The sequence below is a fragment of the Tenacibaculum adriaticum genome (assembly GCF_008124875.1).
Classification (GTDB): domain Bacteria; phylum Bacteroidota; class Bacteroidia; order Flavobacteriales; family Flavobacteriaceae; genus Polaribacter; species Polaribacter adriaticus.
Genome location: NZ_VNIA01000001.1, coordinates 242943 through 300613 on the forward strand (window position 1 = coordinate 242943; position 57671 = coordinate 300613).

Sequence of the window (57671 nt, forward strand, 5' to 3'; positions counted from 1 at the left end):
TGCAAACGACAATTCGGGTTCTATTCGTTACTTAAGAATTGAGTATACTGGTGCTACTTTTAACAGTTCTAAAGAATTTAACGGGCTATCTTTATTCGGAGTTGGTGCTGGAACGACTGTAGAATATGTTCAATCTTTTGAAGGTGGTGATGATGGTATCGAGTTCTTCGGTGGTACTGTAAATGGTAAATATTTAGTTTCTACTAACTCTGGTGATGATTCAATTGACTTCGCTGATGGTTGGGCTGGAACAGGTGAAAACTGGTATATCTCTGGTGGAGCTAAAGCTGGTATTGAAGGCTCAAATAATGGTGATAATGGAAACGCAACTCCTGTTACTAACGCTACTTTAAAAAATATTACTGTAGTTGGCCCTGTAACTGAAGGTGCTCTTTACTTTAAAGAAGGTGGGGGTAACTTTAATATTGACAATTTATATATAGCTGATGTTGATTTAGGCGTTAAAGTTAAGGACACAGATTCTGAAGCAGCGGCTAGAATTGAAAATGGTGATTTAGTAATGACTAATGTTCAATTTGCAAACAATGTAGCTGGTTTTTCATTAACAGACTATACAGGAACAAATCAATCATTTATCGTACAAGGTGTAGCAACTGGTGCAGGTAATGGTGCTGCCGCTCCTGACTGGACTGCTGGTTGGACTACAGGTTTAAGTAACAGTGGTGTTACTACAGAAAACTTAGCTGGTGAGGTTACTGGAAATATTACTTTAAATGCTGATGTTGAATATTTATTAACTAGCTCTTTTGTTGTTAAAGAAGGCGGAAAATTAACTATTCCTGCTGGTACAACTATTAAAGCTACTGGAGGTACAGCTTCTTATATTGCTGTTGCTCAAGGAGGACAAATTTTTGTAAATGGAGAATCTGACAACCCTGTTGTAATGACATCTGGAGCTGATACTCCAGCTGCTGCAGATTGGGGTGGCTTAGTTGTATGTGGTAAAGCTCCAACTAACGTTGGTACTGTTGCAACTTCTGAAGTTGCTGATTTAACCTACGGTGGTACAAATGTAAACGACAATTCGGGTTCTATTCGTTACTTAAGAATTGAGTATACTGGTGCTACTTTTAACAGTTCTAAAGAATTTAACGGGCTATCTTTATTCGGAGTTGGTGCTGGAACGACTGTAGAATATGTTCAATCTTTTGAAGGTGGTGATGATGGTATCGAGTTCTTCGGTGGTACTGTAAATGGTAAATATTTAGTTTCTACTAACTCTGGTGATGATTCAATTGACTTCGCTGATGGTTGGGCTGGAACAGGTGAAAACTGGTATATCTCTGGTGGAGCTAAAGCTGGTATTGAAGGCTCAAATAATGGTGATAATGGAAACGCAACTCCTGTTACTAACGCTACTTTAAAAAATATTACTATAGTTGGCCCTGTAACTGAAGGTGCTCTTTACTTTAAAGAAGGTGGGGGTAACTTTAATATTGACAATTTATATATAGCTAATGTTGATTTAGGTGTTAAAGTTAAGGACACAGATTCTGAAGCAGCGGCTAGAATTGAAAATGGTGATTTAGTAATGACTAATGTTCAATTTGCAAACAATGTAGCTGGTTTTTCATTAACAGACTATACAGGAACAAATCAATCATTTATCGTACAAGGTGTAGCAACTGGTGCAGGTAATGGTGCTTCCGCTCCTGACTGGACTGCTGGTTGGACTACAGGTTTATAATTACTAGAAATAAGCTTTGAAAGAAACTAAAAAAATCCCAAGCAAATTGCTTGGGATTTTTTTATAAATAACCTTTAAATAAATTACTTCACAGCAATTTTAGTGTCTTCTTTCCAACTTTGAACGCTAGCAATTACATTATCTTCATAGTTAATTTCTTGTAATCCATCTTTATTCCAAACAAACCATTTGCCAACTTTCTTTCCGTTTTCATACTGAGCCATAACTGTCTTATTTCCTTTTTTATCAAAAGTAACCCAAGTACCTGCTAACATTTTATTTTTATAAAAACCTTGTTCTTTCACAGTTCCATCTTCATAAAAATTAGTTACCTTAACCATATCTCCAGCCTTTTCATATAAAGGTTTCACTTCCTGCGCTTGCACTAAGCCTATCGCTAAAAAACAAGCAAAAACTAATAATTTTCTCATATTCTACTATTTAATAATTAACACTAACATTACAAATATAGGTATTTTTTTACAATAAAAATACTTTTTAGTAACATTAAATTAACATTAGGATGAATAAACCTTTGACAACCCATAATTTAAATTTATTAATTATAGTTAAAATCATTATATTTACGATGTATTATTAACATTTAAAAAAAATTATTATGGCAGTTATGAAAGTTATTGAAGTATTGGCGAATTCTGAAACAAGCTGGGAAGATGCTACTAAGAAAGCAGTAAAACAAGCTTCAAAATCTGTAAAAAACATTAAATCAGTATTTGTACAATCTCAGAGTGCAGTTGTAAATGATGATAATGTAACCGAATTTAGAGTAAACTTAAAACTTACTTTCGAAGTAAAGTAAATTTATTATAAACTACTACTTAAACTGCTGTTTTGATGTTATTAAAACAGCAGTTTTATTTTTTATTATATTTTTGACTGATGAATACTTTACAACTTATACTTATAGGGCTAGTAGCCTTAATTCATATTTACATCGTCTTTCTAGAAATGGTTTTATGGACAAAACCTAAGGGAATGAAAATCTTTGGCCTAAAAAATAAAGAGTTTGCAGAGGAAACGAAAGTATTAGCAGCTAATCAAGGTTTATATAATGGTTTTTTAGCCGCCGGACTTATTTGGTCGATGGTTTCGGGTAAAACTGATGTTGCAATTTTCTTTGCTACATGTGTTTTTATTGCAGGTATCTATGGTGCATACTCTACTAAAAAAAACACTATTCTTTTTGTACAATCTATCCCTGCATTAATGGTTTTAGCAACCTTACTTTTTTAAATTAATTTCTTCTTTTCTGTTGTAGCCATAAAGTCTTTCAAATAAAAGGGTTCGAAATAAGCAACGTCTTCAAAATTGTTTTGCTGGAACTTTTCATAACTTAATGAAGCCATTTCTTTTGCTGATGGAAATTTATCATCTATAAAGACTGCATTATCACTTTTTATAATTTCTTTACATTTTTCTGCTCCGTCTCCAAGAAAATAAACTGTATTATCTAAAAGATATTCAGAAAATGAACCCTCATCAATAATTTCTGCTTTTATTTCTCTTATTTGGAGATGATCTGAATTATAAACAGCGGCATACACTTCCATTCTACGTGCATCTAGCATTGATATAATAAACCCATTTTTAATGGATATAGCATGCGCTAACGAACCTAAAGTTTCAATAGAAATTAAAGGTTTATTGGTTGCGAAACATAACCCTTTAGCTGCAGAAACTCCAATGCGCAAACCCGTATAAGACCCTGGTCCTTTACTTACTGCAACAGCATCAATTTTATTTATGTTAATTTTTTCTTCTTCTAAAATATCTTGAATGAAAAGATGTAATTTTTCTGCATGAGAATAATTACCCTCATTCAATTCTTTTAGTACTAAAACTTTTCCGTTTTCAGCTAAACTAACCGAACAGTTTTTAGTAGCTGTTTCAATATTTAAAATGAGTGCCATTTTGTAAATTTTGAGCAAAGATAATTATCCCGTAAAGAAAAACCTCATAGAAAACTATGAGGCTTAAAATATCTTGTTAAATAAGTGTTTAATCAACAATACTTTCTCCAAAGTAAAACTTCAACACTTTAGTTTTGAAAACATAGTCGTATTTAGCACGAATTATAGCTCCTTCTGCATTAACTAATCTTGTACGTACTTGATCAAAATCAAACTGTGTCATAGAACCATAATCATAACTTACTTGCGCATTTTTAAACGCTTCATTTTGAGCTTCTAATGAAGTTTGAGCTGCTTCATAAGTTTTTGCAGCTGCTTTAGCATCTAAAAAAGCTTGTTCAATAGTTTGTTGCAATTGTAATTTCTCGCTCTCTAATGCAAATTCAGATTGTTCTCTATTAATCATAGATTTAGCAACCCTATTTTTTGTTTGAAAACGATTGAATAAAGGAACGTTTAAAGAAAAACCAAGGTTATACCCCATATTGTCTTTAATTTGCTTTAAAAATCGATCGTTACTAAATTGTTCATTAAAAAAGTTTTGAAAAGAACTTCCAGCTCCTGCAGAAAAACTTAATGATGGTAAATATGCCCCTTTTGCCAAATCAATATTTAAATCTGCATTATCAATATTTAATTTTGCTTTTTCAATTTCTGGCCTGTTAGTTAACGCTTTTGTATATACTTCATCAGAATTTTGGTACAACAATGCCGCTGATGGTGAGCCAACATCTATTTTAGCTACATCAAAGTCTGTTGATGAAACCTGTAACAACTGAGCTAAACGTAACAATGCTATATTTAAACTATTTTCTTGTGTAACAACATTTTGAATATCATTTGCTGCAGTTGATTGTACATTTAACAAATCACCCTTCGGAATTGCTCCTGCATCAAACTGCGCTTGTGCTCTTTCAATTTGTTTTTTACTTATTTCTGCCTGTACTTCAGCTACTGATAAGTTTTCTTTAGCAAATAGAACGTTTAAATAAGTATTAACAACGTTTAAAGAAATATCATCTTCTATTTTTGCTAAATCTAATTTTGAACTCTCTACTCCTAATTGAGCTTGTTTATATGAGTTTAAATTTCTAAACCCATTAAAAAGGGTTGTACTAGAATTTAAATTAAATCCTGAACGAAAATTATCAGCAGAAATTCTAGATCCACTTTGTCCAATTGAAGAACCAAAATTAAAACCAGGACTTGCAGAACCATTTAAATCTGGCAAAAAATTACCCTTGGCTATTTCAACATCCTTTTGAGCTAATTGTACATTTAGCTTGTTTTGTTTTATGGTGATATTATTTTTTAATGCGTAATCAACACATTCTTTTAACGTCCATTTTTTTTGTGAAAAAGCAGTGAATGAAGTAATAACTGCAACAAATAATACTATTCTAGTTTTCAACGCGTATAAGTTTTATGATTCTTGTAATTATTTCAATTGATATACCAAAAGACAAAATAAAAATAAAAAACTGTTTTCCAGTCAATTACATGAAACAAAAATCATAGCAACTGTTTGAAAACGAACACTTTTTATTCAATATTGAACAATTTTATCTTTTGTTCGTTCTATAAGACGACTAAAATTAAAATATGTTACAAGAAAATTCTCTTATTGAACTGTTAATTTTTCACCTTTTTACGATGACGGTATAAAAAGTAGAACAACACTCCAACTAAAATATACGGAAACACCATTAAATAGGTAATTCCATTATTCACCCCTTCTGCCATGTTTTGATTCCCTCCTTCAACTACAGCTTTACACATGGCACATTGTGCCGGTGCCATTTTAATTGAAAAAACCATCAATAAAACTAATACGAAGCCTTTTTTATTAAACATAATAAGGTGCTATCATCAAATATACAACAACTCCTGTTACTGCAACATACAACCATAAAGGAAATGTTATTTTAGCAATTTTTTTATGCTGAGGAAAATTTCCTAAACGGGCTCTCATAAATGTAATTAAAACAAAAGGTATAATCACAATTGATAATAAAATGTGAGTGATTAAGATAAAATAATACACATATTTTATCATTCCTTCTCCACCAAATGCAGTTGAGTTAGACGTCATATGATATGCCACATACATTACCAAAAACAATGCTGAACAAATAATTGCAGCAGTATTTAATTGCTCATGTAATTTTCTATTTCCTTTTTTTATAGCCATTACAGCTGCAATTAATAATATCGCAGTTATTGCATTAATACTTGCATAAATGGGTGGTAAAAAAGATAATGGCGCTACATTAGGAATTTTTATTCCAAATAATGCTGCTACAGCAATAGGAATCACAATCGAAACAATTGTTATAAATCTTTTATACTTCTTTTCTTCAGAAGAAATTACTTCATTACTCATTTAATAATAATTTAATATCTTGTTTTATTTCTTGAATTTGATCAGGAAAACCTTGTTCTTCTAAGGCTCTATAATACATAATTGGATTACCATGTTCATCGTATCTCGATCGTATAAATCCATCTTTATCAACCAAAGCAAATAAGCCCGAATGTTCAAAACCCGAATGATCTTCATCTCCTTTTCCTGCATAAAGTTTGAACCCGTCATTTGATAAATCATATACATATTTTTCTGACTTACCTGTTAACAAATGCCAGTTTTTATGTGTTATCCTGTATCTACTTGCATACTCATTTAAAGCTTCTGGAGTATCAATTTCTGGAGTAATTGAAAATGATGCAATACCAAAATTTGGGTTGCCCATAAATTTATCTTGTATCGTAACCATTTTCTTATTCATTATTGGGCAAATAGTTGGACATGTTGAAAAGAAAAATTCAACCACATACACTTTGCCTTCATAATCTTTATTACTGATTTTTTTTCCATTCTGATCGATAAACTCAAAATCAGGAACTTTGGTAAACTTGTGTAAATCTGCTTTTTTAAAATGTTTTACAATCTTTGGAATTGAATAAATTCCGAAGAGCAAAATAATAAAGGATATTCCTATATATGAATAATTCTGTTTTTTCATTTTAAATTATTAAATCTGTCTATCTGCATTATTCTTCTTCAAAGCAAGTCTGTATTCGGCTAATACAACTTTAACGTCGTCTTTCATCTTATCGTTTAATTCTCCTACAGATTGCATATTATAACCATACAATTTTCCATCAACAGCGTCTTTATCTTTTTTTCTTCCTCTTAGCTGAACGTCTTTATCTATGATAAAAGCTCTTGAGCTATGTAAGTTTGCATCTAAAGCTTGATTGGTTTTAAAACTATCATACAGCACTTCAATCTCTACTTTTTCAACAAAAATAAAATTCCATTTTTCCATAGTCGTAAAAGCTCCTATTTCATTTTTTAGTTTTTCAATTTCAGCTTCTGTTCCTTTAGGCACAACAACGATCATTTGAAAATCTTTAAATCCATAAAAAGGTTTATAGATTTTCTGATTTAAATTAAACAACTCGCCTTTTACACCTTCAACATCATTCCCTAGAAAAGTAACAATTGATATTCTATTATTAAACTCTTTTGTTTTGTCTATTGTAGATATATCAATTACATTTTTTGTCAATACAGGTAATTTTGCAAAATTGTTTATTCCCATAGACAGGAAAATGTAGAATAATAAAGGAACTATAAACAGTGCAAAAAGTACTACATATTTTTGAATTTTACTCATTTTTAAAAAGTTGTATGCAAAAAAAAGGTGGTTTTTACACCACCTGATTTTTATTTAATTACCATTTAACTAATGGCGCTAATGTATTGTTTAAATAATCTCCTTCAAATAGTATAATAAATAATAAGTAGGAAATTAGAAATACTGCTGTCCAAACTATAGCACGTCTAAACCATGTTTTTTCTCCTTCTAAGTGCATAAATGCCCAAGCAATGTAATATGCCTTCACTAGTGTTAATATAATGAAGATCCAGTTTAACCAGCTTGTTCCTACACCATGTAAATGAAGTGCTGCTGGTTTTACTATACCTAAAGCTACCTCTACCGTTGTAATTATCGTTAAGATTGCTAAAACAACATAAATTCTTTTTGTATTTGATTCGTGTGCGTGACTCATTTTTAATACTATTTTTTGATTAAACTAAGTAGAAGAAAGTAAATACAAATACCCAAACTAAATCTACAAAGTGCCAATATAACCCTACCTTTTCTACCATTTCATAATGCCCTCTTTTTTCATAAGTTCCAAGAACAACATTAAAGAAAATGATAATATTAATTATAATTCCTGAGAATACGTGGAAACCGTGGAAACCTGTAATAAAAAAGAAGAAATCTGCAAAAATTGGATTTCCATATTCATTTACATGAAGATTAGCTCCCTCTACTACCTGTTTTGCCGTTAATAGCTTTACTAAACTTTCTTCTCTAGATAAAACAACTTTTTGTTTTGTCTCAGGATTCAATTTTTGAATTCTAATTTGTAAACTTGGGTCTTGTTTGAAAGCTTCTTGAACTTGAGCAACTGAATAATTAGCTACTGTTGGCTCATCTTCAAACCATAATCCATTTTGGCGAACGTGTTGCACTCTTTCATCTTGTCTTTCTGTATGCACGAAATCTGCTAACGCGATTTGATGACCGTCTTTAACGAATTGTAGTATTTGATTATCTGTAGTTTTTACTGCTCCATAAGAACCTCCGATAAAATTTTTCCATTCCCAAGCTTGAGAACCTACGAAGATTATCCCGAAGATAATAGTTGCAAACATGTACCATGCTACTTTTTTTTGTTGCATTTTATGACCTGCATCTACTGCTAACACCATCGTTACTGATGATACAATTAAAATAAATGTCATTAATGCTACATAATACATTGGTGCGTGTACACCGTGTAACCCTGGAAAGTGAGTAAATACTTCATCGGCTATTGGCCAAGAATCTATAAACTTAAAACGTGTTAACCCGTAAGCCGCTAAAAATCCAGAGAACGTTAATGCATCTGACACGATGAAAAACCACATCATCATTTTACCATAACTTGCGCCAAATGGTTTTGCAGTACCTCCGCTCCAAGTTTCTTTATTGTCAGAATTTACAGCAATATTTGCTTCCATAAATATCTATTAGTTAATTTTTGTTAAATAGTCCGCCAAAATTAAGCATTTTTCATCATCTAATAAAATAGAAAAAGAAAAATAGGTAAATCCATAAAACATCTACAAAGTGCCAAAAGATTGCACCAAGTTCAAACCCAAGCATATCGGCAGATGAATACTTCTTTTTATAATGATTATAAATAACAACTAACAAGACGATTACCCCTGCTAAAAGGTGTAAAACGTGCATAAAAGTGATTCCTATTATAAACGAGGTCGACACTGTACTTTCTGGACCTGTAAAATACAATCCTGATGCTTTTAATTCATTAAATCCTGTATATTGAAACCATACAAAACCTAATCCTAAGATAAAAGTCGCTATTAAAAGTACAAATGAAACAGTTAAATTGTCTTTTTTCAAAAATCTTTGCGAGAAAAATAATGTAATACTACTCAATACAATTAATATAGTACTTATGTAAAATGCTTGAGGTAAATCAAACGAAACCCAATCTTCTCTATTCATACTTACAACGTAAGCACTTGTTAATCCCGCAAAAAACATAACCATACTAATCATGGCAACCCATAACATAGGTTTAGCTGATTTACGTTTGGCTGTCCTTAATTCTTTATCAACTGTTGTTCTATTCATTTTTAGTGTAAAAATTTATCTATTACATATATAATTGGCACTACTGTAATATAAAATACGCTTGCCAACATTAATTTACGTGCATCAGTATTTTGATGCGATTTATAGAGTTGAATTGCATAATATAACATTAACCCACCTAAAACCGCAACGACAGCTGCAGTTACAGGAAAAATGTACAACTTACTCGAAACTTTTAAAACAGGTGCTACAGATACTAAAATCATTACACAGGTATAAAAGATCATTTGCACAATGGCTCCATTGTCTTTTTTATCCATCGGAAGCATATGTAAACCAGCTTTGTTGTACTCTTCAAATTGTAACCAACCAATCGCCCAAAAATGTGGGAATTGCCAAAAGAATTGAATCATAAACAAAAACCCAGCTTCGATACCAAACTGACCAGTTGCCGCAACCCATCCTAACATAAAAGGTATTGCTCCAGGAATGGCGCCGACAAAAACTGCTAATGGAGTAACCGCTTTTAACGGTGTGTATACGCTTGTATATAAAAAAATTGAAATAGCGCCAAACAAAGCACACTTCGGGTTGATTGCATATAAAATCACAATACCTGCAATCGTAAAAATGGTTGCAATTGTTAAAGCCACTAAAGGTTTCATTCTTCCTGATGGTAACGGACGATTTTTAGTTCGTTGCATCACAGCATCAATATCTTTTTCGATAACTTGATTAAATGCATTTGAAGCTCCTACCATTAAATAACCACCAACAGCTAATAAAATAATAGTGGTATAATTAATTATATCTGCACCTAATAAATATCCCGTAATAGAAGTAAACACCACACTTATAGATAATCCAACTTTGGTAAGTTGCTTAAAATCAAAAAAAATGCTTTTTAACACTGCTTTATTTTCTATGGCTGAAACTGAGTTCACGTTGGTTTTTACAAAATTTGTGCAAAGATATTCTATAATATTTTAACCACCATGTTTTTTGAGGTTTATTGGATTTTTTATCTGAAATTAAAAAAAATTAAAAAAAAGTTTCTCCAATCAAAAATAGTTTATATATTTGCACCCGCATTCACAAATGCACAACACGTTCTTAAACAAAGACTACGCGAAAGTAGCTCAGGGGTAGAGCATCACCTTGCCAAGGTGAGGGTCGCGGGTTCAAATCCCGTCTTTCGCTCTGAACCATATAAAAAATGCCAATGCTGAAGTGGTGGAATTGGTAGACACGTTGGACTTAAAATCCAATGAGCCGTAATGCTCGTGCGGGTTCAAGTCCCGCCTTCAGTACTAAAACCGAAACAAAATTGTTTCGGTTTTTTTGTTTTATATACTTTTCTAATTATTATTTGACTTATAGTTTTTTTAAATAAAAAAAACCCACTCAGAAAACTAAGTGGGAAAAATTGCTATGAAAAAGAAAAAGAAAGTGGTTTTTAAACCACTAATCAAATATAAAATATATTTTTTCTTTATTCTCTAAAAATTATTAAACTTTTGTTAAATTTTTATTTTTTTTAACAAATCATTATCTAATTTATATTTTTCATTACTCTCATCACAAACTGCAAAACCGTCCTCATCAAAATTCAATCGACAACCATATTCACTAACCCAACCTATTTGTTTTGCAGGGTTTCCAACTACCAATGCATATGGTAAAATTTCTTTAGTAACTACAGTTCCCGCTCCAATAAAAGCATACTGTCCAATATTATTTCCACAAACTATAGTCGCGTTCGCGCCTATGCTAGCTCCTTTTCTTACAATTGTTTGTTTAAATTCATTTTTTCTATTGATTGCACTTCTTGGGTTTATAACATTAGTAAACACCATAGACGGTCCTAAAAACACATCATCTTCACAGATTACACCTGTGTAAATAGAAACATTATTCTGTACTTTAACATTATTTCCTAAAACAACCTCAGGTGATACAACTACATTTTGACCAAGATTACAATGGTCTCCAATAATACAATTAGGCATAATGTGACTAAAATGCCATATTTTAGTACCTGCCCCAATCTTACAGCCTACATCTATAACTGCAGTTTCATGGGCAAAAAAAGTTTTTTTATTACTCATGTTAACAAAAATAAAAAAACTCAATCGATAAGATTGAGTTTTTAAAGTTTATTCTACTTGAAAAGTAATAGGTAGTGTGTATCTTACTTTTACAGGCTTACCATTATGTTTCCCTGGTGTAAATTTTGGAATCTTATTTACCACTCGTTCTGTTTCTTTTTTTAATCGAACATGTGGTGCTCTAATTTTCACATCAGATACTTTTCCTGTTTTGTCGATAACAAACTGAGTGATAATTTTGTGCTTGCCATGATGCAATTCTAATTCATTTCCTAAATCTGCATTAAAATTTCGCTGAATAAGTCTTTGTATTTTTCTTTCGAAACATTTTTTATTTTCTTCTTCTGATAAACCTTCACAACCTGCAAAAACAGGAATATTTTGAACACTAACAAAAGGAATTTCTTCTATAATGGTTTCCTCAATTTTAACTTCTTTGATATCATCTGGGTTAAGAACTTTTACATCATTAACATCTTCTTTTGGTAAATTAATAATAGATTGCTCTAGTTTTTCTTTTACTATATCAATATCTGATAAATTATTTACCACTCTTTTTTGTGTTTGTTCAATAACTTTTGACTTAGGAATATCCTTTTCAAAAATTATCGGTCTAACATCAATAATATAACGTAAAGTTGAATCATAATCCTTTTCTCTTATTATCATTGCTTTTTGCTCTGTTTCATATTCCAATGAAATAAAAACGATAAAGAGAACTAAAACAAGTCCTAACTGAGTAAAAACTGTAGAAAATTTCTCTAATTGTTGTGTTGGTGATTTTTTTGTTATTTTCATAAATAGGTGGTTTTAATGTTAAAATTTTGTTAAAACAATAAACGTGCCAACAAAAAAAGCAACTCAATTGAGTTGCTTTTTTTGTTTATTTATAAAAAACATTATTCTACATTAAAAGTAATTGGTAATGTATAACCAACACGTACTGGCTTACCTCTTTGTTTACCTGGTAACATTTTTGGTAATTTTTTAGCAATTCTAATTGCTTCTGCTTTTAATCTTGGGTGAGGTGCTCTAGCATTAATACTAGTAATAGAACCATCTTTATCGATTTTAAACTGCAAATAAATTCTTTTTTTACCTGGAGCTAAACCTAATTCATTTGCTAATTCAGCATCAAAATATCTTTGAACGTGTTTTTGCATTTTCTGATTCAAACATTCCTTTTTTTCTGCTTTTGATCCTGTACATCCAGGAAAAATAGGAACTTCTTCAATAATAGAAAATGGTACATCCTCTACAACTTCCTCTTCCTCCTCTACCTCTACAATTTCTTCTACCTCAACAGCTTCAGATTCATCAGTTTCTGTAGATTCTATTACAGTCTCTTCAACTTCTTTATCATCTTCAACAACCTCAATTTTTTCTGGTGCTGGTGGTGGTGGTGTACTTGGTGGTGGTGGTGGTGGTGTGTTTTGAATTAAAATTGTTTCTTCTTCAATATCTGAGGCCATATTAGCCGCACCTAAATCACCATACTGCTTGTCGTACGTTTTATTTTCTATAGAAATATACGTTACAAACAATGCTAAAACTAAACCAAGTTGCATAAATAACTTGCTGTAATTTTCTAAATTTGATTTTGGATTTTTCTTAATTTCCATCCTAGAAAGTTTTAAATAGTTCGCTAATTTAATTAATTTATTCTAACTTATACAAGCTAATCTCTAAATAGATTGTTATTTTTAATAAAACGGTTAAAAAGCAACAAACCTATTACTGTTCCTATTGAATTTGCAAACATATCAGCAAAATCAAAAGTTCGGTAGGTAGTTTCTCCTTGTAAGACCTCAATAATTATGCCGTAAAAAACACAAAAAATAACTACAATTAATTTATTTCTGGTTGTTTTACCAAAAACTAGTAACCAAAAAAAAGTGAGTACTGTATAAGCTATACTATGTTCTATTTTGTCTAAATACGCAAAATTAACAGGTTGCTTACCCATTCTTACCAAGCTTAAAAAAGCAATTACAATAGTTATGAGTACCGCAAAGTAAACGCTTTTATCCTTTAATAAGTTCTTTATATGCTTTAGCATCTAATAAATTATCTATTTGGCTAGCGTCAGAAATTTTCACTTTAATCATCCAACCTGCTTCATAAGGATCAGAATTCACTAATTCTGGTTCGTCTTCTAAAGCTTCGTTAAACTCAATAATTTGACCAGATAAAGGCATAAATAAATCTGAAACTGTTTTAACTGCTTCTACAGAACCAAAAACTTCTTCTACACCTAAGCTTTCATCTAAAGTGTCTACATCTACATAAACGATGTCTCCTAATTCGCTTTGAGCGAAATCTGTAATTCCGATGATTGCTAGATCGTCTTCAATTTTAATCCACTCGTGATCTTTTGTGTACTTTAATTCTGATGGAATATTCATTTGTAATGTTGTTTTATGTTATTTGTATTTTAATTTCCTAAGTTATATACCAAATTGATTCCTGCATTAATCGATTGTCTTGGGAATGTTGTTGAAATTGCATATTGAAATGTATTATGATTATAATAAAACGATGCTGTTAAACTTCTACTTAAATTATAATCTGCTAAAAACTTTAACCCAAATAACTTCTCTCCACCTGTAATTTGGTTATTTTCTTCGTCCACAGAACGAATAAGTGTTAAATTATCTCTTAGCGATATATCTGCTCTCAAATTAATATCCCCTTTTAAGGTTTCTTTCTTCCCTGTAAATCGTGTTACAAATTTAACATCTCTAATCTTATAACCCAACCCAATAACATATTCTGTTCCTTTAACATCCGTTAAGGTATTGTTATTAAAATTTAATGTTAAACTTCTATCTCTTCTAATTTCACCTTTTAAAGAGAATGAATTTTTCATTTTCATATCAACCCTAACTAAAGGTGAAAATTCATCGATTAATGTCGCGGACGAAATTAATAATTCTGGTTGATAATTGTTAGAAATATTTACAGAAGGAACATCATTATTATCTAAGCTATATTGTAGATTGTTCGTGTAGTTTCCAATTGTATAAGACGATTTGTAACTATGTGATAATGTGAATGATGAGAAATTTTTCTTAAACCATTTGTATTTCATCAAACCGTTATAACGAAGCGTCCAATTAGGAATTGGAATGTTTCTAAAGATTCCTGTACTCACTTTATTAGGATCATTCCCCGAATACGCCGCTAAAAATGCTGGTAACATTGCTTGCTGTCCATTTGTTTTAAACCCAGGATTTTGGTCATCTGGATCTTGAGAATTAGGTAAATTTGATTGTGCTGCTAAACGGTCAGAAATGGTTTCTCTATAATCTAAAAAATTCTGATACAACACATCGCCGTCTGTAAAAGCTGTACTTAACATATAATGACTAATACTATAGTTTCCTGTTTCGTAAGCTTGTATGTCTGGATTTGAAGTTGTTTCCCCTTCAATTATATCTAATTGTTGAGTTAAATTAGAGGTCTTAATTCTATTTCCACGAAAATCAATAGTAAAATCTTTAAATGGTTTCACAGAAATATTATAATCCAACTTATCAGCTTTTGTTTTTCCGTAGGTTTTATTATAATACTCTTCATCTTCTGTACGAGTAACCAACCATCCGTTTTCAATCGCTGTATTTAAAATATCGGTTTGACTCCCAAACACAAATCCTAATGTTGGTGCTAAACCACCACTATAATTATCTCGTCCTAAGAAACCAACCGTAGGTATATATCCTTGGAGTAAAGTTCCGTTGTTTTGAGAATAACTAATCTTTGCTTTTTTAATTGAAGTTAATACATCGTAGGTACCTTTTAAAAACTTTTGACTGAAAGAAGCATTTTTCTTCAACTTTGCTTTTTGAGCTACTTGTTTATTTTCTATCAAAGAAACTGTTCCTTTTTTTGTTGTCGGTTTTTTTGTTCCTTTTAATAATAATTTATCTAAACCTAATGTTTTATAAAAACGCTCAAAATCAATATCTGTGTTTATATTATGTGTGTTTGCATTCTGAATCATATTACCCACCTTGTCTCTTACATCTATTGATTGAGAGCTAGATTGCCAATCAAAATCTGCTGTGTATCCGTAATCTGCATTCATAAAATTTAAAAAAGGAATTTTATTAATGGGTAATTTATATGTTCCATTTAGTTTTTGGTGATAATGATTTGGACGACCAATAGTAAAAAACTTATCAAAAATTTCTAGTTCTTCATCGCTACCAAACCCATCATAAATATAATTATTGGTTGCATTAAAGTTTAACTGTAAAGACTTCGTTAAGTCAAAACCGATAGTATAATCCCAATCAAACAAAAATCTCCTTTGGGTTAATTCAGGCTGTGGAGTAAATCCTTCAACCAAATTTCTAGATTGTTGTTGATTGTAATTTCTATTAATTCTTGAGTTTAATGCTAGTGTTTTCGGAACAGGATTAAAGTTAATATCTCTAATAAGTTGCCAGTATTTACTCTTTAATTTTTTTGAATTTTTAAATGGCTCTATACTAAATGGCACGAAGCTAAAATTATAGCTTGCTCCTGCCATTACATTTTGATTAATATACTTTTCAATATTATAGTCTTTATGAAACTCTTCATTAAAAGAATATGAAACAGATAGATTCTCTACATCATAAAACTTAGGTTTCTCCTTACTTTCAGGATTTTTGTTTTTCTTAACATTGATAAAACTAATACTCTTTCTACGTGTATAATCTTGAGCGTTTTGGCTGTTTTGTTTAACTTGATCTGAACCTGAATCTAATGCATCTGCTAATTCTACATCTTGATATTGAGGATCGTATTTAGGATCAGCAAACTCCTCACCATACGCATAGCTCATCGGTACTTGCATGTTCCATTTTTTAGGCATCATTTTACCTAACTGCACGTTTGTAGCGACATTATATTGTTTTGTTTCTTCTATACTTCGTTCTTGTACTCTATCTTCAACATTACCAAAACCTACAGTGGACATTCTACCTGCTAAAGAAACATCAGCTACATCAGCAAAATTAGCATCTACATTTAGTACTGCTGCCCAACCTCCCTTATTATCAAAACCAACGGCACGTAATTCATTAAACCAAACTTCAACAGTTTCAGCATCTAAAGAACTGTTTTTAACACCCAACATTACCGTTCTAATTTGTGCTAGTGTCGGATTTCCTTTTACTCGAATTGTTAATCCATCTGATCTTTCTGAACCATCAATAGTATATAAATCTGCAGCTGAGATTCCTGCGCCATCTCTATCTAGTTTTAATTTCGCTAATTCTTCTAAAGGCACTTCTAAATTATTTTCTTCTGGCCAAGCATCATAAGGGCCTGGGTTATTTAATTTAGTAGATAATTGTAATGGTTTTTCAACTTCATAATAATTATCATTTAAATCCGTACCAAATCTAATTACCGCTGAAACATCACCTGTTTTAACACTAACGGTATCGCCTTCTGCATGTAAAAACATACGCAAATTCTTATAACGACGCATATCTATACTAATGTTCTTATAGATGGCTCTTGTTTCTTCTGGTTCTAAATCTGTAACTTTTAATGTTACAGATTGTTCGTTTTGTCGTTGAATTCTATTGGTTCCCTGTAATTGTTCACGTACAATACCAGGAGGAATTTCGTAACGGTCTTCATTTTGCTCAATGCTCACCACTCCTACTTCAAAATTATTAAGATCTACTGGTTGTAATGGTGTGTCACTGTTATCAAACTTTTTTGTATATCGACGCCAATCTCCACGTACTAATTCTAATTCTCCAAAACGTAAAACTACAGGTATTTTAAACTGAGTTAAAAACATACGCATAAACCGAATACTATTAAAATCAGTTATATTATATGCATTAGAAAACCCATTTCTTACGGGAATTCTAAATTGATACCACGTAGAACTTCTAGACTGTCCGTTTGCTAAAGTTACCGTTGTTGTTTTTACATCTACAATATGGTTAGATCCTTGAACTAATTCTGATTTATTTAATGAAATTTCATATTCAAAATATCCACTCACCGTATTCATCGTTTGATCTTTATTGATGTCTTCAGTATCGGGATATGTTGTCGATGATGTAGGAAACGATTCGTTAGATTGTTCGATTGTAGGTGAATTCCCCTCAGTATTATTATAGTTTTTATAACGTGTTAAAATAGAAGCGTTAATAGCATCTAACCCACTTCCTCTAAAAAACTGGAAATTATCAGCAGCTGGATCATCCAACCCACTAAATGCTGGAAATTTGACCCCTTCTTCCTGATCATTTAAACCATCCAATCCAATATCCTGCTGTGTTCTTACCGCTGAATCATTGCCAAAAGCATATAAAATAGAAGGATTTATAGGGGTATTTCCCCATGTACTTTCTCTTACGTTAGATCCGTTTATTTTAATACCATCTTCTGGTAAACCATTTTCATATTGTTTACTCCCATCACGTAAAATATCTTCCGATATATTACCAAGGTTGATAAATAATTTCCCTACTTGATTCGTTATATCTTGTGGATTTACACCTATTGGCAAGCCTTCTTCTTCTGTGATTGAATAGTTTTCATAAGGATCCATTAACCAAAACTGAACATACTCAACATTGGCTTGTTCAAAATTATTAGTCGTTAAAGGTCTCATAACACCCCCCCAATTATTTTCAGCTATATCAGGGTTTTCGTTAAAATTATATGGCCCTCTTTCAGCTGGATAATATGCTAAATCTAAAGTTCTTACTAAATTTAGTTGTGTTATATCTAAATCGGTATTTGGAAATAATTCTGAATATCGCACCTGACGAACCTCGTCTCTCGACAATTCAATATCATTTATATTACTCGGACGATTACTTCCTGAAGTATAAAACAACTGATCTACATTATACCACGCTATTTTTGCTCTCTGATTATTATACTCTAAATTAAAAGAATCTCCATTAAAACCTTGAGAAACAGGTGTACTCGCTAAAAACCATTGTTGTGGCGAATTTAAATTAATAGGCACTTGTGATGCTTCAAAATCATCTATATACGAAGTAGCAGTTCCATTAACATCAATTCCACTTGGAGAACCAGGTAGCAAATACGCCATATCTGCCCTTACCGATAAATTAGAAGGCACATCAGTTTCTACAAAAGGCAATTTATTTGCTAACTTAGTAAAATAAGGTACTTCTGTACTATAATCAAGATTTAAACCTAACATTATATTATCAATAGGTTCAGCTCCATAATTTACTTTTGGTGTAATTGGTTTTTCACTGACATTTAGAAAGGTACCTCCCAGAATAAAATTCTCAGCAAAACGATGCTCTACATCAATACCAATAAAAGTTTTTCTTTGCTGATTAAAAAAAGTATTATTTTCTACGGTTGCATTTATAGGAATACCAGAAGATTCTAATCCTGGATCTAAAATTTGAACTCTCCCTAACTGGTAATCTACTACATAATCTACCCCCTCTACCAATTGTCTTCCACCTGCGGTTACGTTTACAGAACCTCGTGGTATATTAAACGCCCCTAATGAAATTCCTCTGCTCGTTTCAGATTTAAAGTATCCCTTTAAAAAGAATTTGTCTTTATTTTGAAATTCGTTTTTAGCTTGCGCTTTGGTAGTTAAGTATAACTCTTCAAATAAATATTTTTCTTGATCCGCTGCATTGGTAATATCTTCGGGATCTTTTAAATCTTCCCCGAAAGGTTCTGTTTCTGGAAAGTAAATAAGGCCTCTATCAGAGCTAACTGTAATACCTTCTACATAATCGAAAAAACCATCTCCTTCGGTAATGACAAACTGACTTTGATCTAATCTATCTATATTAAATAAATTTAATAAGGTTCTATCGTGAAGCTCTCCATCTGTAGCTCTTTGTAACGTATTTTGTAACACTCCATTTTCATCATCACGATACATTAATTCAAAACGGAACCCTTCTTGTTGTAACGGATATGCTCCTAACGCATATACATTTTTCATCATTAATCTCCACGTCGGAAAAGGTTCTGTTTGCCCATTAACATCACGAGTAGTTGTTAAAATTTCACTTCTTAGTAATTTAACTGCAATATTTGCAGGCGCATTAATACCGTCATTCGAAAACTCTCCTACTTTAAAAACTGTTTCATTACTAGAAGCTCCAACTACTGTATACTCAAAAGCGACTGCTAAGACTTCACCATCGTTTAATCTTCTGTTTAATGAAACAAAACCTAGTTGTGGATGCAATCGATACTCATTCGATTGTAATTTTCTAGCATTTTGTAAATAAGTATAATCTCTACCTTGTTGCATTTCTGTAGGAACAGCTCCACTTAAACTTGAAATATCTCTAATCCCACTTGTTGGAGTTAATAAATCATTTATAGTATTTATTTCATTATAGGGTAAACTTACTTGAGACCCCCCTACATTTGCTGTGGTAAAAGGAGGGAAGGGATCAACATATCCCGCAGGCGTTCCTGAGTTAAAATCTACCATGTTAGACGGTGTAGATTCTCCAATATCTGCAAAAGCAACAATACTTCGATAATCTTGTACGTTTTGGTTTCGGTTAGTTACCCAAACCTCAACTCTGGTAATATTAATAGGACTACTTATTAGCGGATAATTCTTTAAAGCATCTTTATATGTTTCTCTAAAAAACTGCGAAAGGAAAAAGTGACGATCGTTATCATAATCCGTAGCGCGTAATTCAAACTCTTCTATAACAGCTCCTCCTTCTGCAACTACCGTTTTACTTTGGGAGTTTTGTTGCGAAAATGCTGTTCGTATTGTAGTTTTTCCAAACTGTAAATCCGCTCGAACTCCAAATAAAGATTGTGCTCCGTTAATTAAAGAGTTTTTAATAGGAAAGTTAATATTACCCGCATCTAATTTTTGAATGATATCATCTTCTGTAGGAGAGTATTCTAATTTGATCACATTTTGAAAATCGAAAGTAGATTGTGTATCGTAATTTGCAGTAACCTTTAAACGCTCACCAACCTTTGCTTGTAAACTAGCGCTTATTTGTTGATCAAAATCGAAGGTAAAACTACTCTGATTTTCAACAGAAATTTGAGGATTTTCTGTGTTTTGATATACACCCCCTAATTTAATGTTTATTTGTCCCGTTGGAATCACCTCAACTTCATTACCTCCAAAAACCGATTCGAAAAACTTTGAGTTTACATAATACTTAGGTAGTAAATTTTTCCGTGCTTCATCATTTCCTTTTTTCTTTGTATTAATAGCATCAATTTTTTCTTTAAAATACCCTTTCATATCGTTTTTTAAACGATACTTATCATATTCTTTAGGTGACATAAAAATGGGAGTTCCCACATAGTAATCACCAATCTTTTCTACTAATACAAATTTATTTAATGCTTTGTCGTAAGTAACCTGTAAATTAGTAGGATTGTTTAAAAAAAGACTTCCATTTTGATTGTGCTTAAAGTTATACTTTAGAGGCGAAATAGTATCTTGTTGTGTAGTTGAAATACTATCCTTATTATTTGCGTTTTGCGAAAATGAAACAACACTTACCAGTAAAGTAAGTGCTGTAAAAAATATATTACGAAGCCTTCTTTTCAATCTTTCTTATAAGTTTTTTAACGCTCGCTTTATTAAGGATTCAACACTTGCGCTAGGTGTTTCTTTTAAAATATTATTTAGTACTTTATCAGTTTGTTTTCTTGTAAAGCCTAATACTTCTAATGCAGATAACGCTTCATCTCTATTTGTATTGTTTTGAGAAACAGAAACTTCATCTATATTAAAAGTTTTTAAAATTTTATCCTTTAAATCGACAATAACACGTTGTGCTGTTTTTGCACCTATTCCTTTTACAGATTGGATTAAACCAACATTTTCTGAAGCAATTGCTTGTTGAATTTCTTCTGAAGTCATTGAAGACAACATAGTTCTTGCTATACTTGCTCCAACACCAGATACCGAAATTAATAACTTAAAAACCTCTCTTTCTGTTTTATTTATAAAACCAAAAAGGGTATGGGCATCTTCTCGAATAGATAAATGAGAGTATAACAATACATTTTCATCTGCAGGTAAAGCAGAATAAGTGTTTAAAGAAATGTGTAGTAAGTACCCAACGCCGTTACAATCTACAACGACATATGTTGGATTTTTCTCAACCAACCTCCCTCTAATTTGTGTAATCATAATCCCCTTTTTACTAGGTCTCTAAAATAGGGAAATTATTTTTCTAAAAAAAGTTGTTTCCCTACTCTGCTTTTTGACTATTTAAGTGCTTTTCTCGTTCTTGTGCATCCACTACTGCTACTGCTGCCATATTTACCATTTCATCTACACTTGCTCCTAATTGTAACACATGAACAGGTTTGCTTAAACCTAATAAAATTGGTCCGATAGACTCTGCTCCATCCACTTGTTTCATTAATTTGTACGTGATGTTTGCTGATTCTAAATTTGGAAAAATTAATACATTTACCTTTTTTCCATTTAATTTTGAAAACGGAAATTCCTTTGCTAACATCTCTGGATTTAGCGCAAAATCTGCTTGAATTTCTCCATCAACCACTAAATCTGGATGATTTTTATGCATATAATCTACTGCTTCTCTAATTTTTTGAGAACTTTCAGATTTGGTAGATCCAAAGTTGGAAAATCCTAACATAGCAACATTAGGTTTCATTCCAAACATCTTTGCTAAAACACAGGTATATTGTGTAATTTTAGCTAAATCTTTAGCTGTTGGATTAATATTAATGGTTGTATCCGCTAAAAACATTGGCCCTTGTTTGGTTAACATCAAGTTGGTTGCAGCCACACGAGTTACTCCTTTGTCTTTTTCTATTAGTTCTAATATTGGTTTCACAACCGATGGATATGGACGTGAATATCCTGTAATTAAACCATCTGCTTCCCCTTCATTAACCATCATTGCGGCAAAATAATTACGCTCGCGCATCCATTTTTTTGCTTCAAAAAACGTTACTCCTTTCCTTTGACGAGATTGCCAGTAAGATTCTGCAAAACGCTCTCTTCTTTCTTTTTCTTCAGCAGTTTTAGGATCTATAATTGTCACTTCAGCTTCAAAACCTAATTCAGCTTTCAACTCTAAAATCACTTCTTTATCTCCTAATAAGATTGGTTTTGCTATTTTTTCATCATATACACGTTGCGCTGCTTTTAACACGTCTAAATGATCCGCTTCTGCAAACACAATTCTTTTTGGGTTTCTTCTTGCGCGGTTGTGTAACAATCGTATTTCTTTACTTCCAGAACCCGATCTATCCATTAACTCTTCACGGTACTTATCCCAATCTTCAATTGGTTCTTGTGCTACGCCACTTTCCATAGCCGCTCTCGCAATGGCTGGCGGGATTTCGTATATTAATCTTGGATCAAACGGTTTAGGAATAATATAATCTTTACCAAAAGATAAACTCACTTCATCATAAACAATATTAACTTGTTCTGGCACTGCTCTCTTTGCTAAATCAGCTAACGCATTTACCGCAGCCATTTTCATTTCTTCGTTAATCTTAGTTGCACGAACATCTAAAGCTCCACGGAAAATATAAGGAAAACCAAGCACATTATTCACTTGATTAGGAGTGTCTGATCTTCCTGTTGCCATGATAATATCGTCTCTTGAGGCTACTGCATCTTCATAAGAAATTTCTGAAACAGGATTTGCCATAGCAAAAACGATAGGTTTTCTAGCCATAGATTGCACCATCTTTGGTGTTACAATACCTCCTACCGATAAACCAAGAAACACATCTGCATCAACCATTGCTTCAGCTAAGTTTGCATACTGTTTATTTGTAGCGAATTTTTTCTGATTTTGTTCTAGATCATCTCTACTTTCATGAAGTAAGCCATTAACATCAAACATAATAATGTTTTCTGCTTTCGCCCCTAAAGAAAGGTATAGAGTAGCACAAGAAACCGCCGCTGAACCTGCACCGCTTACTACAATTTTTACTTCCTCAATCTTTTTTTCTGCGATCTCTAATGCATTTTTTAAAGCTGCTGCTGAAATAATTGCAGTACCATGTTGGTCGTCGTGCATTACAGGAATGTCTAATTCCTCTTTTAAACGACGTTCTATTTCAAAAGCTTCTGGCGCTTTAATATCTTCCAAATTTATACCTCCAAAAGTAGGAGCGATTGCTTTTACAGTTTCAACAAATTTATCAACATCTGTAGCATCTACTTCAATATCAAAAACATCAATATCTGCAAAAATTTTAAAAAGTAACCCTTTTCCTTCCATTACAGGCTTTGACGCTTCAGGACCAATATTTCCCAACCCTAAAACTGCTGTTCCGTTTGAAATTACAGCTACTAAATTTCCTTTAGTAGTATATTTATATACATTATTCTTATCTCTCTTTATTTCTAAACAAGGCTCTGCAACGCCTGGCGAATATGCTAATGACAAATCGTGTTGTGTTGCATATTTTTTAGTAGGAACTACTTCAATTTTACCAGGTTTTGGTTTTGCATGATATAGTAAAGCTTCGTGTCTTTTACGTGAATCACTCATAAATTTGTCGTTGTTTGTTTAAGCCGACAAATATACTGAATAAGTTGATGAATAAATAAAATAGCTAAAATGATAAAAATCATTTTTTAAGCTATAGCGATAACTCACCTTTGTACTGTTTTAATTAAAAATTTTATAAATCATGAATATTACCCAAGAAATTATTAACGAAGAGGTAAAATGGGATAAGACTAAAACAATTGTAAGTAAAACTGATGTTTATGGAACTATTTTATATGCTAATGATGTTTTTTCAAACACTTGTGAATATAGTACATTGGAATTAATTGGTGAACCTCACAATATTATTAGGCACCCAGATATGCCAAAAGTCGCTTTTAAAGCTTTATGGGACGCTCTTAAGAAAGGAGAAAATTTTCATGCAATTGTTAAAAACCTTACAAAAACCGGCAGGTACTATTGGGTAATTACAGATTTTACTATTGATAAAAATGAAAAAGGAGAAATTACTGGTTATACAGCTAGAAGAAAAGCAGTTCCTGACGGAGTTGTAAAAAAAATAAAACCTTTATACAAAACACTTCTAGAAATTGAAAAATCTAAAGGCGAAAAAGCTAGCGAATTATATTTTAACGCTTATTTAAATGAAGAAATAGGAAAAAATTACAATGAATTTGTTGTTGATTTGTTTGAAGATGAAACCACTAAAGAATTAGAAAAAAACAAAAGAAAACTAAATTTAAATTGGTTTTTTTTTAGTGATTACCAAGAATAAAGATTCATAACTACGTCAATAACCATAAAATTGACGTAGTTAATTAATTATCTAAAAAATTAATATTTCTAGTTAATCCAGTAAATTTTGTTCGCTTAACAGCAGATTTTTTAAACACTTTCCGAAATGTTTCTTCTGTTATTTCTTGCCAATCTCGCTTGGTCATTTCAAGCATATTTTCTTTGGGCTGAAATAAAGGCTCGTTATGTGGTTTTGAAAATCGATTCCATGGACAAACATCCTGACACACATCACAACCAAACATCCAATCTTCCATCTTATTTTTAAAATCTGTTGGAATATTATCCCGTAATTCAATCGTTAAATACGATATACATTTATTAGCATCTAATTGGTTATTGGGTAAAATAGCTTGTGTAGGGCAAGCATCAATACATTTCGTACAAGTTCCGCAATGATTGGTTGTAAAAGGCTCATCGTATGCCAATTCTAAATCTATAATTAATTCCGCCAAAAAGAAAAAAGATCCTTGTTGTTTTTGAATAAGCAAGGTGTGTTTTCCATTCCAACCAAGACCTGCTTTTTCTGCCCAAGCACGTTCTAAAACAGGTGCTGAATCTACAAAACACCGCCCATCAACTTCTCCGATCTCTGTACGAATGCATTCTAATAGTTCAAATAATTTATCTTTTATAACATGATGATAATCTTCTCCGTAAGCGTATTTTGCGATTTTATAAGTACCCTCTTGCTGGGCTTCCGAAGGGAAATAATTATATGATAACGATACAACCGATTTTGCTCCATCAACCAATAACCTTGGATCTAACCGTTTATCAAAATGATTCTCCATATAGCTCATTTCCGCATGAAAATCATTTTGTAACCACTTTTCTAACCTCGGTGCTTCGTCTTCTAAAAAATCTGCTTTAGCAATACCACAAGCCAAAAAACCCAAGCGTTTTGCTTGTTTTTTTATAATTTGCGAATATTCCTGTTGTCGATTCAAAAAATAAACATTTTATTAACTACAATATTACAGATATCTTTTAACTTTATCCTTTAATTCAATAATCGAATTTATTTTTATCAGAAACCCCATTCCTTATGAAAAAAGTTATTAAAATAGTCGCTGGAATACTTATCGTTTTTATTCTCGCTTTAGCCTTAATTCCTTATTTATTTCAAGATAAATTAGTCGCTTTAATTAAAGAAACTATTAATAATAATGTAAACGCTAAAGTTGAGTTTGCGGATGCTGATTTAAGTTTACTTAGAAGTTTTCCAAAGGCTTCTGTAAATCTTTCCGATGTTTCGGTAATTAATTTTAAACCTTTTGAAGGAGACACTCTGTTTTACAGTCAGAATGTTAACTTGAACTTAAAACTCACTGAAATCTTTAAAAATACGGGGGACCAATTAAATATTAATTCTTTTACAATTGATAACGCTTTGGTGAATGTTTTGATTGATGAAAAAGGAAACACCAACTACGATATCGCTAAGGAAGACTCTAACAATAAAGAGACTGAGGAAACAGACACTAACGAACCGAGTACTTTTAAACTTTCTGTTAATTCTTATAAAATAGAAAACGCTACGATAAAATATACTGATAAAAAAGGAAAAATGGAGCTTGTTTTATCTGATTTTAATCACTCTGGAAGTGGTGATTTCTCTCAACAAAATGTAGAACTCGACACAAAAACTGCCACCTCTATTTCCTTTAAAATGGATAAAAGTTCATATATAAAGAATCAAAAATTAGATTTATCTGCTGTTTTAGCTATGGATTTAGCGAATAGTAAATTTTCTTTCTTAAAGAACGAGGCGCATATAAATCAACTTCCTTTAATTTTTAATGGTTTTGTTAAGTTAAATGAAAATAATCAAGAAGTTGACATCGATTTTAAAACTCCTTCGTCAGATTTTAGAAACTTTTTAGCTTTAATTCCAGAGCAATACGCAAAAAACATTGCTGATGTAAAAACCACAGGAGATTTTAGTATTACAGGAAAAGTAAACGGAATTGTTGATGATAAACATATCCCAAAAATTGATGTAAATATTAGCTCAAACAACGCTTCCTTTAAATACCCTAGTTTACCTAAAAGCGTACAAAATATTCACATTAACACTAATATTAAAAACACCACAGGTTTTATAGAAAATACGTTTGTAGATGTTGCTAATTTATCTTTTAAAATAGACGACAATGTGTTTAGTGGAAAAGCAAAAATTCAAAATTTAACAAGCAATCCACTGGTAAATGCTTCGATAAAAGGAAAATTAAACTTAGCCCATATTAATGAAGTATATCCGATTGATTTAAAAAATGAATTAAGCGGAACTATAAATGCCGATTTATCTTCTTCCTTTGATATGGAAGCTATTCAAAAAAACATATATCAACGTATAAACAATCAGGGAAAATTAAGTATTAACGAATTTGTTTACGCTTCTGAAGATGTAGTGAATCCTATTCACATTAAAAATGCTGAAGTCGATTTTCAACCCAGCAAAATAACATTAACAAATTTTGATGCTAAAACAGGAACAACGGACTTAAAAGCTACGGGAACCATTACTGGTTTATTAGGATTTTTATTATCTGATAAAAATTTACAAGGAAATTTCAACTTAAACTCTTCATCATTTAAAGTAAGTGATTTTATGACTTCGGATACTGGTGAAAATGAGAAAAAAGAAGTCTCAGATTCAAAAGATCAACCTAAAGAAAAATTAAAAATTCCAGCGTTTTTAGATTGTGTTGTAAACGCTTCTGCCAAAGAAGTGTATTATGATAATTTAAAACTAGAAAATGTAACAGGTATTTTAATTTTAAAAGATGAAAAAGCCACTTTAAAAAATGTAAACGGAAACATGTTTGGTGGAAATATTGCACTTAACGGTACCGTAAATACACAAAAAGAAAAGCCTATTTTTGATATGAATTTAGGAATCAAATCATTCGACATTTCTCAATCTTTTGCAAAATTAGAAATATTTAAAATGTTATCGCCAGTTGCTAACGTTTTAAAAGGAGAATTAAATACAAATATAGATTTATCTGGGGACTTAAAAGATGACTTTACACCCAATCTAGCTTCAATTTCAGGAAAAGCTTTGGCTGAAGTATTGGCTTCTAATATCGACCCTAAAAACTCAAAAGCGTTAAGTTTATTAGATGACAAATTAAGTTTTATCGACCTTAAAAAATTAAACTTAAAAGATCTAAAAACAAACCTTTCTTTTGACGACGGAAAAGTTAGCGTAAAACCTTTTAATATTAAATACAATGATATTGATATAACTGTGGAAGGAAGTCATAGTTTAGATCAATTAATGAATTATAATGCAACTTTTAATGTACCTGCAAAATACTTAGGCAGCGATGTTAAGAACTTATTAGGTAAATTAAACGATAACGAGCAAAACGTTAGTGTACCAGTAACTGCAAACCTATCAGGGAATTTTACAAGTCCGACAGTAAAAACGGATTTAAGTTCTGCTGTTAGCAATTTAACTAGTGAACTCGTTAAAAAGCAAAAAACTAAGTTAATTGACAAGGCAGTCGGCAACATTTTAGGTAGTAAAAAAGATAGTACTGCAACCAATAAAGAAGATAAAACAGTTGAGAAAGTTAAAGATGTTTTAGGTGGGTTGTTTGGTAAAAAGAAGAAGAAAAAAGAATAATCAAAAAACTTCTTTAACATTTTATAAGTAATTGATTATTAATATTTAGTTTATGTTTGTTTTATTCACAAACTAATCTGGCTATGAAAAAGGTTACGCTGCTTCTATTTGTATTTACATCAATTGTTTTGTCTGCACAGATAAAAGGAAAAGTAACCGATAAAAATAATCAACCACTTCCGTATGTAAGTATTTATTTAGAAAGTTCTTTAACAGGCACCACTACCAACGATAATGGCTGGTATGAATTAGACCTTAAAAAACCAGGAAAACATACAATAGTTTTTCAATTTTTAGGATTTAAAACCATTAAGAAGACTGTTAATGTTGATATCCTTCCGCTTCGTCTGAACGCGCAAATGACTGAAGAACAAGAGTTTTTAAACGAAGTTGAAGTCTCTTCAAAAGAAAACCCTGCAAATAAAATTATTAGAAGCGTAATTGCAAACAAAGAAAAGAACGCAAATAAAGCTGGAAAATATACGGCCGATTTTTACTCTCGTGGATTGTTTAAAATTAAAGATGCTCCAAAGAAAATCTTAGGACGAGAGATTGGTGATTTAGGTGGAGGATTAGATTCTACAAGAAGTGGAATTATTTACTTATCTGAAACCATTTCAAAAATTACCTATCAAAAAAAACCAAAGAATTTTAAAGAAATAATTATAGCTTCTAAGGTAAGCGGAAGAGATAACGGTATTTCATTCAACAGAGCCGCAGAAGTAAACTTCAATCTATATAAAAATCAAGTTCCTGTTGCTAATGCCAATTTATTTTCGCCTATTTCTGATTATGCTTTTAGCTATTATCGATTTAAGTTAGAAGGATCTTTTTATGATAAAAACAATAAACTAATTGATAAAATTAAACTCATTCCACGTCGTGAAAATGATCGTGTTTTTGGCGGGCATATTTATATTGTTGAAGATGATTGGGCTGTTTACGGAGCAGACCTTACGGCAACTGGAGCTCAAATTAACAACCCTGCTATTGATGTTTTGCATCTTAAACAGAATTATAATTACGATGCAAAAACAAAAATTTGGGCAATTATTTTGCAGACCATCGATTTTAAGGTAGGTTTTCTCGGTTTTAATATGAAAGGTCGTTTTTCAGCTTCTTATTCCAACTATAACTTTGAACCTAATTTTACCGAAAACACTTTTGATAAAGAAATTTTATCTTTTGAAAAAGATGCAACAAAAAAAGATTCGGTGTATTGGAATGCCTTAAGGTCTGTTCCTTTAACTTTAGAAGAGAAAAAAGATTATATCGAAAAAGACAGCATCAAACTTGTTCATAACTCAAAAAAATACCTTGATTCCGTCGATACTCAAAGAAATAAATTAAAAATGCTTTCTCCAGTTTTAGGATATTCTTATCAAAATAGTAACGAAAAATGGAATATTGATTACAGCGGTATTTTAAAAAATTTAGGCTTTAACACTATTCAAGGTTATAATTCTAGTATCGGTTTTAAATACTCTAAAAAAATAAATGATTATGGAAATAATTGGAATACAAGTATTGATGTAAATTATGGTTTCTCTGAAAAAAAACTTAGACCGGTAGCTTATTTTTCTAAAAGTTGGAACAACTTTGATAAACCAAGATTAAATATTTCAACAGGAATTACAGCTACTCAGTTTGACGATCGAAATCCAATCTCTAACTTTTACAACAGTATATATACCTTATTTGGCAAACGTAATTATGCTAAATATTATGAGAAATCATTTGCGAAAGTAGATTTTTCGCAAGAACTCACTACTGGTATTCGCTTCTATTCTTCTTTAGAATATGCTCATCGAAAACCTCTTTTTAACACGACAGATTATTCTTTTTTTAATAAAGATAGAATCTTCGAAACCAATAACCCAGTTAACCCTACGGGTTTAATTGCTCCTTTTAATGAACACAATATTTTTACTGCAGAAGTTTCTACACGTATTTACTTCGGTAATAAGTATATTACATACCCAAACGCACGTTATACCGTTCGTAATCATAGATACCCAACATTATCTATTGGATACAGAAAAACATTCGGTTCTGATAATATCAACTTGCATTCTGATTTAATATTTTCTAGGTTACAACAAAACCTCATGTTGGGTAACCTTGGAGATTTTGACTATAATCTTAGAGGAGGTTTGTTTTTAAACAAAAAAGATATCGCTTTTATGGACTATTATCATCCGCTAGGTAATGAAATAGACTTAGCTCCTAAAAACAGGATGAGTAGTTTTAATTTGCTTCCTTACTATGAATTTAGTACGAATGATAAATATGGTGAAATTCATACCCAACATAATTTTAAAGGGTTTTTATTAGGTAAAATTCCACTGCTTAATAAACTGAACTTTCATACCATAGTAAGTGCAAAAAGTTATTTTTCTGGCGAAAGAAAACCATATACCGAATACTCTATCGGATTAGATAATATTGGCTGGGGAAAATGGCGTTTTTTACGTGTAGATTATGTGCAATCTAACTACAACGGAAATAAACAAAATGGTTTTGTATTTGGTATAAGTTTGTTTGATTAAGTACCTTTACCATAAAATAAGGCCTATGTTTTACGAAGTACTTGAAAAATCTAAAATCAATAAAAAAGTTATTGGTATTAGTTTATATGGTGATGTTGGCTTTTACTGTGGCGTCGTACTAGATTATAGCGACGATGTTATTCAACTACAACAGTATACCAAATACGGCCAAAATGATGGAGTTACCCTTCAAATCATCTCAGAAATTGAACGGATAGATTTTAATGATAGCTTTACAAATACTATCGAATTTTTAGCGAAAAACCAAGAAGCATTACATGCTACAAATTACATCAATAAGTTTTACAGTGATTTAGATGATGAAGATTGGCAAAATCAAGTGTTAGATTTATATTTAAAAGAGAGAAAAGTAATGCTTAGCCTTCAAATAAATAATGACGATTATTACCAAGGTTTTGTTGAAGCTAAAAACGAACTTACTTTTTCGTTTAGATGTATTGGTGATTTAGGTGAAGATAAAGGGTTGGCAATTTTTAAAATTGAAGATGTTTCTAGCATTAAAATCGATGACTTTGAATGCCGAAAAAGATTATTACTCTATAACAAAAAACACCGATGAACATAAAGTTATTGCTATTTGGTATTACTACCGATTTACTAGAAACCTCATCTTTAGATTTCGAAATAGAAGAAAACAGTACTGTTTCAAATTTAAAATCGACTTTAGTAAAGAGTTACCCACAGTTAAAAAACATAGATTCCTACGCTATTGCAGTTAACGAAGAATATGCTTCTGAAGAGATCCAAATCAACCCAAATGATGTGGTAGCTATTATACCACCTGTAAGTGGTGGATAAATTATGCTACGTCTTTTTTTAAATATTTACCAACAAAAAATGTTCCGAAAGGAAGTAAAGACAGTAAGCAAACAATTCCGAATTCTTTAATACTCCATTTAAAAACAGGTTTTAAAAGAAAAGCTAAAACAATGTAGGCAACGAATAAAATTCCGTGTGGCATTCCAAACATTTTTACATATATAGGATCATTTCCTAAACTTTCTAAATATTTATAAGGCATTCCTAAAAACATTAATAATAAATACGAAACTCCTTCTAAAAAACTAACTACTTTAAAAATGTTTATCATTATATTTTAAATCGATTTAAAGATTACTACGTCATTATTCGTGGTAATTACATGCTATAAATTCGCAAACAAAGCTAATGAAAAATTGCGTCCTGGAGCAGAAATCCCTGATGCAAATTCTTTATAATGCTGGTCGAATATATTACTCATTCTTGCTTGCAAAGCAAAATTATCATTAATTGAATATTTACTGTAAAGACCAACTGCCATCCAACTTGGCGTACCGTAATATTTATCAATATCTTTTTCAGCATCTGGATTTATAACAGGTGTTTGGTTTTGATTATCTATTCCTTCTACTAAGTTATAATCCGTAATATTTTTACGAGCATTAAAACGTACGTCTGCACCAGCTTCTAATTTACTATTCACATAATTTAAATCAAAATTTCCAAATACCGGTGGAATAGAAGACATCGGTTCATTTGTGTCAAAAGCTTTTCCTTTTGTGTACGTTACAGAGCCTGATGTTGTCCAATTCTTATGTAATTTTCCTTGGTAACTCGCTGTAAAACCTGTTATGTAGGCATTTCCTTTATTCACATTTGCCACAATATTTCCTTCTTCTCCATCATACATAATTGTTGAACTACCATTTAACTGAAACGCTTCTCTATATATATAGTTTCGCAACAATGTATAATACACATTAGCTCCAACTCTGAATTTACGATCGTTAAAATACTTCTGAGCACCTATTTCAGCATTATAAGCATGCTCTGGTTTTAAATTAATATTTGGTACCGTTACATTGCCGTTTTTCTCTCTTACTTTTCCTACATCATCTAAATTTGGAGATCGAAAACCAGAAGAAATAACCGTATTAAGTTGCCAGGTTCTATTTGGCTTATACACATAACCTATCGTTGCCGTAAACGCACTATTATTTAAACTAATCTCATTGCTTGGTAATGTAATAAAAGTATTGTCAATCCACTTTGCTTTTAAATTAGTTTGCGTAAAACGAACCCCTGTATTTAAAGTTGACTTTTTTGAAACATCTTGACGATAATCTACATACAAAGCAGAATTAAAATAGCTTCCTCCACCATCTGCATAACGAGATTGCACAGGAAAATCTCCAGAAAAACCATCGATTTGATTATTCACAATGTTTAACGTTTTTCCATAAGAATTTGACCCAACATCGTTGTATGCAACTTCAAATCCGTACCCTAAATCTCTATTCGTATCCGTTGCTACAGAAAAATCTCCAGTTACACTAAATACATCTACATTTTCCTTTCTGTAAGATCTATCTAAACTACCAAGCTTACGTTGCATTCGACTCTCTTTAATATCTTGATAAGCTAGTGTAAAAGTTCCTTTATCTATCCATTTTTTCTTTGGATTGATGTCTAATTGCGAAGAAATTAACAAACGCTCTTGCGGACCATAATACCATTCAGCAAACTTCAAATCTCCATCTTTAGTTTCTGTCAAACGATCAAATCGTGGAATGTTAGATGACGTTGAGTACTGAATATTAACTTTTAAATCGGTATTTTTTGATAATGGAACATAGAATTTTTGTAAAACATCTGTTTGCGTAAAACCAGTGTTTTTTTGTGTATTTGGATCTGAATTTGGTGTTGAATCTTCTTTATAATTTCCATTTAAATTTTCAGAATAGAAAAATACTTTTCCCCAGTCATCAAATCTATGAGAACGATTTTTACCCATTGTTAAATCCCCATAATCACTATATGTTACATTGGTAAAACTAGCCCATTTCGGAAAACTTATTTCTGCAGAAACACTGTTAGTAATTTCACTATTTACCGTTGAAAAGCGAGAAAACAAATTACTTTTTACCTGTTTTTTTTCTGATAATTTAGGTGTTTTGGTATAATAATGAATTACACCACCCAAAGCATCGGAACCGTAAATTACTGAAGAAGGTCCAAAAACGACTTCAGTTCTATCTAACAAACTCGGACTTACTGTAATTGAATTTTGTAAATGTCCTTTTCTATAAATAGCGTTATTCATTCGAACTCCATCAACCACTAATAGAACACGATTACTTTCCATACCTCTAAGCACAGGACTTCCACCTCCAAACTGCGATTTTTGAACTTTAATACCAGGTACACTAGCTAATAAATCTGCTGATGTTTGTGGAGCAATTTTTTCGATTTCGTGTTTTTCTATTACCGCTATTTGCTCTGCAATACGGTTTGTTTTAGCATTATTTTTAAATACCGAAACTACCACCTCATCTAATTGCTCTGAATCCTTTGACAAATAAACCTTAAAATCATTAACTTTTATCGTTGATTTTTTTACTTTGAATTCCGCATAAGAAACATGAGAAAAATAGATAATCTCATCATCTTTAAAACTAGAAACATCTATTAGACCATTAATATCGGTTACAGAAGTAATAGATTTATTTTTATTAAAAACAGCAACCGCTTCTATAGGTTTGCCTGTTTCTGCTTCAATAATTGTAGCTTTTTGCGCAAAAATTGAATAGGTGCAAAATAAAAAGAAGAAGATAGTAATTTGTTTCATATATCAAGTAAATACGGTTTCTAAAACACTTAATGATTTTGGTTCTTTAAATCCATCTAGATGCAATTCAAAATAGCGAATTATAGTTTTTAAGACGGTTTGCCTTTCTTTTTTACTAAAAGAGACTTTGTGAATTGCATCAAAATTCATACCAAGAAGCTTTTTAAAAGAAACTAATTCACCCCCAGAAATCGTTAATTTTTCATGAATAGAATTTGTAAATGCTCCTTCTAGTAAATTGAATCCAACAGCATCTTGTTGAACAACATCAGGATAAAACCCTAAGAAGCGAGATAAATTTAATAAAAACAACAGGTGAAAATTAGATATCGAATCATGTGTATCTAACCAAATCAAGGCTGTTTCTAAATAATTATACAATTGATGATTTCCTTCTTCCTCTCTAATAATACCAGATAAAACTTCAGACAAAAACATAACAATTGATTGTTTTATGACAGAAGTGAAAATCGTTTCATAAGGATGAAGAACCTGTACTTCGCGTAAAGAATTTAGCGTGTTTTTTGAATTATGATTCGCCGTTAATTGTAATTGTGTTAATGATTGAAAATAAGCCGGTTTTAATTTTCCTCTTTTAGATTTTAACACCCCTCTAAGCATATATGTTTTTACACCTTCTTGCTCTGTAAAACATTTTACAATTAAGCTAGTATCACCGTACTTTATTGTACTTAAAACAATCGCTTTGGTAGAAACAATAGCCATGTTAATTTACAATAGCTATTTTTGTTGTAGAAGTTTCACTACCATCTTCATTGGCCAACAATACAATATACACACCAGAAGCTACTTTATTTCCAGCTAAATTTCGCTTGTTCCAAACTACCTTTCCTCCTTGTAACTGCTCACCTTCTAAAACATTACTTTCATAGACTAAATTACCAGAAACATCTAAAATTTTAACGTTTGTCCCTTTAGGTAAATGAGCTCCATTTCGGCCATCGATAGTAACTGAATTATGATTTTTTAAAACAGGGTTTGGATACGCATATACCTCTCCTAACTCATCTCCAAAGGGAGAAACTTGACTGTTATAAGCAACAATCCCTTTATTGGTAGCGAAATAAACCTTCCCTGTAGTTTCATCTACTGAAATTTTTAAAATCTTATTTGATGGAAGTGGTGAATTATCTTTACTAAAATTAGCCAATGTTGTTTGTCCATTAGGGTTTGTATTTAAAACACCTCCATTATCAGTTCCAAACCATTTGTTATTAGCTCCATCTACTACAATAGAATTGATAGTCTGATTTCCTAACAACTTTTTAGGGATTCCATCATCTAAAATTATAATTGGTTCTGCATCGTAAATATTTGCATCAAAAATACCCGCAGCATTGTTAAAAACGACCATGCCAGATAAAGTTCCCAGCCAAATTCGATTATTCTTATCTACAGCTACAGTACGAACATTTAAGTGAGGTAGGCTTCCTTTAGTAGGCTCTGTTGTTAAAGCGCGTTTTCTATCTCCATTTTCATTATAAATACACACTCCATTACCACGAGTACCAATCCAAAGAGAATTACTATTATCCATAATAATTTCATTCATCCCTGCTCTATTTATCAAAAATAAGTCGTTGATATTGTAATTAGTCCATTGACCTGAAGGAGATAACTTTTTTAAGCGAAAATCTGAAATAAGATTAGTTAGCCAGAGATTTCCGTTTCTATCAAACATAGTCCCAGAAACACGAATTGTTATCCTACTGGGGTCATTAGGGACGATATCTTCTAACGGACTATTTAAATGATTATAAAACATTATTTCTTGATCATCTTCCACTTCTAATAGACCTCCAGTTAGAGCGGTATTTATTTGATCTGTATCTCCAAAAGAACTGATAAAAACCCTGTTTTCTTTCGTCTTATCAATCGTTACATGAACCAAATCACCATTAGGTTGGTTAGGGTCAAACTTTGTATTTATCCAATTTTCTCCATTAAAATGAGTATATCCTTGTCTTTTTTGAACAGGTGTATACGTGGCATCATAGCCTCCATAAACTATCCATAAATTATTATTGTAAGCATCTATGGAAAAAACTTCGTTAGACAAAGGTCCTTCTGGATGAATTTCAGTATATGATTGAGAAGAAATTGAAGATGATAAAATTCCGAACTCATTAGTTCCTAACAAGAGGTTTCCATTGTTTATGTTTGCAGAATTTAAACTAAAATCAAACTCTTGTGTAGAAATATTCTCACCTATTTGTAACAAAGAAAAGTTATAAACGATTACTCTTTTTGGTAACGATACAATTAATTTATTCTCACTTAATTTTATATCTCTAATATTCTCGGTAAAATTTAGCATCTGAGTTACTGAACCCCCAGAAATTCTAGAAATACTTTGGTTAGAAACCGCATATACATTTGTACCAAACTGAATTATTTTTTGATAATCTCCAGCAAACCGAAGATTCCAATTGTTAGAATCAATCAAATTCGGATTATTAATATCTGCAACATAAATTCCGTTACTAGTGGCTGCATATATTTCGTTACCTAAGACTGTTATTTGGTTTACGTTTACATCCGAAGACCCTGCTCCAATAAAATATGTGTCTCCAAATTCTAAATTTTCTATATCATAAACTACAACCGCAAACGAAGTTGCTAAATAAAGCTTGTTATTATACTCGTAAATACTATTGATTCTTTTTAATCCTGATTGATTAAAATTTGTAATATCTGGTGAGATTGTAATTCTACCGTCTTCATCAACTACTTCTAACAATCCATTTTCGTAACCTATTACCAGTCGATTGCTATTTTGACTATAATGAATTGCAGAAGTTGTTTCCCCAGACAATCCATTTACTGAAGAGAGTTTTTCGGTTTCTTGCGTTTGTAAATTATACGTAAAAACTGCGTTGTCTGTTAATGCATATAATACCTCATTTGAGGTAATAAAATCTTTTACATTATTATATGAAAAGAAGTCCTCCCAGCGATTACTAAAATCCGTTTGAGAATAAGTGATTAATGTAAAAAAAAGAATGAAAAATAGTATTATTTTCTTCATATCAAAATCAAAGATATTTAATAATAACGATAAAAAACGATACATTCGTACAAATTTGAATTCGGAGCAAATGAGCATAGAAATAGAACGTAAATTTTTGATTACTTCTTATAATTTTAAGCAAGAAGCACATCAAAAAAACTACATAAAGCAAGGGTTTTTAAATTCTGACAAAGAACGTGTAGTTCGTGTTCGTTTGAAAGATGATAAAGGTTTTTTAACGATTAAAGGAAAATCGAATAAAACTGGAATTTCTCGTTTTGAATGGGAAAAAGAAATCTCAAAAATAGATGCTGAAAACCTTTTTAATTTGTGTGAAAAAGGCATTATTGAAAAATATCGATATTTAATAAAAAAGGGGAATCATATTTTTGAAGTAGATGAATTTTTTGGAGACAACGAAGGTTTATTAATTGCAGAAGTTGAACTTTCTTCTGAAGATGAAAAATTTTCAAAACCTGCTTGGTTAGGAAAAGAAGTTACTGGTATCATAAAATATTATAATTCAAACTTAAGTAAACACCCTTTTAAAAAATGGGAATAAAAAAAGCTCAAACCGAAGTTTGAGCTAACAATTTAGTTACATAATTTATAATCCCCATTATTATGAACCGTATTTAGTACGGCAAAAATAAAGCCAAAAATTATTAACTCCTTATTTTTCACAAATTTTAACAGCTTAAAAACTGTTAATTTTTACATTTTAGTTGCTATTTAAGACCGTATATGGCTATAAAATGGCTAAAACTTCCCAGCAAAACAAAAACATGAAAAATAGCATGATTGTATTTTATTCTTCCAATAGAGTAAAAAATTGCGCCAATACTGTAAAAAAGACCACCAGCAATAAGATAATACAATCCTTCATCAGATAAATTCTTAATTAACGGTTTAATAAAAAATAATACTTGCCATCCCATTAATAAATATATTGCTGTAGACAATTTGTCAAATCTTCCCGTAAAAAAAAGTTTAAGCACAACACCTACAAGTGCAAAAATCCATACAAAAAGAAACATATACCAGCCTAGTTGCGATTGTAACGCAACCAAACAGAACGGTGTATAACTTCCTGCAATCAACACATAAATAGCAGCGTGATCAAAAATATTAAGATTACGTCTTAATTTTGGCTCTGAAGAAATGTGGTAAAAAGTAGACGCGGCATACAAAACAATTAAACTTAATCCATAAATAATAAAACTACCTTTTTCCCAAAACACAGAAAAATCAAATGATTTAATCATTAAAAACGGAAAAGCTATTAAACTCAATAAAAATCCAAATGCATGAGTTAAAATATTTAATCGTTCTTCTTCTCTAGGATAACGGTGATTTAAATTCTCGCTCATTATTAAATCTATTTGTATCTTTCATGTATAACTCATCTTTTATAAGTTCGTTATACATTAAATTAAAAGTTTTTTCTTTTAAAGAACCTTTTTCTTCTATTGTTAATCCTTTTGTACTTACAAATTTGAGTTGTTTAACCCTAAAGGTTCCTGGGTACCCTTTAAAAACATCCCAAGAGATTAAACGTTTACAATCATAATATATTTGAGGAACTATTGGTATTTGATGTTCAATCGCTAAACTAAATGCTCCATTTTTAAAAGGAGCTAAAACAACATCTTCTGAAGGAACTAATCCTTCAGGAAAAATAGCAATACTAGTTCCGTTAACCAATCTTTTTTTTGCCATTTCATACACGCGTTTTCTACTTTTTAGATTATTTCTATCAACCATAATCACTACTCTTTTGTAGAAAAAACCGAAAATGGGTATTTTAACCAACTCCTTTTTTCCTACAAAAACAATTGGATTTTTACTCATCGCACACAATACCCAACCATCTAATAATGAAGCATGATTTGCACAAAACATATAACTTTTATCAGGTTCAATTTCTTGCTCTCTATCAATCTTTAAACGAAAACCCATTGCATAAATTAAAAAAAAAGACCATCCTCTAATCAATTTCCAAAATGACGGATAATATTTTTCATCCGAAGACAAAATCAATAAAAAAGGAGACATCATAATTACAGTTGATAAAATCAACACATAAAACCATATACGCCAAACCAGTTGAAAAGGCATTTTTAAAAACTTCATAGTTGCGAAAATAGTAATTTCTTTTCTTTGATGGATTTTAGCCTTACTTTTGCTGATATAGTAAGTTTAAAAGCTTGCTAAAACAGACAAATTTCAAGAGCAAATCATAAGAATTATTACAGAATGTCAAGAATTTTAACCGGCGTACAAAGTACAGGGACCCCACATTTAGGGAATTTATTAGGGGCTATTTTACCAGCAATTGAAATGGCTAATCAGCCAGAAAATGAAGCTTTTTTATTTATTGCTGATATGCACTCATTAACTCAAATTAAGGATGGAAATCAATTAAGAGAAAATACCTACAGTACTGCTGCTACTTGGCTAGCTTGCGGTATCGATATTAATAAAACCGTTTTTTATCGTCAAAGTGACGTTCCTGAAACAACAGAATTAACCTGGTATTTAAGCTGTTATTTCCCTTACCAACGCTTAACTTTAGCGCATAGTTTTAAAGACAAAGCTGATCGTTTAGCCGATGTAAATGCTGGATTATTTACCTATCCAATGCTAATGGCTGCCGATATTTTGTTGTACGATGCAGAAATTGTTCCGGTTGGTAAAGACCAATTACAGCATCTTGAAATGACACGCGATGTTGCAAATAGATTTAATCATATTGTTGGAGATACTTTAGTTCCGCCAGCAGCAAAAATTGAAGAGTACACTAAGTTGGTTCCTGGAACGGATGGTGAAAAAATGAGTAAGTCTCGCGACAACATTATTAACATTTTTTTACCAGATAAAAAATTACGCAAGCAAATTATGGGAATTCAAACCGATAGTAAAGCCTTAGAAGACCCTAAAGACCCTGACACCGATAATGTTTTTGCTTTATATAAATTACTAGCTTCGGATACTCAAATTGCAGAAATGAGAGCAAATTACGAGGGTGGAAACTACGGATACGGACATGCTAAACAAGCTCTTTATGAACTAATTGTAGAGAAATTTGCAGATGTTAGAGCTAAATACAACCACTACATGGAAAATCGTAATGAAGTTGATGAAGCCTTAGCTGTTGGAGCTGAAAAAGCTCGTGTTGTTGCTCAAGATGTTTTAAAAAGAGTTCGTGAGAAGATTGGTTATTAAAATAATAATTATTTATTCAATAAAACAATCAAACTCAAGAGAAATAAATGAACAATAGTACAATCGGAATTTGTGTAGCATTAGGAGTAAGTTTTTTCTTTTTGTATACTAGAAAAAAGAAATGGCAAAACCCTAAAATTGTATGGCTAATTTGTTTTGGGCTTTTATTACTTGGAATATCAGGGTTTGTAATTTCAAACACAAAAATTAAGAGAGATTTGATCTTGTATTATGGTTTTTGTATTCCTATAATTTATTGGTTTTTTGATAGGTTATTTAAAACATTAAGTTTCAAAATTCAAAATCGAGATTTTATTCTTTATTTAAAAGGTTCAGATGAAATTGACAGTTCTTTAGGAGGGAAAAATCCTCATGTAAAAGAATCTGATATATTATTTTCATTTGGTCTTTTAATAATTATTGTTTTATCTACTTTGATTGGTGTTTTAATTTTAAGATAAACTTTTTCAATAACTACAATACAAATGAAAAAAATTATTTTTCTTTTTATTCTAATAAATTTCCTTTCTTATTCAGAAAAACAAGAAAAAGAAATTATAACAGAAGCTGCTTGTGGACAATGTAAATTTGGCATGAAAAGTCAAAAAGGATGCGACTTAGCTGTTAAAATTGATGATAAAACCTATTTTATTGATGGAGCCCATATAGACGGTTTTGGAGATGCTCATGATATTGATAAAGGCTTTTGTAATACAATTAGAAAAGTGAAAATAACTGGAAAAATAGAACACGATCGATATAAAGTATCTCAATTTAAAATAATAGAATAAAAAAAGGTGAGTTAAACTCGCCTTTTTTTAGCTGCTATCATTTTTTCTAACATATACTCTACGCCGTTATCATCATTGCTTTTAGTTATGTAGTTTGCTATTTCTTTAACATTTTTATGCGCATTTTTCATTGCAAAACTATAGGTTGCTTTTTGCAACATTTCTAAATCGTTATTATAATCACCAAAAGCCATCGTCTCTTCAGAAGATATATTGTATTTTTCTTGAATTTGCGATAGCGCATTTCCTTTATCTGCTAAATTGTGAGAAAGATCTAACCAAACTTCACCTGACACTTTTACCTTTAATTTATTTTCTAAGTGTTTTACTGAAGGGTATATGTTTTTCTCTGCTCCTTGTTGATTACAAATTGCTATTTTTAAACATTGATCGTTGATTACCTGTGATAAGTTGTCAACAATTTCATAACGATCGTAAAACTCCGAAAAAAAGTTTACAAAATCTTGACCATAATTTTCTATATATCCTCTTTTTCTTCCGCAGAAAATAACTTGCGTATTTTCTATTTTTTTGACCGTTTCAATTAAATCAACATAAACATCTCTATGTATTTCTTTTATTTGAAGTTCTTGGTCTTGCTTCATTGTTAACGCTCCATTTTCAGCAATAACATATATTTCATCTTTTATTGGTTTCAATTTCTCTACAATACTATAATATTGTCTTCCGCTGGCAGCGACAAAAAGAACTCCTAAATTTTTTAATTCTTCAAAAAGTTCGAAAAACCGATCGCTTACTTCTCCTTTTGAGTTTAACAAAGTACCGTCCATATCGGTAGCTACAAGTTTTACTTTAGATAAGTCCATTGTATAATTTGTTTAAAAATGAAAAAACTCTAAAGTAAAACACTTCAGAGTTTTTATTACTAATACTAATTTAAATCTTTGATTAACTTTTAAGGTGCAGGATTTGGAATCAACGCATGTACCTCTTTAATTTCTGCTAAAATTTCTTCTGATAAATTAATATGTATAGAATCAATATTTTCTTTAAGTTGATCCATTTTGGTAGCTCCAATAATATTACTCGTTACAAAAGGTAACTGGTTGATATAAGCTAACGATAATTGAGATAAACTCAATCCGTGTTTATCAGCGATTTTTTGATATTCAAAAACTGCTTTTTGAGAACCTTCTGTCATATAACGTGCTATAAAACGTGGAAATAAGGTTCCTCTTGCGCCTTCGGGTGTTTTTCCGTCTAAATATTTTCCAGACAACACACCTTGTGCTAACGGTGAATAGGCCAATAAACCAATATTTTCACGCAACGAAACCTCACTCATTCCAACTTCATAACCTCTATGAATTAACGAATAGGAGTTTTGAATAGTAGTCATTCTTGGTAAATTATGCTCTTTTGCCGTTTGCAAATACTTCATCGTTCCCCAAGGCGTTTCGTTAGACAAACCAACGTGTTTAATCTTTCCTTGTTTGATAAAATCATTTAGTGTTTCTAAAATCTCTAAATGTTTTTCTACTTCTTCAGCAGCTGTTTTATAAGGATAATCACGTACCCCAAAACAATTTACACCACGATCTGGCCAATGTAATTGATACAAATCAATATAATCGGTTTGCAAGCGTTTTAAGCTTCCTTCTATAGCTTCTGCAATATTCTTTCTATTAAACCCTCCTGTTCTAATGTGTGCTGTATAAGCACCACCACCAGCAATTTTAGAAGCCAATACTACTTTATCTCGATTTCCTGTATTTTTAAACCAATTACCTATAATTTTTTCGGTTGCACCGTATGTTTCTGGAGTAGCAGGTACCGAATATAATTCCGCAGTATCAAAGAAATTTACGCCTTTTTCTAAGGCATAATCCATTTGTTCGTGACCTTCTGCTTCTGTATTTTGATTTCCCCAAGTCATCGTTCCTAAACATATTTTAGAAACTTTTACATCAGTGTTGGGTAATGTTGTATACTTCATTTTAATTATTTTAAAATAGCTTCTATTCCTGGTAAGGTTTTTCCTTCTAACATTTCTAACATGGCTCCTCCACCGGTAGACACATAACTTACTTTATCTCCAAACCCAAATTGTTTTACTGCCGCAACAGAATCTCCTCCACCAACAAGTGAGAATGCTCCTTTTTCGGTAGCTTCTGCAATCGCATTTCCTAATGCAATAGTTCCTTTGGCAAAATTTTCCATTTCAAAAACACCTAAAGGCCCGTTCCATAAAATAGTTTTACATTGGTTAACCACGTTTTTAAAATTTTTCAACGATTTAGGGCCTGCATCTAATCCTTGCCAGCCTTCAGGAATTTGTGTAACATCTAAAACCTGAGTATTTGCATCATTTGAAAAAGCATCAGCAGCCAACACATCTACAGGAATATGAATTTGAACATTTTTAGCCTTCGCTTTTTCTAAAATTTCTAACGCTAAATCCATTTTATCATCTTCGCAAATAGAATCCCCAACACTTCCTCCTTGTGCTTTTACAAAGGTGAATGTCATTCCTCCTCCAATGATTAAATGATCAACTTTATCTAAAATATTTTCTATAACCGTAATTTTAGAAGAAACTTTGGCTCCTCCTAAAACTGCTAAAACTGGTTTTTCTGAGTTATTCAATACCTTATCAATACTCTCAATTTCTTTTGCCAACAAACTTCCAAAACATTTTGTTGTCGGGAAAAACTGTGCAATAATTGTAGTGGATGCATGGGCCCTATGTGCAGTACCAAAAGCATCGTTTACATAAACATCTCCTAGTTTAGATAATTTTTCTGCAAAAGCAATGTCTCCTGCAGTTTCTTCAGCATAAAATCGTAAGTTCTCTAATAATAGAACTTCACCGTTTTCTAAGTTTGCTACAGCTTCTTCTACTGTTGTGCCTATACAATCTTCAACAAATTTTACTTGTACACCAATCACCCTAGTAACTGCATCCACAATATGTTTTAACGAAAATTTTTCTTCAACTCCTTTTGGACGCCCTAAATGCGACATTAACACACAGCTACCACCATCTTCTAAAATTTTTATAATAGTTGGTTTTGCTGATTCAATTCGAGTATCGTCTGTAACCTCAAACTGTTCGTTTAATGGCACGTTAAAATCTACACGAATTAATGCTTTTTTGTTTTCGAAATTGAAATCGTTGATTGTTTTCATTAAAATTGATATTTAGATGTTTGCTTCTTTTTGAAGATTTCTAACAAAAATAAGTAATCTATTTCAGAAAAGATAGCTAGTTAAAAGCTTTATATTTGTTTTACGATGGACAAAATTTCTATTAAAATAACAACTGATAAACTCAGTTTGAACGAATGTTATAATTTTGTAACAGATGATTCTTGTGGTGGAATCGCTGCTTTTGTTGGAACGGTAAGAAACTCTACGAAAGATAAAGAGGTTACACAGTTAGATTTTTCTACTTACAAACCGATGGCGCTTAAAGAAATGCAAAAAATTGCTGATGCTGCTTTAAAAAAATTTGAGATTAAAAAAATTGCAATTCATCATGCGGAAGGGTTGTTAAAAATAGGGGAGGTTCCTGTAATTATTACCGCTTCGGCATCTCATCGAAAAGCTGCTTTTGCAGCTTGTCAATTTGCCATTGATACTTTAAAAGAAACCGTACCCATTTGGAAAAAAGAATTTTTTAACGATGGTGATGTTTGGGTAAACGCACATCCTTAATAAGGTAAATCTGCAGGCTCTATAAAACCTATTGCTGGATTAAAAATTTCTTGCACTAAAACTTTTACTTCTTGCATAAACTCTTGAATTCTCTCTTCAGTTACCTCATTATCTTGTCCGCCTCTTTTTTCTGAAAAATTGAGTTGTAAAAATCCGTTTTTAAGATTTTTGAAGGAATAAATTCCGGCTTGTATTGGTTTACTCGCATCAACTTCTTCAGTTTGTGTATACATAAACGCGTACAACAATACTTGAATTGCTTTGCTAAATTTATAATCACGGATTTGTTCAAAATCAGTAATTTTTAAATCTGTCGATTTCACCATTCCTGTTTTGTAATCAATAACTCTTGTAACACCGTTTAATACATCCACTCTATCTACTTGTCCATGAATTTTAATTGGAAAATCGATTCCGTCAACTTCAATTTTTGCTTCGTAATTCTTTTCGGTTCCAATAATTTTTAATTGATTCTTTTTATCCTTTAATAACGTTCTTTCTTGTTGTAAAAAATTCTCAACAAAACGAATAGCTACTTCAAAAATTAATCTATTTTTCCCGGTGGTAATATCTCCTTTTTTAAAATGCTCTTTAAAGTATTTCTCAACTAAAATCTTTACTTTTTTTTGCATTTCTACAACATCATTTACTAATAAAAACTTACCTACAAAAGGCTTATATAGTTCTTCTAAGGTATCATGCACAACCGTTCCTAACGTATTATAGGCAACTTCTTCTTCTACTTCTTCAAATTCTCGAATTTTAAGTACTTTTTGTTTATAGAATGCTATCGGATTGTACAAATAATTCGTTAATGCAGATGGAGAAATTCCTTTTTCTGCTAATTCTTTTAATTTTTCTAAAGCTTGCTCACTTTTGGTAATTTCTTTTAATTCTGATTTTTCTGTTACTACTTTCGGACTCACAATTTTAGATACAATTCCGTCTCTAATTAATTCTAGTTGTGTTACAAATCTACTTTTTTCTCCTCCACCAAACGTATCGCTTTCGGTGTTGTAAATTAATATCACATTTTTTGCTCGTTGAATTAATCTGAAGAAATGGTACGAGAAAATAGCATCTTTTTCTCGGTACGTAGGTAATCCGAATTGCACTTTTACATCAAACGGAATAAACGAACTTGGCTGTGTGTTTCCTGGTAAAACACCTTCATTTACCGAAGTTAAAATTACATTTTCAAAATCTAATACACGAGTTTCTAACATTCCCATTAACTGTAAACCTTGTAACGGTTCTCCCTGAAAAGACAAACTTTCTGATGAAATTAATTTTCTGAAAAACTGATGTAATGTTTTTAAATCCGTAAAATAATTAAACTCAGAATGTAAGTTTTGCAACTGTGTAAATGCAGTGTAAAATCTAAATAAATATTCTTTTTCTAATCCGCTTACATTTTCTTTTAAAGCATTTATTAAATTAATAATTCGCTGTAAAAACTCATGTATTGACATAAATTTTTCGAAAATTGAAGTAATTATCTTTTGGGTTTCTTCTGAGGTGTTTTTCAAGAATGAAATCATATATTCTTGAGACACAAATGTATTATTCTCTTTAGAAATTTGTTCAGAAATAATATCCGATAAAAATTCAGTTTCAGTAGATAATAATTGATATATTAAAGGTTCTTTTATAAATCGAATTACGTCTTTATAATAAAACACGTTTTGTGCCGACTTTTGTAGTTTTTCTTGTGAAATAAATAATTGAAAAATCGAAAACAATAAACTTGTCGTTGGAATATCTTTTAATGGGTATCCCATCGTTATATTTATCGCATCAACATTTTCAGGCAACGAATTTAGTGTTATGGGCAACAAAGTCTCATCTGCCAACACTAGCGCAGTATTGTTGTAATTCGGTAACTTAGCCAAAACTTCCCCAGCATATTTTATTTGAGAAATATTTTTAGAAGCCCCAACAAGTTCAATGTTTTTTGGTTTTGAAAACCAATCTCCAATTGTTTTTAAATCATTCTTCTCATAAAATTTCCACTGTTTTTTATATCTTCTGATGAAATTTCCTGCCTGATGATTGTTATTTAAAAAAGTACTATCTATATCCCAATATACTTCTGCCTTTTCTTCATAAAGTAATTTTTGAAACAAAAATTCTTCGGAGGCATTTAATGCATTAAAGCCAATAAAGAATATTTTTTTCTTTGGATGCTTAGCAATATACTCATCAATCTTCTTAGTTGCTTCTCGATATAAAACTCCTTGATAGCCTATTTTGTTTTCAACCAAAAACTCATAAAATGCATTGTAATATTCATTTAGTTTTTCAGTAAAAGCATAATGATCTTTCATTAATTCAGTTTCTTCAAACGATCCTTTAACCGACCATTTTCGCAAACGATTAATATCTCTCAAATACACAAATATCTCTCGAGTATTTACCAGATGTTGGTCTATTTCATTAAAATCTTGTAACACCGTAAATGCCCATGTCGAAAATCGATCAAAAGTATCTGGTGTAACTTCGTGCGATTTGTAAATCGTATAAAAATGAAATAACAACTGAACTGCATCTACTTTTTTAATTTCAGAAACTCGCTCAACAAACTGTTCTATATTAATAATTTCAGGTAAAAAACCTGTAGATATTTGATCTTTTAAAGTCTGTTTCACAAAAACTCCCGCTCGTTGCGAAGGCAATACAAAAACTACATTGTCAAATGTTGTTGTTTTTTTTAGAATGTCCTGTACGGTTTCTGAAATAAAGGTTTGCATAGTTCGAAAGTACAATATTTATCTTATTTTTGAGAGGAGATATTTTTATTGATGAAAACTTCCGAAAAACTAAATATAGCAATCATTCAATCTGATTTAATTTGGGAAAATCCTGAAGCAAATAGGCTACAATTTGAAAGAAAAGTAAATCAAGTTGATAACGCAACAGATTTAATTATTCTTCCTGAAATGTTTTCAACTGGTTTTTCTATGAACGCTTCGGTTTTAGCCGAAACAATGAGCGGAGAAACTGTACAATGGATGCAAAAAATGGCTTCTGAAAAACAATTGGCAATTGTTGGAAGTATTATTATTTCTGAAAACGATAAATTTTACAATAGATTATTATTTGTTTATCCATCTGGTAAAATAGAATATTACGATAAACGACATACTTTTACTTTAGCCAAAGAAAACGAAGTCTTTTCCGAAGGTAAAAATAAATTAATTATTGAGTATAAGGGCTGGAAGATCTGTCCGTTAATTTGTTACGATTTACGTTTTCCTGTTTGGTCTCGTAACGTAGAAAATTACGACCTCCTTATTTATATAGCAAGTTGGCCAAAAGTTAGAATTTCTGCTTGGGACGCTTTGTTAAAAGCACGTGCTATTGAAAATATGTGTTACACCATAGGCGTAAACAGAACTGGTAAGGATGGTAATAATTATGAATATGTTGGACACTCAATTGCTTTAGATTGTTTAGGAAACCCTTTAAGCAAAGAGACCAACAATGATGATGAAATTATTTTAGTTCAGCTAGATAAAACCCAACAGCATAAAACCCGTGAAAAACTAGGCTTTCTTAACGATAAAGACGCCTTTATTTTAAAGTAAAGTGGTCTTTTTCAAGAAGAATACTTAGTCATACTTCCTCGTAATGACAAAAAATAAAAAAGGAACCAAAAATTGGTTCCTTTTTTATTTATGATGGTATCATCCATTTAAACTTAATATCGGTATCTGGAATTACAATTCGTTCTGTAATTCTGTACATTCTATCTGGTAATTTCATCAAATAATCACGTGCTTTTTCTGCTTCAGCAGTTAAACCAGTAATTTTATCAATTTCCCAAGTGTCATTTAATTTCTTTAAAATATCTACATAGTCAAAACCTGTATAAACACCTATTCTTTGAGCCACAGTAGAAAAATCATTAAATAAACTTCCTTTAGCACCAAAAGACTCACGTAAATGCATTGCAGGCATTACAATTTTATGCTTCATCATTTTTTCAAAAGCTAACATCATTTCACTAGGGTCTATCTTAAAAATCTCTTTTACAAATGCTGTATATGCTTTATGGTGACGCATTTCATCTCCTGCAATAATTCTCGACATTTTAGCCAACGCTTTATGTCCGCTTTTACGAGCAATTTTAGCAACATTATTATGCGAGATGTATGTAGCTAATTCCTGAAAACTAGTGTACACAAAGTTTTTATAAGGATCTGTTGATGTACCAATATCAAATCCATCAGCAATTAAATGTTGTGTAGTAATTTCTACTTCACGCATATTTACTCTACCTGATAAATACAAATATTTGTTTAAAACATCTCCGTGACGGTTTTCCTCTGCAGTCCAAGCACGCACCCATTTAGCCCAACCATTGTCTGGTTGTTGTGTTACACCTTCTAAATCTAACAACCAAGATTCATACGTAGGTAACGCTTCTTCGGTAATCGTATCACCTACTAATACCACCCAAAAATCATCGTGTAATTCTTTAGAAAGTCCTCTTATCTCTTTTACTTCCTCAATAAAAGAATCTTCTTGCGAATTTGGAAGAAAATCGGTTGGTTGCCAAATTTTTTCAACAGGTATTAAATATTCATCTACAAAACTATGGATCTTTTTTTCCAAAGTTTGCATTACTTCTTTTCTAATATTTTTAATTGACATAAATCTTACTTTTTATATGTTCTTCTACGTTTTTTAAAACTTCATCTATATTATTATCTTTCAAATGAACTGGCTCATGCACTTCTAATGTTAATGGACTAAAAATCCCTAACGGAAACTTCCCATATTTAAATATTTTCCAGGAATTATTGATTGAAATTGGCACAATATAAGCTTCTGGGTTATGTGCTATAATTGTTTTTAAACCTCCTGTAGAAAATGCTTTTGGATGTCCGTTTCTACTTCTTGTCCCTTCTGGAAAAATCACTGCGGACCACTTATTATCATGTATTCTCTTTGCAAAATTATTAAGCGCTTTTATTGCTTGACTTCTATCCTTTCTATCTATTAAAACGGCACCTCCGTGACGTAAATTGTATGAGATGCTTGGAATTCCTTTTCCTAGCTCAATTTTTGAAACAAATTTCGGGTGATGCTTACGCAAATTCCAAATGATTGGGGAGATATCAAACATACTTTGATGATTTGAAACGAAAATAATTGTTTCATTTTCTGGAATAACGTATTCATTTTTAAAACGAACAGGTATGCCTAAAATCAACAATGTTTTTACTAAAATCAAATTCATGAAATCTACCACTTTTTTATGTCCGTCATAACCAAAAAGATTAAGGCCAATCCATTGAATAGGGTGAAAAATCAATAGAATTAAATAAAAAGTTAATCCGAACAACGCCGAGAGTATGTAACTAATAATTTTCATATTTCTTAAAAAATGAGATTCCCGCTTTCGCGGGAATGACAGTTAAAATCTTTTAAATCCAATTAGCCCAAGGTATTCTTGATAAAATGAGTAATAATGCTAAGCCATAGAAAATAGCAAAGGTTTTGAATTTTGATTCACTTTTTACTTGTTTTTTATGTTTAGACCATCCCATGGTTATTAAAACAATGGCAATGATCATCATTAAAGGATGTTCTACAGCTAACAATCTTGCTGAAGATTCTTTCATTACTTCTCCTCCGTTAGCTTTTAAGGCTTTAAACCATGGCGACATAAAATACCAACCTAATCCTATTAATAATTGAATATGTGTCGTTATTAAAGCAAATAATCCTAAACGGAAATCTTTATGAGTAAATTCTTTTTTTTGTGTTAAACCTATTACAGCATTAACAACCGCATAAATTAAAATGGCTAGTACTATATATGCCCAATAAGAATGTAATGTTTTCATCATTATTTGTTAGTTTTTGTTACTGTAAATGTACTGAATTTTGCGCATAAAAAAACCACCTCAAATGAGGTGGTTTTTGAAATTAAGTTTTATTGTTCGATTAGTTTCTAATATAAACTCCTCCTTCAAGAATATAACTAAATGATACATTATGAGAAGATCCATCATAAACATAAACTGTTACATTAAATTTTTGACCTTCTTCCATACCAGTGAAGTTAGTATTTAAAACAGTGTTAACAGCTGCATCAATTTGTTCTGTTGTCCAATTAAAAGTACTTATATTACCATAAGCTTCTAAATTAGCTACTGCCGTAGCATAATCTGGATCATTTCGGTATGTATCGGCTATTAATGTATAGTCGGCTGCTATTAATTCATATTTTATAGTATTATCTGGAACCCAAGTTGTACCATCATGTGCAAACTGCAAAGTAGTATCAATTGTTGATTGATATCCTACCCAAACTCCATCAGTTTTTGTGTATAAATTTCCTCGTGTTTGCGCACCACTCGAACTAGATAAATAATCATATACTACATTCAATACATCTCCTTCTTGTGCGTAAGGAAATTTTATATTTAAAAATGCTGGTAAATAATTATCTGGTGAAGTTGAACTTCCAAAAGTTTCTATACCCATTGATGCGAAATCTACATCACTTATTGAATAAAACCCGTCTGTAGACGGTAATACCCATGCTCCATCGTTATAAGTATAGATTGCTTTATTAGAAACTTTAGTTCCTACTACCTCATCTTCCAATACATCATTACTCATTATAGATGACCAAGTATTTGCAACACGAATACCATCAATTGTTCCTGTTGGACCACCACCACCTTGACGTATTCCAATTCTATTTGCAGTGTTACCTGCACTTCCTGTATTTGTCGCTTCTGGAGTTAAAGGTTCTGACTCTAAAGCTGAAGTTAATACATATAAATTTGAAACACCATTATCAATATTATAAGATGCTACTAAAAGGTAAGTTGTACCTAAGTTAAAAGGTGTTGTACCATATGTTAATGAACTTGAACTAGCACCAATACCAAATAAAATATTACCCGCTCCATCACTTTTAGCACCAACTCTTGCTGAGTAAGCAAAGCTACCATCTTCTTCCATAAGGTGGAAAAAATAAGTCCCATCTCCAACTTCACTTAAATTTATTAAAGCACTTGTATATACCATTTTTGAAGTTATAGGTGTAAATGAACTATTTACATCCTCAGACCCAGCGCTAGATAAGGTTATTGCACCACCTGTATTAGAAGGGTAATCTGTCATTGACAAGCTTTCAGTTGTATATAACAATTGGTTAGCAGTTCCAGAATGATTTACCCAATTATCACTAGAAATCGTTGTTAAGTCTCCAGCTGTCGTTCCGTAATCAAAATTTTCTTCAAAAGAAACTGTAGGTGTAACTGTAAATGCACTTCCTGTATATTGAAAATATGTTGCTGCTACATAATCTCCTTCTTCAGGAGAACTATAATTATTACTAAGAATACCCGCTAAATAATCTTGTGGATTTACATTATTTTGAAAACCTAATAAATCACTTCCACTTAAAGCATAATCCTCCTGTTTTAAACTATAATCTTTTAAACCAAAAGCATTTCCTACATATAATTTATAACCAATTAAAGCCGAAGAACCTTTTCCTAAAACAGGGTATTTTGTTGATAAAAAATCAGGTAACGCTTCTTTAGCATCATCTAAAGAGCTAAAACTACCATAAGATAACTCTAAAGCATCATAATCTTCATCTGTAAGCGTATATTCTACGTCTCCAAATATTGCACTTTCTTGTGCATCAATTTCTGCATTAATATCTTCTAATGGTTCACAAGAAGTGAATACCATTGAAAAAATTGCTATTAATAAAAATATTTTTTTCATTTTAATTGTATTTAAAATTTAATTTTTAATCCTAAACTAAAGGTTCTACCTGCTCCATAATAAACCTGAGCAGTACCATAACTTGAATCTGGACCATTATTAGCATCAGAGATATATTCAACATCAAAGATATTATTCATATTTGCTGATAAGGTTGTATCTAAACCAGCAATTTCAAAACCATGTCTTAATCCCAAATCAAATAAATGATAATTAGGTAATTTCCAAGTATTGCTTCTATCATTTTCATCAGTTCTTGATGTAACATTCATTGTAGCATAATTATCACCTGCATAATTATAATCTAATGAAATATTTGTTTTTTCTAATAAATCATATTTAAGACCTAATGCGAAAGTAGTTTGTGCTGCATCAGAAACCTTTAACCCCTTTGCGTAAACTGTTCCTGAACCTATTTGTTCTCCTGTATTTTCATCAAAACTATTAGCCGATGCATCATCTTTCCATTTCCAATTACCTAATGAAGCCATACCTGTAACAGATAATTTATCTATTGGTCTAAGTAAGAAGTCTATCTCTATACCTTGATGTAAAGCATTTAAACCAGTTACATTAGATTTAATTACAGTATTGTTAGCACCTGGAAGATTAAAAGTCATAAATCTATCTATCCAAGAAGTATTATATAAATTAACGTTTGCAGAAAACAGTTGTGTTTTAAAACCATAACCCACTTCCACACTAAATACTTTTTCATTTAATGCATCTTCATATAAATCTACAGAATAATCACTATCAAATACATTGTCAAAGATAGGTGCTCTTGAAAAATATCCAATATTTGTAAACACATTTTGTTTGTTATCTATGTTATAGTTTGCACCAGCTTTTGAACTATATCCTAAAAAATCAGCTTTCTCAGACTCTCTATTCTCTGCTCCATAAGACATAAAGTCTACTTTACTATAAACTGAATTTGATAAAGATGATGAGAAAAACACAGATAAATCATTTTTACTATATTCTAATTGAGTGAATACACCATATCTTTTTACCTTACCATCGTAATCTTTATTAAAATGATCTCCTACTTGTAATGCTTGACCTCCTGTTTTTTCGGTAAGGTCATCATTATAAAAATATTGTCCACCCAAAAGGTCTGTTACTTCATACCAGTGAGAACCAACATATGCTCTTGCGTCTAAACCTGCTGATAAAGAGATTGTTTCAGTTAACTCAGTTTTTAATGTTGATAAAATACCATACCATTCATGAGAATTCTTAGAAGCTGCAAAAATGTCTGTAGCTCCGTTTGATCCATTTGCTTTATTTTCTTCTACAATAAGATCAAAATTAATTGGTTGATCAACATCTCCTAATCTATAATTATCATTTGAGAATTTTGTTCCTTGAGTTCTTCTTCCTCCACCTGAACCAAAAGAAGCATAAACAGAAGTAGTTAAAAATGATTTATCAGAAATAACCCAATCATGATTTATAGATATTTGAGGTTTGTGATAAAAGTTAAAAGAAGTGTTTTCTATTTGTCCATCTCTATAACCCCAGTCTGGATTAAACCTTTTACCTCCTTGTTCAGTAGCTTTATATTCTGCAATTGTTCTTCTATTATATCTTTGACCATGGTCTTGAATTGTTCCAATAGCATTAAAAGATAGTTTATGCTTTTCGTTAATTTTATTTGAAATATTTAAAAAGTAATTAACTCCACTAAACTGTAAGCCGTTTACATATCCATCTCCAGAAATTTTTGATGCAGATGCAGTAATAGCAAAACCATTATCCATTAAACCAGTAGACAATGTCATACCATATTTTTGGTATCCATCGTTACCTGTACTCATCATTATTGCTCCTCCTTTTTCTGCATCTGTAGATTTAGAAATAATATTTATTGTTCCTCCAATAGAAGGCACTGCAACCTTAGAAGCACCTAAACCTCTTTGTACTTGCATTGCAGAAGTAACGTCTGACAAACCTGCCCAGTTAGACCAATATACAGCTCCATTCTCCATATCATTTACAGGAATACCGTTAATCATAACAGCTATATTTTGTGTTCTAAACCCACGTAAGTTAATTTCTCCATCACCGTAACCACCTCCTGATTTAGTTGCATATACACCTGGTGTCGCTTTTAAAATTTCAGGAAACTCTTGAGTTCCTAATTTAGCCTCAATATCAGCAGCTTTAACTGTAGAAACTGCAACTGGTGTTTTTCTACCTATTGCAAATGAAGTCGCTGTAATTACAATTTCATCTAATATGGCCCCGTCTTCTGTTAATTGAATAGTTCCTAAATCTCCTCCTACAGAAGTAAATGCTACCTCTTTGTTAGTGTAACCAACAAAAGAAACGACAACTACACCACTGTTAGATTTTGCGTTTAATATAAACTTTCCATCAAAATCTGTAGCAGTACCATTTTTAGTACCTTTTTCTACAATACTTGCACCAGGTAAAGCCCCTCCAGTCTCGTCAAGCACAGTACCTGTAATTTTTGTTTGTCCCAAAACTGTAGCCGTTGCAAAAAACAATGCTACTAGTAATAAATGTTTTAATTTTTTCATGTGATATTTAATTGTTATTAAATGCGTCGCAAAAGTCCTGCTTTTATAGAGTTAAAATGTTAAGTTAATGTTAAGTTTTAACACTAACTTAAGATATTGAAAACTACAAAAAAACCAAGCTTATACACAGAAATTAAAACAGTTATATATTAACAATTTTATTAACAATAAGAACAAAATAAATGAAGTTTATAAAAACAGGCAATTAAGAGGTTGACTAATAATTATCCAATAATTTTTTAGCTAATTCTTTTCCTAGTTCTACACCAAATTGGTCATAAGAAAAAATATTCCATAAAATTCCTTGAGTAAAAATTTTATGTTCATACAAAGAGACTAAAGCCCCTAAAGATTTAGGTGTGAGTTGATTAAACAAAATAGCGTTGCTTGGTCTATTGCCTTCAAAAACTTTAAAAGGTAAAAGTTGATTGACTTTATCTAAATCGCCAGCCGTCTTTAACTCTAAATGTACTTCTTCTTTTGTTTTACCAAAAGCCAAAGCATCCATCTGAGCATAATAGTTCGCCATTAATTTTTTATGATGATCTGTTAATCCATAAAGAGACGTTTCGTATCCAATAAAATCAGTAGGAATTAACTTAGTTCCTTGGTGTACTAATTGCATAAATGCATGTTGCATGTTTGTTCCTGTACTTCCCCAAACAATCGTTCCTGTTTGATAATCTACTTTATCACCATTTCTATCTACGCCTTTTCCATTACTTTCCATAATCGCTTGCTGTAAATACGCTGGTAGTTTTGATAAATATTGTGTGTAAGGTAGTATTGCTTCTGTTTCAGCTTCAAAAAAGTTATTGTACCAAACACTTAGTAATGCTAAAACAACCGGAATATTTTCATTAAAATCTGCAGTTTTAAAGTGAATATCCATTTCCTCAGCTCCGTCTAATAATTCTTTAAAATTATCAAACCCTACAGATAAACTAATTGATAGACCTACTGCCGACCATAATGAAAATCTTCCTCCTACCCAATTCCACATTGGGAAAATGTTATTTTTATCTATTCCGAAATTTTCAACCGCCTCTAAATTGGTTGAAACAGCCACAAAATGTTTTGCTACATCAAAAATCGATGCAGAACGTAAAAACCAGTCTTTAATCGTTTCTGCATTTGTAATCGTTTCTTGGGTTGTAAATGTTTTAGAAACTATGACAAAAAGTGTGGTTTCAGGATCAATTTTCTTTAAAATTTCTGAAACATGGTCTCCATCAATATTTGACACAAAATGCGTCGTAAGTTTATTCTTGTAAAACTGTAAAGCTTCAACAATCATATCGGGCCCTAAATCTGATCCTCCAATTCCAATATTAACTATATCTGTAATTGGTTTTCCTGTATACCCTTTCCATTTACCAGAGGTTACTTTATTTGAAAATGCTCTTATTTTTCGTAGCGCTGTTTGAATTTTAGGTTTGATATCTTTTCCATCAACCAAAACAGGTTCTTCAGAATTACTACGCAAAGCTGTATGCAAAACTGCTCTCTCTTCTGTGGCATTAATTATATCGCCTGAAAAATATTTGTTTATAGCATCTTTTAACTCAACTTCATTAGCTAAACTTACTAACAAACCCATCGTTTCTTGCGTGATTCTATTTTTAGAATAATCAATCTCTAAATCATTTAATTTTATCGAAAAATCTGATTTTCTATTATGATTTTCTGCAAACAACTCTTTAATTGTATAGTTTTTTGCTTCTTTATAATGATTCGTTAGTTCTTTCCAAGCTTCTGTTTGAGTTGGATTAATATTTTGTAAAGCCATAGGTTAGTTTTTAGCTATAATTTCTTCTTGAATTACACTTATAATAGGTAACGGAATACTATCTAATTGTTGTTTTAATGGTTGAATAAATTCAAAATACTTTGGCTTCAAATTATCTTCCATTGGTTTCGCAGATGGTAATTTTTCTCTAAAAGGATCTACTTGACGACCATTTTTCCAGAAACGATAACACACGTGTGGTCCACTAGTGTTCCCGGTCATTCCTACCCAACCTATAATATCTCCCTGTTGCACAAATTCACCAACACGAACCTTTCTTCGTTTCATATGTAAATACTGTGTTGAATACGTACCATTATGTCTCACCTTTACATAATTT

The 57671-nt window shown here is 31.4% G+C and carries 50 protein-coding genes, 2 tRNA genes and 1 pseudogene (1 of these 53 only partly in view); 16 read left to right on the forward strand and 37 right to left on the reverse strand.

Going from position 1 to position 57671, the window contains the following annotated elements:
* A partial coding sequence (locus tag C7447_RS14885) for a hypothetical protein (RefSeq protein ID WP_211354885.1) occupies positions 1-1708 on the forward strand: 1708 nt, incomplete at its 5' end.
* An 83-nt stretch (positions 1709-1791) separates the two neighbouring features.
* On the opposite strand, the gene C7447_RS01200 is transcribed toward C7447_RS14885, so the two are convergent.
* A complete protein-coding gene (locus tag C7447_RS01200; RefSeq protein WP_148868355.1) occupies positions 1792-2139 on the reverse strand; it encodes a toxin-antitoxin system YwqK family antitoxin in 348 nt (115 codons plus the stop codon).
* A 188-nt stretch (positions 2140-2327) separates the two neighbouring features.
* Between C7447_RS01200 and C7447_RS01205 the strand changes: the two genes are divergently transcribed.
* Positions 2328-2528 carry a dodecin family protein gene (locus C7447_RS01205; protein WP_148868356.1) on the forward strand — a complete coding sequence of 67 codons (201 nt, stop codon included), beginning with the start codon at positions 2328-2330 and terminating at the stop codon, positions 2526-2528.
* 80 nt (positions 2529-2608) lie between these two features.
* Entirely contained in the window at positions 2609-2962 is a 354-nt protein-coding gene (locus tag C7447_RS01210) for a DUF1304 domain-containing protein (protein WP_148868357.1), read from the forward strand.
* Here the strand turns inward: C7447_RS01210 and tsaB are convergent.
* The 10 genes from tsaB to cyoE form a co-directional block, all read right to left on the reverse strand.
* Positions 2959-3639 carry a tRNA (adenosine(37)-N6)-threonylcarbamoyltransferase complex dimerization subunit type 1 TsaB gene (tsaB, locus tag C7447_RS01215; protein WP_148868358.1) on the reverse strand — a complete coding sequence of 227 codons (681 nt, stop codon included), beginning with the start codon at positions 3637-3639 and terminating at the stop codon, positions 2959-2961. The genes C7447_RS01210 and tsaB overlap by 4 nt on opposite strands.
* An 88-nt stretch (positions 3640-3727) precedes the next feature.
* Positions 3728-5050 carry a TolC family protein gene (locus C7447_RS01220; RefSeq protein ID WP_148868359.1) on the reverse strand — a complete coding sequence of 441 codons (1323 nt, stop codon included), beginning with the start codon at positions 5048-5050 and terminating at the stop codon, positions 3728-3730.
* A gap of 221 nt (positions 5051-5271) precedes the next feature.
* Entirely contained in the window at positions 5272-5439 is a 168-nt protein-coding gene (locus C7447_RS01225; protein ID WP_317128764.1) for a hypothetical protein, read from the reverse strand.
* Between the two features lie 46 nt (positions 5440-5485).
* Positions 5486-6022, reverse strand: coding sequence for a DUF420 domain-containing protein (locus tag C7447_RS01230; protein WP_148868361.1), 537 nt, complete (start codon positions 6020-6022; stop codon positions 5486-5488).
* A complete protein-coding gene (locus C7447_RS01235; protein WP_148868362.1) occupies positions 6015-6662 on the reverse strand; it encodes an SCO family protein in 648 nt (215 codons plus the stop codon). Before C7447_RS01235 ends, C7447_RS01230 begins: the two co-directional genes overlap by 8 nt.
* A gap of 9 nt (positions 6663-6671) precedes the next feature.
* The gene (locus tag C7447_RS01240) at positions 6672-7319 is read right to left on the reverse strand and encodes a hypothetical protein (RefSeq protein ID WP_317128765.1); all 648 of its coding nucleotides are present in this window, start codon (positions 7317-7319) and stop codon (positions 6672-6674) included.
* Positions 7320-7377: 58 nt separating this feature from the next.
* On the reverse strand, positions 7378-7716 hold the full coding sequence (locus tag C7447_RS01245) for a cytochrome C oxidase subunit IV family protein (protein WP_148868363.1): 339 nt from the start codon (positions 7714-7716) through the stop codon (positions 7378-7380).
* Between the two features lie 19 nt (positions 7717-7735).
* A complete protein-coding gene (locus tag C7447_RS01250) occupies positions 7736-8719 on the reverse strand; it encodes a cytochrome c oxidase subunit 3 (RefSeq protein ID WP_148868364.1) in 984 nt (327 codons plus the stop codon).
* 55 nt (positions 8720-8774) lie between these two features.
* The gene (locus C7447_RS01255; RefSeq protein ID WP_148868365.1) at positions 8775-9359 is read right to left on the reverse strand and encodes a cytochrome c oxidase subunit 3; all 585 of its coding nucleotides are present in this window, start codon (positions 9357-9359) and stop codon (positions 8775-8777) included.
* A gap of 2 nt (positions 9360-9361) precedes the next feature.
* Positions 9362-10264, reverse strand: coding sequence for a heme o synthase (gene cyoE / locus C7447_RS01260; RefSeq protein ID WP_148868366.1), 903 nt, complete (start codon positions 10262-10264; stop codon positions 9362-9364).
* Between the two features lie 184 nt (positions 10265-10448).
* Between cyoE and C7447_RS01265 the strand changes: the two genes are divergently transcribed.
* Together C7447_RS01265 and C7447_RS01270 are read left to right on the forward strand one after the other, a co-directional pair.
* Positions 10449-10520, forward strand: a tRNA-Gly gene (locus C7447_RS01265).
* A gap of 24 nt (positions 10521-10544) precedes the next feature.
* Positions 10545-10630, forward strand: a tRNA-Leu gene (locus C7447_RS01270).
* A 210-nt stretch (positions 10631-10840) separates the two neighbouring features.
* Here the strand turns inward: C7447_RS01270 and C7447_RS01275 are convergent.
* From C7447_RS01275 to C7447_RS01310, 8 genes and pseudogenes are all read right to left on the reverse strand, one after another.
* On the reverse strand, positions 10841-11428 hold the full coding sequence (locus C7447_RS01275) for an acyltransferase (RefSeq protein ID WP_148868367.1): 588 nt from the start codon (positions 11426-11428) through the stop codon (positions 10841-10843).
* A gap of 48 nt (positions 11429-11476) precedes the next feature.
* A complete protein-coding gene (locus C7447_RS01280) occupies positions 11477-12226 on the reverse strand; it encodes an energy transducer TonB (protein WP_148868368.1) in 750 nt (249 codons plus the stop codon).
* Between the two features lie 101 nt (positions 12227-12327).
* On the reverse strand, positions 12328-13050 hold the full coding sequence (locus C7447_RS01285; RefSeq protein ID WP_148868369.1) for an energy transducer TonB: 723 nt from the start codon (positions 13048-13050) through the stop codon (positions 12328-12330).
* Positions 13051-13106: 56 nt separating this feature from the next.
* Positions 13107-13427 (reverse strand): annotated as a pseudogene (locus C7447_RS01290) (VanZ family protein); the annotation flags it as partial.
* A gap of 25 nt (positions 13428-13452) precedes the next feature.
* On the reverse strand, positions 13453-13833 hold the full coding sequence (gene gcvH, locus C7447_RS01295) for a glycine cleavage system protein GcvH (protein ID WP_148868371.1): 381 nt from the start codon (positions 13831-13833) through the stop codon (positions 13453-13455).
* Positions 13834-13862: 29 nt separating this feature from the next.
* Positions 13863-20993: a T9SS outer membrane translocon Sov/SprA gene (gene sov, locus C7447_RS01300; RefSeq protein WP_148868372.1), complete on the reverse strand. Its 7131-nt coding sequence runs from the start codon at positions 20991-20993 to the stop codon at positions 13863-13865.
* Positions 20994-20999: 6 nt separating this feature from the next.
* Positions 21000-21581 (reverse strand): Holliday junction branch migration protein RuvA, encoded by a 582-nt coding sequence (ruvA, locus tag C7447_RS01305; RefSeq protein ID WP_148868373.1) that lies wholly within the window; start codon positions 21579-21581, stop codon positions 21000-21002.
* Between the two features lie 61 nt (positions 21582-21642).
* A complete protein-coding gene (locus C7447_RS01310) occupies positions 21643-23937 on the reverse strand; it encodes an NADP-dependent malic enzyme (RefSeq protein WP_148868374.1) in 2295 nt (764 codons plus the stop codon).
* Positions 23938-24079: 142 nt separating this feature from the next.
* Between C7447_RS01310 and C7447_RS01315 the strand changes: the two genes are divergently transcribed.
* Entirely contained in the window at positions 24080-24673 is a 594-nt protein-coding gene (locus C7447_RS01315; RefSeq protein WP_148868375.1) for a PAS domain-containing protein, read from the forward strand.
* Between the two features lie 43 nt (positions 24674-24716).
* Here the strand turns inward: C7447_RS01315 and queG are convergent, their stop codons facing one another.
* Positions 24717-25643 carry a tRNA epoxyqueuosine(34) reductase QueG gene (queG, locus tag C7447_RS01320; RefSeq protein ID WP_148868376.1) on the reverse strand — a complete coding sequence of 309 codons (927 nt, stop codon included), beginning with the start codon at positions 25641-25643 and terminating at the stop codon, positions 24717-24719.
* A gap of 98 nt (positions 25644-25741) precedes the next feature.
* On the opposite strand from queG, the gene C7447_RS01325 reads away from it, so the two are divergent.
* The 4 genes from C7447_RS01325 to C7447_RS01340 all read left to right on the forward strand — a co-directional run bounded on the left by C7447_RS01325 (position 25742) and on the right by C7447_RS01340 (position 31698).
* Positions 25742-28330, forward strand: coding sequence for an AsmA family protein (locus C7447_RS01325; RefSeq protein WP_148868377.1), 2589 nt, complete (start codon positions 25742-25744; stop codon positions 28328-28330).
* 83 nt (positions 28331-28413) lie between these two features.
* Entirely contained in the window at positions 28414-30879 is a 2466-nt protein-coding gene (locus tag C7447_RS01330) for a DUF5686 and carboxypeptidase regulatory-like domain-containing protein (RefSeq protein WP_148868378.1), read from the forward strand.
* A 25-nt stretch (positions 30880-30904) separates the two neighbouring features.
* Positions 30905-31459: a hypothetical protein gene (locus C7447_RS01335; RefSeq protein ID WP_148868379.1), complete on the forward strand. Its 555-nt coding sequence runs from the start codon at positions 30905-30907 to the stop codon at positions 31457-31459.
* A complete protein-coding gene (locus tag C7447_RS01340) occupies positions 31456-31698 on the forward strand; it encodes a MoaD/ThiS family protein (protein WP_148868380.1) in 243 nt (80 codons plus the stop codon). Before C7447_RS01335 ends, C7447_RS01340 begins: the two co-directional genes overlap by 4 nt.
* Before the next feature lies 1 nt (position 31699).
* Here the strand turns inward: C7447_RS01340 and C7447_RS01345 are convergent, their stop codons facing one another.
* From C7447_RS01345 to porZ, 4 genes are read right to left on the reverse strand one after another with little or no spacing between them, the layout of a single operon-like run.
* A complete protein-coding gene (locus tag C7447_RS01345) occupies positions 31700-31990 on the reverse strand; it encodes a DUF3817 domain-containing protein (protein ID WP_148868381.1) in 291 nt (96 codons plus the stop codon).
* A 54-nt stretch (positions 31991-32044) separates the two neighbouring features.
* On the reverse strand, positions 32045-34507 hold the full coding sequence (locus C7447_RS01350) for a TonB-dependent receptor (RefSeq protein WP_148868382.1): 2463 nt from the start codon (positions 34505-34507) through the stop codon (positions 32045-32047).
* A 3-nt stretch (positions 34508-34510) separates the two neighbouring features.
* Positions 34511-35233, reverse strand: a complete 723-nt coding sequence (recO, locus tag C7447_RS01355; protein WP_148868383.1) for a DNA repair protein RecO — start codon at positions 35231-35233, stop codon at positions 34511-34513.
* A gap of 1 nt (position 35234) precedes the next feature.
* Positions 35235-37601, reverse strand: a complete 2367-nt coding sequence (gene porZ, locus C7447_RS01360) for a type IX secretion system anionic LPS delivery protein PorZ (protein WP_246142998.1) — start codon at positions 37599-37601, stop codon at positions 35235-35237.
* A gap of 25 nt (positions 37602-37626) precedes the next feature.
* On the opposite strand from porZ, the gene C7447_RS01365 reads away from it, so the two are divergent.
* Positions 37627-38100, forward strand: coding sequence for a CYTH domain-containing protein (locus tag C7447_RS01365; RefSeq protein ID WP_148868384.1), 474 nt, complete (start codon positions 37627-37629; stop codon positions 38098-38100).
* 166 nt (positions 38101-38266) lie between these two features.
* Here the strand turns inward: C7447_RS01365 and trhA are convergent, their stop codons facing one another.
* Both trhA and C7447_RS01375 read right to left on the reverse strand, forming a co-directional pair.
* Positions 38267-38908, reverse strand: a complete 642-nt coding sequence (gene trhA, locus C7447_RS01370; protein ID WP_148868385.1) for a PAQR family membrane homeostasis protein TrhA — start codon at positions 38906-38908, stop codon at positions 38267-38269.
* The gene (locus C7447_RS01375; protein WP_148868386.1) at positions 38877-39671 is read right to left on the reverse strand and encodes a lysophospholipid acyltransferase family protein; all 795 of its coding nucleotides are present in this window, start codon (positions 39669-39671) and stop codon (positions 38877-38879) included. The genes trhA and C7447_RS01375 overlap by 32 nt, the downstream gene beginning before the upstream one ends.
* Positions 39672-39794: 123 nt before the next feature.
* On the opposite strand from C7447_RS01375, the gene trpS reads away from it, so the two are divergent.
* Genes trpS through C7447_RS01390 form a run of 3 tightly spaced genes read left to right on the forward strand, consistent with a single transcriptional unit; the run spans position 39795 to position 41554 of the window.
* Entirely contained in the window at positions 39795-40763 is a 969-nt protein-coding gene (trpS, locus tag C7447_RS01380; protein ID WP_148868387.1) for a tryptophan--tRNA ligase, read from the forward strand.
* Positions 40764-40810: 47 nt separating this feature from the next.
* Positions 40811-41224 (forward strand): hypothetical protein, encoded by a 414-nt coding sequence (locus tag C7447_RS01385; protein ID WP_148868388.1) that lies wholly within the window; start codon positions 40811-40813, stop codon positions 41222-41224.
* A gap of 24 nt (positions 41225-41248) precedes the next feature.
* Positions 41249-41554 (forward strand): DUF6370 family protein, encoded by a 306-nt coding sequence (locus C7447_RS01390; RefSeq protein WP_148868389.1) that lies wholly within the window; start codon positions 41249-41251, stop codon positions 41552-41554.
* Between the two features lie 11 nt (positions 41555-41565).
* On the opposite strand, the gene C7447_RS01395 is transcribed toward C7447_RS01390, so the two are convergent.
* The 3 genes from C7447_RS01395 to C7447_RS01405 all read right to left on the reverse strand — a co-directional run bounded on the left by C7447_RS01395 (position 41566) and on the right by C7447_RS01405 (position 44704).
* Positions 41566-42381: an HAD family hydrolase gene (locus C7447_RS01395; protein ID WP_148868390.1), complete on the reverse strand. Its 816-nt coding sequence runs from the start codon at positions 42379-42381 to the stop codon at positions 41566-41568.
* Positions 42382-42470: 89 nt separating this feature from the next.
* Positions 42471-43511: an NADP(H)-dependent aldo-keto reductase gene (locus C7447_RS01400; protein WP_148868391.1), complete on the reverse strand. Its 1041-nt coding sequence runs from the start codon at positions 43509-43511 to the stop codon at positions 42471-42473.
* 5 nt (positions 43512-43516) lie between these two features.
* Positions 43517-44704, reverse strand: coding sequence for a phosphoglycerate kinase (locus tag C7447_RS01405; RefSeq protein ID WP_148868392.1), 1188 nt, complete (start codon positions 44702-44704; stop codon positions 43517-43519).
* Between the two features lie 105 nt (positions 44705-44809).
* On the opposite strand from C7447_RS01405, the gene C7447_RS01410 reads away from it, so the two are divergent.
* Positions 44810-45232 carry a molybdenum cofactor biosynthesis protein MoaE gene (locus C7447_RS01410; RefSeq protein ID WP_148868393.1) on the forward strand — a complete coding sequence of 141 codons (423 nt, stop codon included), beginning with the start codon at positions 44810-44812 and terminating at the stop codon, positions 45230-45232.
* Here C7447_RS01410 and C7447_RS01415 read toward each other — a convergent pair.
* Positions 45229-47982, reverse strand: a complete 2754-nt coding sequence (locus tag C7447_RS01415; protein ID WP_148868394.1) for a PD-(D/E)XK nuclease family protein — start codon at positions 47980-47982, stop codon at positions 45229-45231. The genes C7447_RS01410 and C7447_RS01415 overlap by 4 nt on opposite strands.
* 51 nt (positions 47983-48033) lie before the next feature.
* Between C7447_RS01415 and C7447_RS01420 the strand changes: the two genes are divergently transcribed.
* Positions 48034-48819, forward strand: a complete 786-nt coding sequence (locus C7447_RS01420; RefSeq protein WP_148868395.1) for a nitrilase family protein — start codon at positions 48034-48036, stop codon at positions 48817-48819.
* Between the two features lie 88 nt (positions 48820-48907).
* Here C7447_RS01420 and C7447_RS01425 read toward each other — a convergent pair whose 3' ends face one another.
* The 7 genes from C7447_RS01425 to C7447_RS01455 form a co-directional block, all read right to left on the reverse strand.
* The gene (locus tag C7447_RS01425) at positions 48908-49888 is read right to left on the reverse strand and encodes an acyl-ACP desaturase (protein WP_148868396.1); all 981 of its coding nucleotides are present in this window, start codon (positions 49886-49888) and stop codon (positions 48908-48910) included.
* Positions 49878-50612 carry a lysophospholipid acyltransferase family protein gene (locus C7447_RS01430; RefSeq protein WP_148868397.1) on the reverse strand — a complete coding sequence of 245 codons (735 nt, stop codon included), beginning with the start codon at positions 50610-50612 and terminating at the stop codon, positions 49878-49880. Before C7447_RS01430 ends, C7447_RS01425 begins: the two co-directional genes overlap by 11 nt.
* 52 nt (positions 50613-50664) lie before the next feature.
* Positions 50665-51087, reverse strand: coding sequence for a hypothetical protein (locus C7447_RS01435; protein ID WP_148869480.1), 423 nt, complete (start codon positions 51085-51087; stop codon positions 50665-50667).
* A gap of 100 nt (positions 51088-51187) precedes the next feature.
* The gene (locus tag C7447_RS01440) at positions 51188-52993 is read right to left on the reverse strand and encodes a hypothetical protein (protein WP_148868398.1); all 1806 of its coding nucleotides are present in this window, start codon (positions 52991-52993) and stop codon (positions 51188-51190) included.
* An 11-nt stretch (positions 52994-53004) separates the two neighbouring features.
* Complete coding sequence (locus tag C7447_RS01445; protein WP_148868399.1) at positions 53005-55542, reverse strand: TonB-dependent receptor; 2538 nt, start codon at positions 55540-55542, stop codon at positions 53005-53007.
* A 217-nt stretch (positions 55543-55759) separates the two neighbouring features.
* Positions 55760-57331: a glucose-6-phosphate isomerase gene (gene pgi, locus C7447_RS01450; protein ID WP_148868400.1), complete on the reverse strand. Its 1572-nt coding sequence runs from the start codon at positions 57329-57331 to the stop codon at positions 55760-55762.
* A 3-nt stretch (positions 57332-57334) separates the two neighbouring features.
* Positions 57335-57671: the end of a peptidoglycan DD-metalloendopeptidase family protein gene (locus C7447_RS01455; protein ID WP_148868401.1), read on the reverse strand. Its footprint extends 935 nt past the window's final position; only the last 337 of its 1272 coding nucleotides appear in the window; its start codon lies beyond the right edge, outside the window — the gene reads right to left on this strand; it ends in the stop codon at positions 57335-57337.

Excerpts from the sequence above, each read along its gene's own strand:
- C7447_RS01200 (WP_148868355.1), bottom strand. The coding sequence starts at position 2,139 with ATGAGAAAATTATTAGTTTTTGCTTGTTTTTTAGCGATAGGCTTAGTG.
- C7447_RS01205 (WP_148868356.1), top strand. The coding sequence starts at position 2,328 with ATGGCAGTTATGAAAGTTATTGAAGTATTGGCGAATTCTGAAACAAGC.
- C7447_RS01210 (WP_148868357.1), top strand. The coding sequence starts at position 2,609 with ATGAATACTTTACAACTTATACTTATAGGGCTAGTAGCCTTAATTCAT.
- tsaB (WP_148868358.1), bottom strand. The coding sequence starts at position 3,639 with ATGGCACTCATTTTAAATATTGAAACAGCTACTAAAAACTGTTCGGTT.
- C7447_RS01225 (WP_317128764.1), bottom strand. The coding sequence starts at position 5,439 with ATGGCACCGGCACAATGTGCCATGTGTAAAGCTGTAGTTGAAGGAGGG.
- C7447_RS01230 (WP_148868361.1), bottom strand. The coding sequence starts at position 6,022 with ATGAGTAATGAAGTAATTTCTTCTGAAGAAAAGAAGTATAAAAGATTT.
- C7447_RS01235 (WP_148868362.1), bottom strand. The coding sequence starts at position 6,662 with ATGAAAAAACAGAATTATTCATATATAGGAATATCCTTTATTATTTTG.
- C7447_RS01240 (WP_317128765.1), bottom strand. The coding sequence starts at position 7,319 with ATGAGTAAAATTCAAAAATATGTAGTACTTTTTGCACTGTTTATAGTT.
- C7447_RS01245 (WP_148868363.1), bottom strand. The coding sequence starts at position 7,716 with ATGAGTCACGCACACGAATCAAATACAAAAAGAATTTATGTTGTTTTA.
- C7447_RS01250 (WP_148868364.1), bottom strand. The coding sequence starts at position 8,719 with ATGGAAGCAAATATTGCTGTAAATTCTGACAATAAAGAAACTTGGAGC.
- C7447_RS01255 (WP_148868365.1), bottom strand. The coding sequence starts at position 9,359 with ATGAATAGAACAACAGTTGATAAAGAATTAAGGACAGCCAAACGTAAA.
- C7447_RS01275 (WP_148868367.1), bottom strand. The coding sequence starts at position 11,428 with ATGAGTAATAAAAAAACTTTTTTTGCCCATGAAACTGCAGTTATAGAT.
- C7447_RS01280 (WP_148868368.1), bottom strand. The coding sequence starts at position 12,226 with ATGAAAATAACAAAAAAATCACCAACACAACAATTAGAGAAATTTTCT.
- C7447_RS01285 (WP_148868369.1), bottom strand. The coding sequence starts at position 13,050 with ATGGAAATTAAGAAAAATCCAAAATCAAATTTAGAAAATTACAGCAAG.
- gcvH (WP_148868371.1), bottom strand. The coding sequence starts at position 13,833 with ATGAATATTCCATCAGAATTAAAGTACACAAAAGATCACGAGTGGATT.
- ruvA (WP_148868373.1), bottom strand. The coding sequence starts at position 21,581 with ATGATTACACAAATTAGAGGGAGGTTGGTTGAGAAAAATCCAACATAT.
- C7447_RS01310 (WP_148868374.1), bottom strand. The coding sequence starts at position 23,937 with ATGAGTGATTCACGTAAAAGACACGAAGCTTTACTATATCATGCAAAA.
- C7447_RS01315 (WP_148868375.1), top strand. The coding sequence starts at position 24,080 with ATGAATATTACCCAAGAAATTATTAACGAAGAGGTAAAATGGGATAAG.
- C7447_RS01325 (WP_148868377.1), top strand. The coding sequence starts at position 25,742 with ATGAAAAAAGTTATTAAAATAGTCGCTGGAATACTTATCGTTTTTATT.
- C7447_RS01330 (WP_148868378.1), top strand. The coding sequence starts at position 28,414 with ATGAAAAAGGTTACGCTGCTTCTATTTGTATTTACATCAATTGTTTTG.
- C7447_RS01335 (WP_148868379.1), top strand. The coding sequence starts at position 30,905 with ATGTTTTACGAAGTACTTGAAAAATCTAAAATCAATAAAAAAGTTATT.
- C7447_RS01340 (WP_148868380.1), top strand. The coding sequence starts at position 31,456 with ATGAACATAAAGTTATTGCTATTTGGTATTACTACCGATTTACTAGAA.
- C7447_RS01345 (WP_148868381.1), bottom strand. The coding sequence starts at position 31,990 with ATGATAAACATTTTTAAAGTAGTTAGTTTTTTAGAAGGAGTTTCGTAT.
- C7447_RS01350 (WP_148868382.1), bottom strand. The coding sequence starts at position 34,507 with ATGAAACAAATTACTATCTTCTTCTTTTTATTTTGCACCTATTCAATT.
- recO (WP_148868383.1), bottom strand. The coding sequence starts at position 35,233 with ATGGCTATTGTTTCTACCAAAGCGATTGTTTTAAGTACAATAAAGTAC.
- porZ (WP_246142998.1), bottom strand. The coding sequence starts at position 37,601 with ATGTATCGTTTTTTATCGTTATTATTAAATATCTTTGATTTTGATATG.
- C7447_RS01365 (WP_148868384.1), top strand. The coding sequence starts at position 37,627 with ATGAGCATAGAAATAGAACGTAAATTTTTGATTACTTCTTATAATTTT.
- trhA (WP_148868385.1), bottom strand. The coding sequence starts at position 38,908 with ATGAGCGAGAATTTAAATCACCGTTATCCTAGAGAAGAAGAACGATTA.
- C7447_RS01375 (WP_148868386.1), bottom strand. The coding sequence starts at position 39,671 with ATGAAGTTTTTAAAAATGCCTTTTCAACTGGTTTGGCGTATATGGTTT.
- trpS (WP_148868387.1), top strand. The coding sequence starts at position 39,795 with ATGTCAAGAATTTTAACCGGCGTACAAAGTACAGGGACCCCACATTTA.
- C7447_RS01385 (WP_148868388.1), top strand. The coding sequence starts at position 40,811 with ATGAACAATAGTACAATCGGAATTTGTGTAGCATTAGGAGTAAGTTTT.
- C7447_RS01390 (WP_148868389.1), top strand. The coding sequence starts at position 41,249 with ATGAAAAAAATTATTTTTCTTTTTATTCTAATAAATTTCCTTTCTTAT.
- C7447_RS01395 (WP_148868390.1), bottom strand. The coding sequence starts at position 42,381 with ATGGACTTATCTAAAGTAAAACTTGTAGCTACCGATATGGACGGTACT.
- C7447_RS01400 (WP_148868391.1), bottom strand. The coding sequence starts at position 43,511 with ATGAAGTATACAACATTACCCAACACTGATGTAAAAGTTTCTAAAATA.
- C7447_RS01405 (WP_148868392.1), bottom strand. The coding sequence starts at position 44,704 with ATGAAAACAATCAACGATTTCAATTTCGAAAACAAAAAAGCATTAATT.
- C7447_RS01410 (WP_148868393.1), top strand. The coding sequence starts at position 44,810 with ATGGACAAAATTTCTATTAAAATAACAACTGATAAACTCAGTTTGAAC.
- C7447_RS01415 (WP_148868394.1), bottom strand. The coding sequence starts at position 47,982 with ATGCAAACCTTTATTTCAGAAACCGTACAGGACATTCTAAAAAAAACA.
- C7447_RS01420 (WP_148868395.1), top strand. The coding sequence starts at position 48,034 with ATGAAAACTTCCGAAAAACTAAATATAGCAATCATTCAATCTGATTTA.
- C7447_RS01425 (WP_148868396.1), bottom strand. The coding sequence starts at position 49,888 with ATGTCAATTAAAAATATTAGAAAAGAAGTAATGCAAACTTTGGAAAAA.
- C7447_RS01430 (WP_148868397.1), bottom strand. The coding sequence starts at position 50,612 with ATGAAAATTATTAGTTACATACTCTCGGCGTTGTTCGGATTAACTTTT.
- C7447_RS01435 (WP_148869480.1), bottom strand. The coding sequence starts at position 51,087 with ATGAAAACATTACATTCTTATTGGGCATATATAGTACTAGCCATTTTA.
- C7447_RS01440 (WP_148868398.1), bottom strand. The coding sequence starts at position 52,993 with ATGAAAAAAATATTTTTATTAATAGCAATTTTTTCAATGGTATTCACT.
- C7447_RS01445 (WP_148868399.1), bottom strand. The coding sequence starts at position 55,542 with ATGAAAAAATTAAAACATTTATTACTAGTAGCATTGTTTTTTGCAACG.
- pgi (WP_148868400.1), bottom strand. The coding sequence starts at position 57,331 with ATGGCTTTACAAAATATTAATCCAACTCAAACAGAAGCTTGGAAAGAA.